We start from the raw sequence: 53,036 nt of genomic DNA, 5'->3' as shown, positions 1-53,036 counted from the left end.
CGCGGCCGATTTCGGAGCCCGAACCGGCGGTGTAGGACATGATGGCAATCTTGCCGGTGGTGCCGATCTTGTCGATCAAGGTCTTGGCCGACATTTCGCCAGCGGCCTTGTTGTCGGTGGCCAGGAAGGACTGGTAGTAGGCCTTGCCGGAGTCGGACGCTGCGGAGTCAATCAGCACGACGGGGATCTTGGCTTCCCAAGCCTTTTTCATGGCGGGGATCAGCGCATCGGGGTCCGACGGAGCCAGCACGATGCCGGCGACCTTGCGGTTCACGGCGTTCTCGACCAGGGACACTTGCCCGGCCAGGTCAGTATCAGAGGCTGCGCCCTGGAAGGTGGCGGTGTAGCCCTTGAGTCCGGCCACGGCGGCGTCGGAGCCCTTCTTCACGTTTTGCCAGAAGTCCGAGTTGGCGGTCTTCACAATGACGGCGATTTCTTTGTCGGCGGCCATGGCCATCGACGTCGCAGCCACCAGGGCGGATGCGATCAGGGTGTGGACAAATTTTTTCATTTCTTTCCTCATGGGTGGGTGGTTATGGAGGTTGTCTCTCGAAGTCCCGGTAAGCCCTGCCGGTAGGGATCACTTGCGATGGCGCATCTGGTCGATCCATACGGCCAGCAGGATGACGACGCCAATCAGAATCTGTTGGGTGAAGGCGGACACGCCGCTCATGTTCAAACCGTTGCGCAGGATGCCGATCACGAATGCGCCGATGACGGTGCCCGACACCGTGCCCACGCCGCCCGTGAGCGAGGTGCCACCGATCACCGCAGCGGCAATGGCATCGAGTTCGTACATCAGGCCTTCACTGGGCTGGGCGGTCACCAGGCGGGACATCAACACGCAGCCGGTCAGCCCGGCCAGCAGGCCGGACAGTACATAGGCAAACAGCGTCACGCCCTTGACGTTCACGCCCGAGAGCCGGGCGGCTTCGAGGTTGGAGCCGATGGCATACAGATGGCGCCCCAGCGTGGCGCGGTTGAGCAGGATGGAGGCGGCCAGCGCCAGCACCACCATGAGCACCACGGGGTAGGGAATGCCGACAAACACCACATCGGGGAAGCCGTCTGCACCGATGTTGACGATGCGCCACAACGCCCCGTTGCCCAGTTCTGCAAAGCTGTCGCCCAGCCCGCCAATGGCGCGCGCATCGGTCAGTTGCAAGGCCACGCCGCGCGCCACCAGCATCATCCCCAGGGTGGCGATGAAGGGCGGCAGCTTGAGCACAGTCACACACAGGCCGTTGATGAGCCCGCACAGGCCGCCCACCAGCAGGCCTGCAAACATGCCCACGGGCACGGGCGCCCCAGCCTTGACCAGCATGGCGGCCACCACACCGGCGAGTGCCAGGATGGCACCCACCGAGAGGTCGATGCCACCAGTGATGATGACGCAGGTCGCCGCGATGCCCAGGTAGGCAATGGAGGTGACCTGGAGTGCCACGGTCATGCCGTTGCCCACGCTGAAGAAGGCGTTGCTGGTGAACGAGAAGATGGCGACAAGCCCCAGCAGGCTGGCCAGTGCCGCAAATTTTTGAAACAGGTCTTTTTGTTGTTCGGTCATGGTGTGGTTCGTGGGAAGAGGGCTTGGTGGGCTCAGCTGGCAGAGGGCACGCTGCGGCCGGAGGCGTAGTGCATGACTTCTTCCTGGGTGGTCTCGCGGGTGGAGCGGATGGTGACCAGGCGGCCTTCATCGAAGACCGCAACGCGGTCGGTCATGCCCATGATTTCAGGCAGCTCGGAGCTGATCATCACAACGCCAATGCCCTGGCCGGCGAGTTGGTCCAGCAGCTGGTAGATCGCATACTTGGCGCCCACGTCAATGCCGCGCGTGGGTTCGTCGAAGAACAGGATGCGTGATTCCCGGAACAGCCATTTGCTGATGACCAGCTTCTGCTGGTTGCCACCCGAGAGCAGGCGCACGATCTGGCTGCTGCTGGGAGTGCGGATGTCGAGTGCGCCGATGTAGTGGCGTGCGGCATCCTGCTCCTTGGCAAACTGGATCATGCCGGCACGGTTGGACACGGCTTCCATATGGGCCAGCGTGATGTTCTGTGCCACCGTCATCTTCAATGCCAGTCCGTCGTGCTTGCGGTCCTCCGACAGGTAGGCCAGGCCGTGGCGCACGGCATCGCGCGGGGAGCGGATGTGCAGGCGTTCCTCGCCCAGAAACACCTCGCCGGCGTCGATGGGGTCGGCGCCAAAAATGGCCCGCGCTACCTCGGTGCGGCCCGCGCCCATGAGCCCTGCGAAGCCCAGAATCTCGCCACGGCGCAGTTCAAAGTTCACGTCGTGGAACACGCCTTGGCGCGTCAGGCCCTGCACGCGCATGAGCACGTCCGGGGTGGGCGCGGAGGTGCGCTTGGGAAACACATCGTCCAGCGAACGCCCCACCATCTTGGCCACGATCTGCTCCACGCTGGTGTCGGCCAGGCGCTCGGTGCTCACGTAGCGTCCGTCGCGCAAGACCGTCACGCGGTCCACGATGAGGGCCAGTTCGTCCAGCCGGTGGGAGATGTAGACAATGCCCACGCCGGCACGCTTGAGCTCGTGGATGATGGCAAACAGCTTCTCGGTTTCCGATTCGGTCAGCGACGAGGTGGGCTCGTCCATGATGAGAACCTGGGCGTTGAGGGACAGCGCCTTGGCAATCTCCACCATCTGCTGCTGCGCCACCGACAGCGTTTTGACCAGCGCACCGGGGGCAATGTCCGGCCCCAACCGGTCCAGGCATTGCTGGGCCTGGCGGCGCAGGGCGGTGCGGTCAATGAGCCAGCCCTTGCGCGGCTCGCGTGCCAGGAAGATGTTTTCTGCCACCGTCAGGTGGGGCACCAGGTTCAGCTCCTGGTGGATGATGGCAATGCCCACGGCCTCGGACTCGGCGGTGGACTGGAACTGGCAGACCTCGCCGCGGTAGTGCAGGGCACCGGCATCGGGCTGGTACTGGCCGCTGATCACCTTCATCAGGGTGGACTTGCCAGCGCCGTTTTCGCCGCACACTGCGTGCACCTCACCACGTCGCACCTCAAAACTCACACCGTCCAGCGCCAGCACCCCAGGGAACCGCTTGGTAATACCTTCCAGGCGCAGCAGCACGCCAGCCGCCTCAGCAGGGCTGGGTGCGCTGGGACGGCTGGGGGTGGACGTGGATGACAGCAATGCGAACTCCTCTTGGGTAGTCCGTGGCCTGTAAATTGGTAAGGCCACTTGACAGAATGCGGCGTATTTGGCCTTACCAGAAGAGGTGTGAGTATTGGTGTTTACCCTTGGTTTTGGGCAAAAATTGGCGCCAAAAGACGTAAAAAAAGCCCATGCAATGGCACAGGCCTGACCAATGAGGTGGGGTGGTTAGGTCAGGACCATTCGCGTCGGTTGTTTTCCACCCAGCGCTGCTCCGAGGCCTGCAGGTGCATGCGCAGGGCAGTCTGTGCAGCCAGCACGTCGCGGTTCTCGAGGGCGCGCAAGATGGCCTCGTGCTCCTGCAGCGCGGTGGCCCAGGTCTGGCTGGACTCGGAATGGGCGCTGAGCCGGGTGGCAATGGGGCTGTGGCGCTCGTCAAACAGCTCGCCAACCAGCCGCTCCAACACAGCATTGCCAGTCATGGCGGCAATGGTTTGGTGAAACTGGCGGTCAAAGGCCAGCGGGGACCGGTTCTGCGCCATGGCCGCCAGCATGTTGTCCAGGATCTGGCGTAGCGCCAGCAACGCCTCGGGCGTGGCTCTGGCACAGGCCTGCAGGATGACGGTGCCTTCGATGGCGGCGCGGGCCTGCATCAGTTCGATTGGGCTTTCACCCATGGTGGCCAGGGCTTGGGGCTTGCGTTGGGTCTGGTTGCACACGTACACCCCGGCGCCCATGCGCACTTCCACGCTGCCTTCTATTTCCAGCGCAATCAGGGCTTCGCGCACCGACGGGCGTGACACGCCCAGCTGTTGGGCCAGGTCCCGCTCAGGGGGCAGGCGCATGCCGGCGGTGTAGTTGCCCTTGTCAATGAAGGCGCGAATCTGGTCGGCGATTTGTTGGTACAGCCGACGGTTGTCGACCTGTTTGAGTTGGTCCAGCATGGGTCCTCCGCGTGGAAGCAGTTTACGCGACCGCCAGGCCTGTTCCGGCCAGATGGGATTAAAAGGTCAGGCCAATTCGAGGTTTGATACACTGGCCTTACCAATTTTGCCATCTGAGGCTTCTATGTCTACCTCCATCCCCTTGCTGATCCGGCTCAGTGACATCGACAACGTGGGCGTGGCCCGCAGCCCGCTGGAATCCGGCCAGCGCGTGGAGTATGGGGGCGGTGCCGTGCTGGTGCGCGACAAAATCCCGGCGGGCCACAAACTGGCCCTGCAGCCCCTTGCCAGTGGCGCCCGGGTGCTGAAATACGGTCAGACCATTGGCTTGGCCACACGCGACATCGCGGAGGGCGAGCATGTGCATGTGCACAACGTGGCCATGGTGGCTTCCACCGCCGAGCACGGCGCGGGCAGCGCCTACCAGCCTGTGGTGCCCAGCAGCACGGCCGCCACGTTTCAGGGCATCGTGCGCGCCGACGGGCGTGTGGCCACGCGAAACTACCTGGGCATCGTCTCCAGCGTCAACTGCTCGGCCACGGTGTGCCAGCGCATCGCCCAGCATTTCACGCCCGAGCTGTTGCGCGCCTTCCCGAATGTGGATGGCGTGGTCGCCATCACCCACGGCCAGGGCTGCGGCATGGCCGGCAGCGGCGAGAGCATGGACGTGCTGCGCCGCACGCTGCGCGGTTACGCGGACCAGCCCAACTTTGCCGGCGTGCTGGTCATGGGGCTGGGCTGCGAGGTGAACCAGGTGGCGGGCCTGGTGCAGGGCCTGCCCGAGCGGGCGCCCGGCCTGTTTGCCACGCTGAAGATTCAGGACGCGGGCGGCACGCGCGAGGCGATCGCCGCTGGCATTGCCGCGCTGGAGCAGATGCTGCCCATCGCCAACCGCGCCACGCGTGAGCCGGTGAGTGCCCGGCACCTGACCGTGGGCCTGCAGTGCGGCGGCTCGGACGGTTATTCGGGCATCAGCGCCAACCCCGTGCTGGGCGCGGCGGTGGACTTGCTGGTGCGCACGGGTGGTACCGCCATTCTCTCGGAAACGCCGGAGATCTATGGCGCCGAACACCTGCTGACGGCGCGCGCGGCCTCGCAGGCCGTGGCCGACCAGCTCATGGCGCGGCTACAGTGGTGGGAGGGCTACACCCGCACCCACAATGCCGACATGAACAACAACCCCTCGCCCGGCAACAAGGCCGGCGGCATCACCACCATTCTCGAAAAATCACTGGGCGCCGTGGCCAAGGCCGGTAGCACCGGGCTCATGGCCGTGTACGAATACGCCCAGCCCGTGCGCGCGCAGGGCCTGGTGTTCATGGACACGCCGGGCTACGACCCGGTGTCCGCCACCGGCCAGGTGGCGGGCGGCGCCAACCTCATCTGCTTCACCACCGGGCGTGGCTCCACCTACGGGTGCAAGCCCACGCCCTCGCTCAAGCTGGCCACGCATACCGCGCTGTTTGAACGCATGCGGCTGGACATGGACTTTGACGCCGGCACCGTGGTCGAAGGCACGCAGACCATTGCGCAGGCCGGGCAACAGCTGTTCGAACTGATGCTGGCCACGGCCTCCGGCCAGCCCACTTGCAGCGAGAGCAATGGCCTAGGTGACAACGAGTTTGTGCCCTGGCAGCTCGGGGCCGTGATGTGAGCGCGCCGCATGTCGTGACCGTGGGCGAGGCCATGGCCTTGCTGGTGGCGCAAACGCCGGGGCCGCTGGCGGCGGTGGAGCATTTCAGCCGCACCAGTGCGGGCGCCGAACTCAATGTGGCCACGGGACTGGCCCGACTGGGCTGGCGCGTGGGCTACATCAGCCGCGTGGGGCAAGACCCCTTGGGCGACTACCTGCTGGCTGCGCTGGACCGCGAAGGCATAGACCGCCGCCACGTGAAGGTGGACGCCCAGCACCCCACGGGCCTCATGCTCAAGTCCTGCGAGCCCGAGGGGCAAGACCCGCAGATCGCCTACTTCCGCAAGGGCTCCGCCGCCAGCCATTTGGGGCCGAACGACGCGCCGACTGAGGGGCTGCAGGGCGTGCGCTGGTTGCACCTCACGGGCATCAGCGTAGCGTTGTCCGACAGCGTGCGCGCGCTGGTACAGACTTTGGTGCAGCAGGCACGGGCTGCGGGTGCGGCCGTATCGTTTGACCCGAATCTGCGCCCCAGACTATGGGCCTCGCCCAGCGCCATGGTGAGCGGGCTCAACACCTGGGCGGCGCAGGCCGACCTGGTGATGCCGGGACTTTCCGAAGGCCAGTTGTTGACCGGTCAGAACACCGCGCAAGGCATCGCCAGCTGGTACCTAGACCAGGGGGCCAAACAGGTCGTCATCAAGCTCGGGCCGCAGGGCGCCTACGTGGCCAGCGCCGCAGGGCGTGCCACGGTGCCAGGTTTTCTGGTGCCGCGTGTGGTGGACACCGTGGGAGCGGGCGACGGCTTTGCCGTAGGCGTGCTCAGCGCGCTGCTGGATGGCCAGAGTCTGGAGGACGCCGCGTTGCGTGGCAATGCGATTGGCGCACGCGTGGTGCAGTTTGTGGGGGACAGCGAGGGGCTGCCGGACAAAGAGCAGCTGGCGCAGGCCCTGCAAGCACCACGGCGCAGCCCCGACGGCGCTTAGCGACTACGTTCGCGGGCCCGCCCTGGGCTGGCCAGAGACTTGGTGTTCCGCAGGGTTGACGCAATTTGCTACTGATTTAGTAGCTACCTGCTCAATGCAGACGGGGGCTAGGGCCTGATGGGCTTGTTGATTACCGGCCAGCTGCTGGTGCGCGGGTTGTAAAAGCCGCATTCTTCGTAGGCTTTGCGCACCGCACCGCTGGCAACAAGTTGGGTCAGCGCGGGGAACACCTTGTCTGCCAGGGCCTGGCCGGCCGGGGTGTTGGCCGTCGCCAGGTGGCGCGCGCCCAGCAAGGCCAGGGCGCGGTTGCGTAGTGGCACCAGGTTCAGGCCCTCGAACTCCAGTGTCAGGTGTGGCGTGGCGGGAAACGGTGCCAGCAGCACATCGGCCCGGCCCCGGTCTACCGCCAGTACCATTTGCCGCCAGGTTTTCACATCCATGAGGTTGTGCACCCCGAGCGTCTGCAGCGTGTTCCAGTCGGCGCTCCAATCGCTGTTGGACACAAACCGCAAAGCCCGCAGTGCCGTCAGGCTGTGCGCCGAAAGTGCCGCCTGGTTGCCCATGGCCGTAAACAATTCCACCACAAAGTCGCCATCCGCAATCAGTGCGGGGGAGGGCAGAACCTGGCTGCCCAGGGCTTGGAGGTCGGCATTCCACACGGTGGTGCCCAATACGGTGACACGTCCTGCGCGCAGCTCCACCAGTGCACGCTGGTAGCTGTCAATGCGCTCCAGCTCCACGGCGCTGTGGGGCAGGGCACGGCGGATTTCACGCAGCAGCAAGGCCAGCTCCGCCACATCACGCCGGGCATACCGACCGCCGAAATAGCGCAGGCCCCGCACATCGCGGCCCCGCAAAAACAGACCGTAGTCGGAGGCCACGTCGTTGGGCACGGCCACCTTTACGGCGTCTGAGTCCTGTGCGTGGCTGACGCCACCCAAGGCGCTGGCCGCAGCCAACAGCCAGTGGCGGCGCTGCAAAAGCAGGGGCAGTGGGTCCATGCCGATGCGTCGCCTAGCGCGGCGCCAAAATCGCCATGGTGATGCGCGAGACACAGTTCAACTCGCCCGCCTCGTTGCGCATGTCAATCTGCCAGACGTGCGTGGTGCGGCCCAGGTGGACCGGGCGCGCCACGCCGGTGACCCAGCCGCTCTTCACGCCCTTCAGGTGGTTGGCGTTGATGTCTAGCCCCACGGCGCTGTGGCCCTCGGGCGCGGCAAAGTTGGCGCCGCAGGAGCCCAGTGTTTCTGCCAGCACCACAGACACACCACCGTGCAGCAGGCCAAACGGTTGGTGGGTGCGCGGGTCCACGGGCACGCGCCCCACCAGAAAGTCGTGGCCCACTTCCAGGAACTCAATGCCCAGGTGCGATACCGCTGTGTTCTCGCTCATGCGGGTCAGGATCTCGACGGAAGCGGGTTTTTGCCAAATGCGCATGAAATTCATCGTTCGGTGGTTGGGATGCTGTTCACTATAAACATCTGCACGGCGTAGCGCTGTCATCCGGGCGGCAAGGCGGATACAACTGGTTGCAAGCATGGGGCGGGCGTTTACGGACTTTTGCCAAATCATCAACCGGGCTTTACACCCGGCCGCCACCATGAAGGCTCCTTCACTTGGAACCTTCACATGAAAAAACTTTTCCTGACCACCTTCGTACTGGGCTCGCTGGCGGCCTCCTCGGCCTTTGCAGCCGGCCCTACGGCCGATTTGTCGGGCTTTAGCGTCAGCACCACGGCCGAGTTCAACAAGGGCTCGGCCGCGGCCACCGACGGAACCTCTGACACCGGGCAGAGCAGCTCCCTGGGCCTGCAGGCGCGTTACGACTGGGCACTGGCACCCAACTTCGCAGTGGGGCTGGGCGCGTCCTACAGCTCGGGCAATCACCAGGCTGGAACCTACGCCAGCGGCGCCGCAGCATCCATCAACAACCGCTACTCGCTCGACATCATTCCCACGGTGGCGCTGGCCAATAACTTCCAGCTCTACGGCAAGCTCTCATCGATTTACGGCGCCGCTGCATCGAACGACGGCAGCAGCACCGCGAACGTGCAGGGCGTGGGCTATGGCCTGGGTGTGCGCCAGATGCTGGACAAGAACATGTACTGGCAAGCGGGCTATGACCTCAACCAGTTCAACGATGTGAGCTTCTCCACGGGTACGACCAGCAGCTTGAAGGAAAACGTGCTGTCCGTGGGCATTGGCTACAAGTTCTGACCCAGGACTGCGCCTACCCGGCACCCGGGGAGTGGAAATTGGTATAGATTCGCGGTTTCCCGAAAAAGCTTGCTATGACCGATACCTCTCCCCGCCCCGATTTGCCCGACCACCTGTCCATTGACCCGCGCAGCCCGCACCACGTGGCGGCGGTGTTTGAGCATGACATCGGCATCCGCTTCAATGACAAGGAGCGCATGGATGTGGAGGAATATTGCATCAGCGAGGGCTGGGTCAAGGTGCCCGCGGGCAAGACGGTGGACCGCAAGGGCCGGCCGCTGCTGATCAAGCTCAAAGGCCGGGTCGAGGCGTTCTACCGCTAGGTCACCCGCACCGCCCGCCGCATTCAGCGACGGAACTTGCCTGACGCTGAGATGATGGACAGGTCAGCAAAGTCCAGCCCGGTGTGGTCGGTGGGGCTGAAGTTCAGCGTCAGGCCGCCCAGGTCGAACTTGCCCATGGTCTCCAGCGCCGCCTGCAGCTTCTCGCGGGTGGGTTTGGGGCTGGCACGGCGCAGCGCCTCCACCAGCACCTTGGCGGAGGCATAGCCCTCCAGCATGGCAGGGCTCATTTCCAGAATGTCGTGGGCTTTGGCCAGTTGCGCGGCCTCTTGCACCAGCGCGTAGTTCAGCGACTGGGGGAGCACCTGGCTCACGATCACGCCGCGCGCGTTGTCCCCCAGCAACTTGACGAAGCCGCTGGAGGCGTTGTTGGACAGCGTCACAAACTGCGCACCGCTGCCCGCCTCTTTCAGGGCCTTGATGCCATCCACCACGGCGGTGCCGGAGCCAATCACCATGATGGCCTGCGGCGCCAGCTTGGCCATGGCGGGTGCGATCTGAGTGAAATCGGGCTTGCTGCGGTCGAATTTGGCCACGCTGGCGGCCGTGAGTTTGGCCGCCGCCAAGCCTTTTTGCGCACCCTCCAGCCCGTCGGCGCCAAAGCTGTCATCCACATGCACCACGGCAATGCGCGTCACGCCCACAGCCGCCAGGTGGGCGATGGCCCGCTCGGCTTCGCGCTGGTAGGTGGCGCGCACGTTGAACACATGCTTCTTGACCGGCGTGTGCAGCACCATGGCACCGGTAGAGGGTGCCAGCAGTGGCACACCATACTCGTCGAGGATGGGGATGATGCCTTCGGTGTGCGGCGTGCCTCGGGTCATGAACAGCGCCAGTACCTGGCGCTGTTCAATCAGCTCGCGCGCATTGACCGCGGTCAGCTTGGGGTCGAACTTGTCATCCAGCGTGATGAGCTCGATTTTCTCGCCCCCCACGCCGCCTTTGGCGTTGACCGCATCCAGGTAAAGCTGGGCGCCAGTGTTGGACTCTTTCACCGTGGCGGCCACCGCACCGGTGACCCCTACGGTCTGGCCAATGCGGATTTGTGAGCAAGCGGCCCAGCTACTGGCTGCCAGGCACAGTCCGAGCAATGCGGGGCGCAGCAAAGTCATGGTGTGGCCAGACGTCAGGTCACCATGCCCAGCAGGCGTGGCATCCACAAGGTCAAGCCGGGCCAGAAGGTCACCACCAGCAGGAAGCCGATCATGGTCAGCAGCCACGGCCACACAGCGACTGTCAGCTCGGTGATACCCATCTTGGTGATCCCGGACGAGACATAAAGGTTCAGTCCCACCGGCGGGTGGCACAGTCCCACTTCCATGTTGACCGCCATCAGGATGCCGAAATGCACCGGGTGCACCCCCATCTTGACCGCCACCGGAAACAGAATGGGCGCCATGATCAGCACGATGGCTGCAGGGTCCATGAAGTTGCCGGCGGCCAGCAGGATGAAATTGACCAGCAGCAGGAAGGCAACCAGGCCAAAGCCCTGACTGCTCATCCAGGTTGCCATGGTTTGCGGGATCTGCTCGGAGGTCATCAGGAAGGAGAACAGCACCGCATTGGTCACGATGTAGAGCAGCATGGAGCTCATGGCCGCTGCGCCGAGCAGCGACTTGGGGACGTCACGTAGCTTGAGATCCTTGTAGACGAACACCGCAATCACAAAGGCATACACGGCCGCCATGGCAGCAGCCTCGGTGGGCGTGAACTTGCCGCTGTAGATGCCGCCGATGACCACTACGATGAGCAGCAGGCCCCACATGCTTTCACGGAATGCCTTGTAGCGCTCGCCCCAGGTAGCCTTGGGCATGCGGGGGTAGTCGAACTTCTTGGCACGCCACCAGGTGGTCAGGCCCAACAAGAAGGAAAGGCACAGCCCCGGCACGATACCGGCGATGAAGAGTTGCCCCACCGAAGCCGAACCCACAGGTTCCCCATTGGGACCCACGCCGTTCATGCCCGCGGTTGCAATGGAGTACATCACCAGGTTAATGGACGGCGGGAACAGGATGCCCAAGGCTCCCGAGGTGGTAATGACCCCTGCACCGAACTGCTTGGGGTAACCCTGCTTCACCATGGCGGGCAGCATGATGGAACCTACGGCCACCACCGTTGCCACGGAAGAACCCGAAATGGCTGCAAATAGCGCACAGGCCAGCACACCTGCCAAGCCCATGCCACCATACCAGTGGCCAATCATGCTGGTGCAGAAGTTAATCATTCGTTTGGCCACCCCCCCATGTGTGAGGAAGTTGCCCGCAAGAATGAAGAATGGGATCGCCATGATCTCGAACTTCTCGATGCCGGTGAACAGCTTCAGAGCCACGGATTCCACGGGCACGTCGGTCAGCGTGAACAGAAAGGTCAGAACCGTGAGGCCCAGGGAGATGGAGATGGGCATGCCGGTGAGCATCAGCAGCACCAGCAGGGTAAAGATGATGAGCGTGTTCATTGCGCGGCACCTCCGGCCATGGCGGGTGTGGTTTCTTCATCGTCAACACCAGCCACATGGTGGCTGGCGTGGGGCACTTCACCGGTCTTGACGAAGACCCAGGCCACCTGAAGGAAGCGGAAGCACATCAGATAGGAGCCCAATGGGACGCAGGCGTAGGCGATCCAGGTGGGAATTTCCAGATCCGGGGAGGTGGGTCCTTCAAACAGGTTGGCGAGATCCCAGCCCATGAAGTGGTAGAAGGCGTAGTGAAAGCCATTGCCCCAGACAAAGCGGGCGCCCAGGGAGCCCACGGTGCCGGTAAAAACGGCGCCTGCAAGCAGGCTGAAGATCACCAGGTATTTGGCCGTCTCTGGCTTCAGTTTGCGGACCAGTACGTCCACACCCACGTGGGTGCCGTTGCGCACGCCGTAGGCGGCGCCAAACTTGGCCATCCACACGAACATGTAGATGCACAGTTCCTGTGCCCAGCTCACGTCCATGCGTATGGCGTAGTCCTGCAGAACGGGAATGCCTGACAAAAAGCGGTGCAGCACAGCCATGAAGATGACCAGCGTGGCTGCACCGATGAGGAAGGTAATGAGCCATTCCTCCAGGTGGTTAAGTATGCGATTCATCACGAAAAACTCCAGCCAGTCTTCGCGTTACTTCGGGGCCACAAAGCCGGTGGCCTTGTAGGCCGCTTCAATGGTGGCCTTGCCTACGCGGGACTCCATCTCTTTGTGCACGGGCATGACGGCCTTCTTCCATTCAACCGTTTCTGCGGGGCTGAGTGTGTAGATGGTCGTCTTGCCGCTAGCCTTGATCTTTTCCAGGGCTTGCGCGTTCTCCGTTGCGGCAATGGCGTTAGCGTAGGTGGTGGCATCCTTTATCGCGCCGGTCAGCGTCGTGCGGATGTCAGCGGGCAATCCTTCCCAGAATTGCTTGTTCACGATCACGGCATAGGCCAGATGGCCGTGGTTGGAGATGGTGGTGTGTTTTTGCACTTCATAGGTCTTCTGGGTGTAGAAGTTGGAGAACACACCCTCGGTGCCGTCCACCACGCCAGACTGCAGTGCCTGGTACAGCTCGCTGAAGGCCATCACCTGCGGAATGGCGCCGAGTGCGCGCATTTGTGCGTCCAATACCTTGGACGACTGGATGCGCATCTTCATGCCCTTGAAGTCGGCAACGTTGTGCAGCGGCTTGTTGGCGCTCATCTGGTGAAAGCCGTTGTCCCAGTAGGCCAGGCCAGTGATGCCCTTGGGCTCCAGCTTCTTGAAGAGTTCGGCGCCCAGCGGGCCTTCAGTGATGCCGCGGAAGGCAGCGTCATCCTTGAACAGGAAGGGCAGGTCAAACACCTCAAATTCCTTGATGCCCAAGGGGCCGAACTTGGCCAATGAGGGGGCCAGCATCTGCACGGAACCGAGCTGCAGGGCTTCCAGCTCTTCCTTGTCCTTGTAGAGCTGGCTGTTGGGGTAGATCTCAACCTTCACCCGGCCATTGGTGCGCTGCTCGGCCAGTTCCTTGAAGCGTTGTGCGCCCTTGCCCTTGGGGGTGTCGGGGGCCACCACGTGGCTGAACTTGATGATGATGGGTGCCTGGGCCAGAGCTGAGACACCGGTCACTGCGGCGGCGGCAAAAATGGCGGCCTGAACCAGGGTGCGGCGTGCAACGAATTTCATGGTGATGTCTCCGGGATATGAATGGAAGTCCCGAGTGTCTGCAGTCCAAGTCCCCGGAACAATTGTGGACTTCCACATTTCTGCCATCCAGCACCTCCAATTCGAGGGTTAACCCTGAGAATTAGACTGCCCAAACATGCAAAACGTCGTTTTCCCCGTTCCCCCACGTCCGCTTGATGCCTCGGGCTGGGCGCGCGTGCGCCGACAGTTGTGGGCCGTCCCCTTGGTTGCTTCGCTGGTATTTGTCGGCGGTGTTTTGCTGTGGGCGTACCGCTCGGACAAGGAGGAAGAGCGCGAGCGCTACAACAATCTGATTGCCGACGCGCTCAGCACCGAGGCGCAGCTGCGAGCCCGCGTAGACGTGGAAATGGGGCACTTGCAGAATCTGGCCCGGCAACTGCCGAGCCTGCAACCGCACGACGCCGTGGGACTGGCCGCCAATGCGGATGTGGCGCAAGGGCTGCGCAGCCTGTGGCTGGGTATTACCTGGCTGGATGCAAACAACCGCATCGTGGCGAGCGTGCCCGAGCGCTTGCCAGAATTGGTGAACAACGCGGGCGAAATCGTGGACAGCACGGGCATGTCCGGCCACTTGGTGGCCGTTGTCGGGTCTGAGAAATTGGTCGTGCGGTATTCCCCCACGCTGCTGTTGCGTCGCGGGACACCCTGGTGGATGGCGCGCAAATACGAGGTGCAACTCATTGACGGCTCCGAGCAGGTGATCGCGTCACTGGACGATACGACAGTACGTCCCAGCCGTCCTCAGCAAGAGAGCTACAAAGTGCTGGTGGGGGGCAACATGCCCGGCGTGTTCCTGGAACTCACCTTGCGCGAGTTGCCCCGGCCGTTCTTGCGTGCGGTTCCTGCCGTGCTGATCGCCGGGTTCTTGATGCTGGTGTTCGTGGCCACCGCACTTTTACGCCGGCAGATGCGGCAAGTCTCTCTTGCAGAAGCAGCCTGGCGCACACAGGCCGCGTGGCGCGCGGCCATGGAAGACTCCGCATTGGTGGGCTTGCGCGCACGTGACGCCCAAGGGCGCATTCTCTATGTCAATCGGACGTTTTGCGATATGGTGGGGTTGCCCGCGGAGCGTTTGGTGGGCCTGACCCCTCCCATGCCCTACTGGCCTCCCGAGGCGATTGAAGAGGTCATGTTGCGCAACCGCCGCAACCTGGCCGGACATGCGCCCCGGGACGGGTACGAAGCGCAGTGGCGCCACCAGGATGGCCATACGCTGAATGTGATGGTGTTTGAATCCCCGCTCATCCATCCGGACGGTCAGCAGATCGGTTGGATGGGCTCCATCATCGACATCTCGGCACGCAAGCAGCTCGAAGAGCGCGAACGGCACCAGGCGGAAGCCATGTCCTACCAGTCCCGCCTGACGACGCTGGGAGAGGTGGCCTCCACCTTGGCCCACCAGCTGAACCAGCCGCTTACCGCAGTCGCCGGGTACAACGCCGGCGTGCAGCGCATGCTGGCACGGGCAGGCTATGACAACGTGGCCGTGTTGCAGGCCCTGCAGAAGCAGGGCGAGCAGGCGGCGGAAGCGGGGCGCATCGTACAAAGGATTCGCGAATTTCTGACGCGCCGCGCGCCGCAGCGCGAGCGCTGCGATCTTTTGGGCATCGCCAAGCGGGCCGCAGAGTTGCTGCAGCGCGACCTGCAGCGCAGCCAGGTGCAGATTCAATGGGCAGAGACCGCCGCCATGCCTGCGGTGTATGCCGACCCCATCTTGATGGAGCAGGTGCTGATCAATCTGATCCGCAACGCCGCAGATGCCATGCGTGGCAATGCCGCAGACAAACGCATCGGGATTGCGCTGAGCGCTGCCGGGCCGCAGTTTGTGCGCATTGACATTGATGACAACGGCCCTGGCCTGGATGGACGCAGCATCGAGCAGCTCACCACGCCTTTCTATTCCACCAAGGCAGACGGCATGGGCATGGGGCTGGCCATCTGCCGCTCCATCATCGAAATACACCATGGCGGCATGGCGGCAGGCATGAGCCCGCTGGGTGGGGCGCGTTTTTCATTCACCCTGCCCGTGTACGACCCCGCCGCATTGGAAGCCGAAGAGGAAATGCCGATATGACTTTGCCCGTGTCCCAGATTGCCGTGCACCTGGTCGATGACGAGGCGTCCGTGCGCGACGCCCTGGAGTTTCTTTTCGTGTCACACGAGCTGCCGGTCTGCAGTTATGCCGATGGCCAGGCGTTTCTGGACAGCCTGTCCGACGGGGTGCCGCTGCAGGGGTGCATCTTGTTGGATGTGCGCATGGAGCCCATTTCGGGTCTGCAGGTGCACGATGCCCTGGTTGCCCGCGGTATCCGCGTACCGGTTATTTTTCTTACAGGCCATGGCGACATTCCCATGGCGGTGGAGGCGCTCAAGAAAGGGGCGTTTGACTTTGTGGAGAAACCTGCGGGCGACGCGGCACTGGTCCGGCGGGTGCGGGACGCCATGGCGGCTGACGTCACCCGGTCCATGCATTTGGCCGAGGGTGATATGCGCGGCGCCAAGTTATCTGAACTGACGCCCCGCGAGCATGATGTCATGGAGCGTGTGGCTGCGGGCAAACTCAACAAGGTGATTGCCGACGAATTGAATGTGTCCGTGCGTTCGGTCGAGGTTTACCGCGCGCGCGTCTATGCCAAGCTGGGCGTGCGTTCCGCTGCTGAGGTGGCCACCTTCCTGGCCCGCAGCGCGGGCGGGTGAGCATCGCCGTCCCCGTACAAACCCCAGTGGTGTGACTGGCACGGAACTGGCTAGTATCGACCTATAACTTGACCAATTGGTTAGGTTGTGAGCGATGAATCGGTGGCTGTGACCTGTTTTGGTGCGGCCATGACCCTAGCACTGAGCGTCCATGAACCATTCCGAAGCATTGAACGGGCAACTGGCCCCTCCACCCACGGGCACACCCGGACGCAAGGCCGTGGAGGTGCGCAATGCCAGCGTGGTCTACCAAACGGCCGACACCCCTGTCCATGCGCTGAGCGACATCTGCTTCGATATCCACGAAGGCGAATTTGTCTCGCTGATCGGCCCCAGCGGCTGTGGCAAGACCACGCTGATGCGCGTGATCGCCGATCTGGAGCACATCAGCGCGGGCGAGGTGCTGGTCAACGGCGTGAGTCCCCACGACGCCCGCTTGGCGCGCGCCTATGGCTATGTGTTCCAGGCGCCAGCCCTGTTCCCCTGGCGCACGGTGATGGCCAACGTGACGCTGCCCCTGCAGATCCAGGGCAAAGGCAAGGCAGACGCCAAACGCATCGCCATGGAGCATCTGGAGCGCGTAGGCCTCAAGGGCTTTGAGGGCAAGTACCCCTGGCAGCTCTCGGGTGGCATGCAGCAGCGCGTGTCGATTGCGCGCGCGTTGTCGTTCGAGCCCAAGATTCTGATGATGGACGAGCCCTTTGGCGCGCTGGATGAAATCACGCGCGACCGGCTCAACGAGCAGCTGCAGCAGCTCTGGCAGCGAGAGCGCCGCACCGTGGTATTTGTCACGCACAGCATTGCCGAGGCGGTTTACCTGTCCACCAAGATTGTGGTCATGTCGCCCCGTCCCGGGCGCATCGTCAAGGTGATCGATTCGACCTTGCCTGCAGAACGCCATCTGGGCCTGCGTGACACGCCGGAATTTGTCGCACTGGCCCATGAAGTCCGTGAAGCCTTAGCCGATGGCCACCACTAAAACCCTGACCCAGCGCGCCGTGCACGACTGGCTGCCCGTCGCAGTGGTGCTGCTGGCCGTGGTGCTGGCCTGGTATGGCGCGGCCTGGGCCCTGAACGCGCCGGGCGCCATAGAGCGTGTGCTGGACGAAGAGGCTGGCTACACGCAGATGGAATTGTTCGAGGCCACCATGACCATGGAGCGCCCGCTGATGCCCGCTCCCCACCAGGTAGCCATGGACTTTTATGAAAGCCTGACCGAGTGGCCCGTGGACTCGCCGCGCAACCTGATTTACCACGTCATCGTTACCGGCCAATCCACGCTGCTGGGCTTTGTGATGGGTACGGCGTTGGGCTTGTTGCTGTCGGTGCTCATCGTGCACAGCCGCACGCTGGACAAGGCGCTGTTGCCCTGGATCGTCGCCTCGCAAACCGTGCCGGTGCTGGCCATCGCGCCCATCGTGCTGGTGGTGCTGGGCAGCCTGGGCTTCTCGGGCACAGCGCCCAAGGCCTTCATTGCCATGTACCTGTGCTTCTTCCCGGTCACGGTGGCCATGGTGCAGGGCCTGCGTTCGCCGCAGAAGATTGAGACCGAGATGATGCACACCTACGCCGCATCACGCTGGCAGTCGCTGTGGCTGCTGCGCTTGCCTGCGGCCTTGCCTTTCCTGTTCCCTGCGCTGCGCGTGGGTGTGGCGGCGGGCCTGGTGGGCGCCATGGTGGCTGAGTTACCCACGGGCGCACAGGCAGGCCTGGGTGCACGATTGCTCACGGGGTCGTACTACGGGCAGACCGTGCAAATCTGGTCGGCCCTCGTTATGTCGGCGTTGTTGGGGCTGGCACTGACCGGCATCGTGGCCGGTGTGGAACGTCTGGTGCTGCGCAGCCGGGGGGGCGTATGAGCAATACCGCTTGGTTCTGGCCCGGCATGTTGCTGCTGGCGCTCGCCGCGGGCTACAGCGTGTACCGCATGGCGGCAGTCAACGGCAGCCGCTGGGTGGGCATGGCTACGGCCGCGCTGTTTGGCGTCTGGGTGGTGGTGTTCTGGGAAATCCTGGTGCGTGCGCTGGATGTCCCGCGCGTATTGCTCCCCGCGCCCAGTCTGGTGATCGGGTCGATTGGCGAGCACGCGCCCAAGCTCTGGGGCGACTTTGTGCAGACGGTGGGCAAGGCCGTGCTGATCGGTTGGGCGTTGGGCTGCGGCCTGGGCTTTGCCGTGGCCGTGGCGATTGACCGCATGCCGTTTCTGCAGCGCGGTCTGCTGCCCGTGGCCTCGCTCACCAGTGCCATTCCGCTGGTCGGCGTGGCGCCCATCGCGGTCATGTGGTTTGGTTTCGAGTGGCCGTCCAAGGCGGCCGTGGTGGTGCTCATGACCTTCTTCCCCATGCTGGTGTCCACGCTGGCGGGCCTGCAAGCCGCAGGCAAGCTGGAGCGCGAGCTCATGTACAGCTACGCCGCCAGCTACCCGCGCACGCTGCTGGCGCTGCGCCTGCCGGCAGCACTCCCTTTCATCTTTGGCGCGCTCAAGGTGAATGCCACGCTGGCCCTCATTGGCGCCATCGTCGCCGAGTTTTTTGGTTCGCCCACCTCGGGCCTGGGTTTTCGCATCAGCACCGAGGCCGCGCGCATGAACATGCCGCTGGTCTGGGGCGCGATTGTGGTGGCGGCGGTGACCGGTTCGGTGGCCTACGCCTTGCTTGTACAGCTGGAGCGCCGCGCGGCGTTCTGGCATCCCTCAGTGCGCGAAGGGTGAGCCCGCGCTTGGTCTGTGTTGCGTTTTTCCATTAACCCGTAGAAGGAGCTTTCCATGATTCGTTCTTCCCAATGCGCCAAGAGCCTGCTGGTTCTGGCGCTGGCCGCTGCCGGCTTTGCCGCACAAGCTGCCGACAAGGTGACTGTGCAGCTCAAGTGGGTGCCGCAAGCCCAGTTTGCCGGCTACTACGTGGCTGCGGCCAAGGGCTTCTACAAGGATGCCGGCCTGGACGTGACCATCAAGCCCGGTGGCCCTGATATTGCGCCTACGCAAGTGATCGCCGGCAAGCAGGCCGACATCGTGGTGGACTGGATGCCTTCGGCCCTGGCCGCGCGCGAAGCCGGTGTGCCTTTGGTGAACGTGGCCCAGGTGTTCAACCAGTCCGGCCTGATGCTGACTTGCAAGAAGTCCAGCGGCGTGGCCAGCCCCAAAGACTTCAAGGGCAAGACCTTGGGCGTCTGGTACGGTGGCAATGAGTACCCCTTCCTCAACTGGATGGGCAAGCTCGGCCTGAAGACCGACACCGACATCAAGATCCTGAAGCAAGGCTTCAACGTCGACCCGCTGCTGCAAAACCAGGCTGCCTGTATCTCCACCATGATCTACAACGAGTATTGGCAAGTGGTGGACGCAGGGGTCAAGGAGAAAGACCTGGTCACTTTCTTCTATGAAAAAGAAGGCGTGGCCACGCTGGAAGATGGCCTGTATGTGTTGGAAGACAACCTGAAGGATCCGGCTTTTGTCGCCAAGATGGGCAAGTTCCTGAAGGCCACGCTCAAGGGCTGGGACGCTGCAGTGAAAGACCCTGAAGGTGCCGCCAAGGCCGTGGTGGCTGCGGACACCTCCGGCAGCGCCAGCCTGAAGGTGCAAAAGCGCCAGATGGAAAATGTGGCCAAGCTGATCACCAACGCAGGTACCAAGAAGATTGGTTACCTGGAACCTGCCGCCTACGAGCGCACCGTCAAGGTGTTGCTGGCCGGTGGCAGCGACCCTGTCATCAAGAAAGACCCGGGCAAGGCTGCGTATTCGCACGCCATCTATGACGCTGCGCAAAAGTGATTGAATAATCGGCGACATGACAAACGTTGCCGATGCTCCCAAGGGCCTCATTCGCCAAGCGAATGAGGCCCTGATACTTTCTGCGGCCGAGAAGGTGTTTGCGCGTGCCGGCTTCGGTGGCGCCACCATGGCCGCCATGGCCGAGGCCAGTGGCCTGCCCAAGGCCAACCTGCATTACTACTTTGGCTCCAAAGAGGTGCTGTACCGCGAAGTGCTGGCCCGCATCCTGAATGACTGGCTGGTGCCCACGCATGGCATTACGGTCGATGCAGATCCCAAGACCGCGCTGTCCCAATACATTCGCGACAAGATGCAGCTCTCCGCCCAGCGGCCTGACGGCTCCAAAGTCTGGGCCAACGAACTGCTGCATGGCGCCCCCGTGGTGAAAAGCCTGCTGGCCACCGAACTGCGCACCCTGTTGCTGGAAAAAGCTGCCGTGGTGCAGGCGTGGGTCGACGCCAAGCGCATGGCCCCGGTGGATGGCGTCCATTTGTTCTTCACCATCTGGGCCGCCACGCAAACCTATGCCGACTTTGACGTGCAGATCTGCGCCGTGCTGGAGCAGGATGTCCTCACCCCCAAAGACTTTGAGCGTGCCACCGAGCATGTGGTGTCGTTGATCCTGCGCGGCTGCGGTTTATAAGCCAAACAAGCCCCTAGCCCACGTGAATAATGCGCAAGCAGCTATATAAATCGTAGCAACTGGGGTGTGACTATGCGGTGTGGCACCACCACCCCAGCGAGCGAACGGCGGGCTTGCAAACGTTGTCAGCCGACTCCGTACACTCTAGCCCTGCTAGCTGTCTTCAGGGAGAAGGTGTGTTTCAGGGACTGGTTTTCGACAGGGCCACGGTGTCCGCCATGCTGGTGCTGTACCTCGTGCTGGGTGCGGCCTCTGCCACGGTCACCTGGCTGGGCCGCGCGTCGCCTACGGGCACGCTGCGTTTGCAGGTCAATGCCTGGTGGCGCATCTTTCCGGTGTTCAGCGTGGCCTGGGTGCTGTACCCCTGGGGCCCCGGCTTGCTGGTGGTCTTGATTGCAGTGCTGGCCTGGCGTGAGCTGGCCTTGCATCACCCCACGGCACCCCGGCACTTCCAGTGGGCCTGTGCCTCCGTGCTGGCGCTGCAGCTGTTGTTGCTGGGTGCAGAGGTGCCGGGCGCAATAGCGCTGGTGCCCGCCCTGGCGCTGGTGCAGGCGCTGCTGCTGTGGTGGCGGCCTGGGCCCCTGCGCTTGCTCTGGCTGCTGTTTGTGCTGCTGTGTGCCGGGCTGGCGTTTGTGCTGCAGCTCGACCGCCTGCCGCTGGACCTGCCGGTGCGCCGGGCCTGGTTCTTCTACCTGTTTACGGTCACCGCGCTCAACGACGTGGCGCAGTTCATCAGCGGCAAATGCCTGGGCCGGCAGAAGATTGCCAAGACCATCAGCCCCAACAAAACCTGGGCCGGTTTGGTGGGCGGTGTCTTAGTCAGTGCGCTGGTGTCGCTGGCCTTGGGCCTGCACCTGCAGCTGGCGTCCGCGCCCTTTTTGCTGGCACTGGGGGCGCTGCTGTCCTTGGCTGGATTCCTGGGCGACCTGATGTTCTCGGCGGCCAAGCGCGCACTGGGCCTCAAGGACTTCTCCAATCTCATCCCTGGGCACGGAGGCATACTCGACCGGGCGGACAGCCTGGTGCTGACGGCCCCCGTGCTCTACGGCGTGTTGCGCTGGTCCTTGCACTAGCCGCGGCCCACGCGTCTCTCTTTTTTCACACAGGAACTCCATGACGAATGCAATGCCTTTGGTCCCTTGGACGTGCAGCGACGCCGGGTTCACCACCCAGGACCAGACCCGCCTTTTTTACCGCGCCTGGCAGCCCCAGCAGCCGCGTGCCCAGGCCGACGGCGGCCCGCGTGCGCTGATTTTTCTGCACCGTGGGCATGAGCATTCGGGCCGTATCCAGGCCCTGGTGGAGCAGCTGGGCTACACGCAAGACTGGGCCTTTGCCTGGGACGCGCGGGGCCACGGCCACTCGCCCGGCGAGCGCGGCGACGCACCCGGATTTGAAACCCTGGTGCAGGACTTTGACGACTTTGTGCGCCACCTGCAGGCGCGCCACGGCATTGCGCCCCACAACACCCTGGTGGTAGCCAACAGCGTGGGTGCCGTAATTGCCGCCACCTGGTTGCACGACTACGCACCCGGTGTGCGTGGCGTGATCATGGCGGCGGCGGCGTTTGACATCAACCTGTACGTGCCCCTGGCCAAACCGGCGCTGCGCCTGGCCATGGGTTTCAAGAAGGACCTGTTTGTCACCAGTTACATCCGCGCCAGCATGCTCACGCATTCCAAAGAGCAGGCACTGGCCTACGACGCTGACCCGCTGATCACCAAGAACATCTCGGCCCGCGTGCTGCTGGACCTGGCCGACACCGCCCAGCGCGTGGTGCACGACGCCAGCGCCATCGACACACCCATCCTGATGCTGGTGGCCGACCAGGACTACGTGGTCAAGCAGGCGCCGCAGAAGCTGTTTTTTGAACGCCTGTCCTCCAGCCTCAAGCGCCTGGTGGTGCTCAAGGACTGCCGCCACGCCATCTTTTACGAGAGCGACGCGGTGCGCAACCAGGCCGTGCAGGAAGCGCGCACCTTCATCGACGCCTGCTTTGCCCAGGCACCGCTGGCCGCCACGCACTACCACGCGGCCGACACCCACAGCGCCAGCGCCCGCCAGTACCAGGCGCTGCTGCGCGACGAGATTGGCCCCTGGCCGATGCGCGCGTTCTTTGCAGTGCAAAGGGTGCTGCTGGGCAGCCTGGGCCGGCTGAGCAAAGGCATGCGCATTGGCCTGGAGCACGGGTTCGATTCCGGGGCCTCGCTGGACTATGTGTATGGCAACCAGCCGCAAGGCGACTGGGGCGTGGGCAAGGCGGTGGACGGCGGCTACCTGGGCGCCGTGGGCTGGCGTGGCATCCGCCTGCGCCGCTGGCACATGCAGGAGACGCTGGCTCAGCTGATTGCCCAGCACCCAGCCACCGAGCCGCTGCGCATTCTGGACATTGCCGCCGGCGGTGGCCGCTATGTGCTGGAGACGGTGAAGCGTTTTCAGGACCGCGACATCCATGTGACCCTGCGCGACTATGCCGCGCACAACCTGCAGCAGGCACAGCGCCTGGCCGACCAGCTGCACCTGAAGCAGCCGCCTGAGCTGCAGCAGCGCGACGCCTTTGCCGACGCCAGCTACGACGACGGCGCCGCACCCTACGACATCGTCATCGTGTCCGGTCTGTACGAGCTGTTCAACGACAACGCGGCCGTGCTGCGCTCACTGCGTGGCGTGGCCCGCCAGCTCAAGCCCGGCGGCCATCTGGTCTACACCGGCCAGCCGTGGCACCCCCAGTTGGTGCTGATTGCCAAGACGCTGAACAACCACGTGGGGCAGCCCTGGACCATGCGGCCCCGGCCCCAGGCCGAGATGGACGCGCTGGTGGCCAGCGCGGGCTGCCGCAAGGTGGCCACGCAGATCGGGCTGGAGGGGATTTTTACGGTGTCCGTGGCACGCCACGAACCCACGGGCGCAGGCGCCTAGGCGGCGCTCAGCCCACGGCCCGCACCGCTGCGCGCACGCGGTTGCGCAGGGTCCAGCCCAGCAGGACCAGCACCAGCAAGAGCAGGCTGTTGGTCCAGGCGGGAGTGGCAGCAGCGCCCACCATCAGGCCCAGCAGGCCAAAGGCCACGGCCCGGTCGCTCTTGCCCATGGGGCCGTCAAAGCGGCGCTGCGTGCCTGCTGCCAGTGCGGCCAAGCCAGTGCATTCGGCCCATGACGCGGCCACCACCACCACCACCAACAGCCCGGCATGCACGCCGGGCACCAGCGCAAAAGGCAGGTAGAGCGCGGCGTCCGACACCTGGTCGCACAGCTCGTTGAGCACGGCACCCAGCGGTGTTTTTTGGCCGGTGGCGTTGGCCAGCATGCCGTCCAGTGCATTCAGTGCCATGCGCACCAGCAGCACCAGCGGCAGGCCGTACCAGAGCACCTGGCTGCTGGGGTAGAGCGCAAGCGCCGCCCCATAGAGCAGCATCAACCCCGTGGTGGCCAGCGTGAGCTGGTTGGGGCTGATGCCCCAGCGCGCCAGGCGCTGCAGCAGGGGCTGCAACAGTTGCTGAAAACGGGGCTTGAGCTGGTAGACGGAAATACGCATGGGCAGGTCGGCGTTCGGTGGGTCAGTGGGGTGTGTCCGCGTGCGGGTACTGGGCCAGGTAGGCGCGGGCCAGGCGTTGGCTGCGGCTGTAGCCCATGGCGCAATGCAGGTACACCGGGTGCCCGCACTGTAGCGCGTTGTGCACGATGGCCAGCACACGCTGCACATCGGCCTGGCTGGGCGGCACCAGGTCCAGCAGGGGCACATGGTGGTAGCGCGCGGTGCGCAGCGACGGGGTTTCGCTCAGCTCATTGGCCAGGTCCACCACAGTGCAGTTGGCGGGCAGTAGCTGCGCTTGCGCATTGCTCAGGCGCCTGCCCACCCACAGGCCGGGCGCCATCGGGGCGCACGGCGGGTGCTGGCGTTCACGCCATTGCACGCACCGCCAGGTGAGGTGGTAGCCCAGCAGGTAGGGGGCGTAGAGCAGCCAGGCCCACCACGCAAACCGGCCCCGGGTTTTGCGCAAAAAATGCGCATCACCCACGGCATAGGCCCGCGCCACCAGCAGCAGGCTGGTCGCGCCATAGGCCGTGAGCCACCACGGCCACCAGGCCATGCCCACCACCACCACCATGCCCGCAACCAGTGCGTAGTGCAGGGCCACCCAGGGCTCCTGCCGCTGGGGCCGCACCAGCCGTATGCAGGCCCAGCCCAGCAGGGCCCCCGCCAGTACATCCAGCACATGGTGCTGGTAGGTAAACAGCGTGGCCACCGACACCAGGCCCAGTGTGAACAGCAAGGCCACCTGCGTCACACGCCCCGCACACAGTGGGCGCCATGCGAACCAGAAAATGCAGCAATAGGCCACGTGCAGCGAGGGCAGCTGGTTGTAAGGCTGGTCCACCGCGCCCAGCAGCGCGTACAGCGGCCCCCACAGCGGGGACGCCACCACGGGCCGCACAACACTGAACTGCAGTGGCGCCAGCACAAACACCAGGCAGGCCAACACCGTGGCCAGCAGCAGGCGCTGGCTCAGCACCCGCAGCGCGTCCAGGGAGCCCACCGCCCAAAAGCTGCCCACAAAGAACACCCCCGACAACAGATAGGGCAAGACCATCCACGGCACAAAGGCAATGTGCGCGTCCAGCGCGGTGGCCACGTTGCGGTGAATGCCCTGCTGCTGCGCCAGCAGGTTGGCAGCCGGGTAGCACAGGCCAAAGGCCACCGCGTTCAGCAGCCCATGGCGCAGCCGCTGCGCCAGGGTGGCGCGTGCTGGTGCTGCTGGTTCGTGGGTGCTCAATGGCGCGGTTGGCAGACGCATGGTGCGCGGGCGTGTGTGCTATGTTGAAGCCATGACACAAGCGCAGAAATACCAACGTTGCATGGTGATGGGAGGGGGTGGTTTTCGGTACGGCATTTATCTGGGCATGTACGCTGCTGCATGTGAGGTGGGCGAGCCGCCCGATGTGGTGCTGGCCAGTTGTGGCGCCTCCATCGCGGCGGCCTTGATTCACAGTGTGCCAGACGATGCACAGCGCCGCGCCTGGTTGGCCTCGCCAGAGATGTACCAATTTTGGAGCAGCTTTCGGCCCGGCCCCAGCGCCGCACTGCACCGCACCTTGTGGGGTGTGGCCCGGCGTGCGCTGCAATGGGGCGCGGCGCCCACGGTGCCCGACCTGTTTGCCGACTACCTGTTTGCGCCGCCCCCGGCCCTGCCGGCGTTTCCCCCACCCTCCACAGCCGCGCGACAGGGCACGCCCGACGTGGCCATCATCGGCAGCCGCCTCTTGTTCACTGCAGACGAGGTGGGCCAGCCGCGTGGCCAGCGCAAGCTGTTGGAAGAAACCGTGTTTGGCCCACCGCGCACCGCACAGCTGCTGCAGGGGGTGCCCTCACCATTTTTGAGCGCACAGTGGGGCAATACGGCGGTGGCGCCCACGGTGGCCACCGACACGGCCATGCCCCTGCAAGAGGCGGTGCGCATCTCGGTGTCCGACATGTTCTACTTTCCCGCCCACCGGCACGGGGCGGCCCACTACATGGGCGGCGTGGTGGACCTGTTCCCCATCGAACTGGCGCAGCGGCTGGCGCACCAGGTGGTGATCGAGTTCAAGTCTGAGTTTGAGCGCCTCACGTCGGCGCCTGCCTGGCGCGCCGTGCTGGGTATCAACGCCCACCAGCGCCTGCGCCACGTGCATGCGCAGCAGGCCGAGGTGTGGATCGACAGTTCCGACGTCAGCCAGGCCCTGGCCACGCAAACCCTGCAGAAGGCCCTGGACTGGCGCAACAACCGCCTGGCGCTGCTGCCACCGGTTAGCTACGCCGTGTTTGTCCAGCACATGCAAGCCCAGTGGGACTACGGCTACCAGCGCGGCCTGGAGGCCTTTGCCCGCACACCACGCGGCACGCAAACGGGCATGCGCAACGTCAATCGCTACAACCGGGGAGCGGCATGAAAGTCATGGTTATCGGGGGCACCAGCGGCATTGGTTTGGCGCTGGCCCGTCATTATTTGGAGCAGGGGGACGAGGTTGCCGTGTGTGGCCGCGACACCCAGCGCCTGCGCGGCACGGCGGTAGATGGCCACCCGCGCTTGCAGGCCCACGCGTTGGACATTGCCGACCCAGCGGCACTGGCCACTGCACTGGCCGCCTTCGCGCCAGACCGGTTGGACCTGCTCATCGTCACCGCAGGCATGTACTTCAACACCCGCGACCACGTGCTAGACGCAGCCACCACCCTGCGCCTGCTGCAAACCAATGTGAGCGGCCTGAGCCACGCGTTTGAGCTGGCGGCCACGCAGATGCTGGCGCAAGGCAGCGGCCACCTGGTTGCCGTGTCCTCGGTGGCCGGTTTGCTCAAGGACTATCCGGGCGCCTCGGTCTACAGCGCGAGCAAGCGCGCCGTGCTCAGCATCTGCCACACCTACCGCATGGCACTGGCGCCTTTCTCCATCGCCGTTACCGCCATCGTGCCGGGCTATATGGACACCGCCAAACTGCGCGATCTGAATGGCGGCGACGCCAGCCACAAGCCCTTCCTGATGTCCGAAGCGCAGGCCGTCGCGCGCATCGTGCAGGCCATCGACCGCAAGGACGCCACCGCCGTGTTCCCCTGGCAGATGCGCTGGTCTATCGCCGTGCTCAACCGCCTGCCCCTGTGGGCCCTGCTGCGCCGGGTGCTGCCCAAAAGCCGGGCTCGGCAGGGGTGATGAGGGGTGTAGTTCGAATTGAAGATCAAGAAACTAGCCTGCCAGCCCCCGTAGAATAAGCCAAAGTAGCTCCTAATTCAGGAGCATTCAGAGAGTCTCTTCATGAACTGGCTTCACCTCCTGCTCGGCCGGCGCAAGCCGCCTACCGCCGAACAGCGTGCCCTGGCGCTGATCAAGGCGGTGGACGCGGGCGGCCTGCCGCTGAATGCGGCCATCGTCAACGACATTGCCCGCCAGCTGGGGCTGGAGGTGTCCAGCCGGGCGCGGATGGAAGAGACGATCGCGCGGATTCGCAAGTTGCTGTAGCTGCTGAGCATGCGGGTTGACCAAGTCTTCCTTGCCGTACCATCACTCCCCATGAAAACCACCTATATTTTTGGCGCCATCCTCCTCTGTAGCATCGCCGGTGCACTGGTGGGCGCGCGCGCCACCAAGACAGTTTTGCTGGTGGTTACCGGCGTTCTCTCGGCCTACGGCCTGTTCCGCATCCTCGGCTGAATGGCGCGATGCCCGGCCTCGACATGAAACGCCCCTTGTTCGCCCTGCTGCTCTCGGCAGTCGTGCTGCCCGGCTGGACGCAGGTGTTTGGCACGGTGGATGCCGTAAGCGGGCATGTCACCGTACAGGCGGCTGACGGAGCGGCGTTACCCGCTGTAGTGGGGCAGAAGATTCAGGTGGGGCAGACGGTGGTGACATTGGCCGATGGTGAACTGCACGCCCAGACGGAAGACCATGGGCTGATTGCGGTGCGTCCCAATTCCATATTCACCGTGACCCGCTATGTGGCCAGCCAGGACAGCAACGGGGTGGTCGAAATGTCCCTGCTGCAGGGGGCCTTGCGCTCCATCACGGGCTGGATCGGCAAGCTCAACCCACGGGGCTATCGGCTGACCGCGGGTACGGCCACCATAGGCATTCGCGGCACGGACCACGAAACCGTGGTGTTGGACCACGAGCAGGATGGCGAACCCGCAGGTACCTATGACTCAGTGCTGGAGGGTGCGACCACGCTGCGCACGGCACAGGGCGAGGTGCCGGTGGAGGCGGGTCAGCACGCATTCTCTGCGCGTGGCAGCCAGGCCGCACCGGGTTTGCTGGCCCATCGCCCCCGTTTTTTCCTCCACCGCCTGCTGCGGCTCGAGGATGGAATTCCTGAACGCAAGCGCCTGTTGGCTGAGCGGCTGCACGAGCTGTTGGCGCGTCATCCCAAGGTGGCCGAACGCCTGCGGGAGCGTCTCAAAGAGCGTGGACACCGACGGAACAAAGAGTAGGGATATCGAGGCCGCACCCTAACCACGGCGCCGGTTTGCGCCGACAATCTCCACCTGTCAGCAAGATATTTTGTGTGGGTGGTTGGGTACAACGATGTACAGGGTAGTAACAAAGGCCATGCGCCAATACAGAGGCCAATGGCAGCAAGTCATAGATACCGGGCCATGGCATCCCGTTGAGGATCGCGCATGGCAATGGGCCCACTATTTGTCTTCCACGGGTCTCTACGACATCGTGGAGATTGAGTCCAACCTGAGGGAGTCGGGCGGCAACCGCCGCTACCGGGTGTAGCGCCAGCCGCTGTTCTCGCCCTCAGGGTGCCACAAACACCCGTGCCTTGCGCGGGGTGAGCACCACCACTTCGCCATCCTTCAGTGCCAGTGCGGCGAATTCCTGCGCGCCGATCTGGGCTTCGATGATGTCGCCGCTACCCGCGGCGCTGCTGTCTTGTGGCAGCAATTCCAGCCGGGCAATGGGGCCCACCACAATCGCGCGCACCAGCTTGGCAGCAATGCCATTCTGGCCGGTACCCGCGGCATAGCGCTTCACATCCAGGTCATGCGGGCGCACATAGGCAAAGGCCTTGGCGTCTTGCGTCGTGGCGTGCTCGGGTGTGGCCAGACGTACGCCGTGCTGGGCTTCGCCAATGAGCATTTCACCTTCGTGGGCGCGGCCGTGGAACAGGTTTACATCGCCCAAAAAGCCGTAGACAAAGGGGCTGGCCGGGTGGTCCCACACCTGCTGGGGAGAGCCGATCTGTTCGATGTTGCCGCTGTTCATCAGCACCACGCGGTCGGCCACTTCCAAGGCTTCTTCCTGGTCATGCGTGACAAAGATGCTGGTCACATGCAGGTCATCGTGCAGGCGACGCAGCCAGCGGCGCAGTTCCTTGCGCACCTTGGCATCCAGTGCGCCAAAGGGTTCGTCCAGCAGTAGCACCTTGGGCTCCACGGCCAGGGCGCGGGCCAGGGCGATACGCTGGCGCTGGCCGCCGGAGAGTTGTGCGGGGTAGCGGTCCGACAGCCAGTCCAGTTGCACCAAGCCGAGCAGCTCATGCACCTTGCGCTTGATCACGTCTTCCGATGGGCGTGTGGCGCGTGGCTTCATGCGCAGGCCGAAGGCCACGTTGTCAAACACGGTCATGTGGCGGAACAGCGCGTAGTGCTGGAACACAAAGCCCACATTGCGCTCGCGCACATGGACATCGGTGGTGTCTTCGCCGCTGAACAAAATGTTGCCTTGGTCGGCTGTTTCCAGTCCGGCAATGATGCGCAGCAGGGTGGTCTTGCCACAGCCCGAGGGGCCGAGCAGGGCGACGAGTTCGCCGGACTCGATGTCCAGGTTCACGTTGCGCAGGGCCTTGAAAGTGCCAAAGTCTTTGCTGACGTTGCGGATTGCAATGCTCATAATTTTCTCGAAGAAAGGGGGCTCAGGCCTGCACAGGCGCGATGGGGCGTTCCGGAGGCAATTCGGCGGCGGCCTTCTGGTCACGCTCAAACTGCCATTCCACAAAGGACTTGATCACCAGCGTCACCAGGGCCAGCAGCGCTAGCAGCGATGCCACGGCAAACGCGGCCACCGACTGGTACTCGTTGTACAAAATCTCAACGTGCAGCGGCATGGTGTTGGTCTGGCCGCGGATGTGGCCAGACACCACCGACACCGCGCCAAACTCGCCCATGGCGCGCGCGTTACACAGGATGACGCCGTAGATCAGGCCCCACTTGATGTTGGGCAGGGTCACATGCCAGAAGGTCTGCCAACCGGTGGCGCCCAGCACCATGGCGGCCTGCTCTTCTTCGGTGCCCTGCGCTTGCATCAGCGGAATCAGCTCGCGGGCGATGAAGGGGAAGGTCACAAAGATGGTGGCCAGCACAATGCCCGGCACCGCAAACACGATCTTGATGTCATGCGCCTGCAGCCAGGGGCCAAACCAGCCATGGGCACCAAACATCAGCACATAAATCAGGCCGGCCACCACGGGCGACACCGAGAAGGGCAGGTCCACCAGCGTGGTGAGGAAAGCCTTGCCCCTGAACTCGTACTTGGCAATGGCCCAGGCGGCTGCCACGCCGAATACCAGGTTCAGCGGCACGGCAATGGCCGCAGTGATCAGCGTGAGCCGGATGGCACTCCATGCGTCGGGTTCTTTGAAGGCTTCAAAATAGGCCTCCAGGCCTTTGCGCAGCGCCTCGGTGAACACGGCCGCCAACGGCAGCAGCAGGAACAAAAAGATGAAGGCGAGGGCGGTGCCCACCAGCGTCCACTTCACCCAGGTGGGCTCGGTGGTGCCGGCCTTGGCGCGGCGCACGGTACGGGTGTTGCTCATGCGGAGGCTCCCGAGCGCTTGCGCTGCCAGGCTTGCAGGGCGTTGATCACCAGCAGCAAGACAAAGGAAATGACCAGCAGCACCACGGCCACGGCGGTGGCGCCAGCGTAGTCGTACTGCTCCAGCTTGCCGATGATGATGAGCGGCGTGATTTCAGAAATCATGGGCATGTTGCCAGCAATAAAAATAACGGAGCCGTACTCCCCGATGGCCCGGGCAAACGCCATGGCAAAACCGGTAAGCAGCGCGGGCGCAATGGTGGGGAAGATCACGTGGCGGAAGGTCTGCAGGCGCGTGGCACCCAGGCAGGTAGCGGCCTCTTCCAGCTCCTTCTCGGCGTCTTCCAGCACGGGTTGCACGGTGCGCACCACAAAGGGCAGGCCGATAAAGATGAGGGCAATCACCACGCCATTGCGGTTGAACGCGAGCTGGATGCCATAGGGTTCCAGCAGGCTGCCCACCCAGCCGTTGCTGGCCAGCAGCGCGGTCAGCGAAATGCCAGCCACGGCGGTGGGGAGTGCAAAGGGCAGGTCGACCAGTGCGTCAATGATTTTCTTGCCGGGGAAGGTGTAGCGCACCAGCACCCAGGCCACCAGCAAACCGAACACGGCATTGACCAGGGCCGCGATGAAGGCGGCACCAAAGGTCAGCCGGTAGGAGGCCAGCACGCGGGGGCTGGCCACGGCCGTGACGAACTGTTCCCAGCTGAGGGTGAAAGTTTTGAAAATCAACGCGGACAGCGGGATCAGCACAATCACACTGAGGTAGAACAGCGTGAACCCCAGCGTGATGTTGAACCCGGGCAGGACCTTTTTGGCAGCACGCATTTACTTGACGGTGTAGAGCTTGTCGAACTGGCCGCCGTCATTGAAGTGCACTTTTTGTGCTTCGGCAAACGAGCCAAAGTAGTCTTCCACGCGGAACAGGCTGATGGGCTTGAACACGTTGGCGTACTTCTTCAGGATGGCGGGGTTGGTGGGTCGGATGGCGTGTTTGGCGGCGATTTCCTGGCCTTCATCGGTGTAGAGGAAGTTCAGGTAGGCCTTGGCCACGTCCGCGGTGCCCTTCTTCGCCACGGTGCGTTCCACGATAGCCACGGGGTTTTCCGCCACGATGGAGCTGCTGGGGTGCACGGCATCCACCTTGCCAGCGCCGAATTCGTTGTCCACGCTGACCACTTCGGACTCAAACGTGATCAGCACGTCACCGATATTGCGTTGCAGGAAGATGGTGGTCGCGTCACGGCCGCCCTTGGCCAGCACGGGCACGTTCTTGTACAGCTTGGTCACGTAGTCCAGCGCCTGGGCGTCGGTGCCGCCCTTCTTGCGCACCTGGCCCCAAGCGGCCAGGTAGGCCATGCGGCCGTTGCCACCGGTCTTGGGATTCACCACCACCACCTGCACGCCGGGCTTGACCAGGTCATCCCAGTCCTTGATGCCCTTGGGGTTGCCATTGCGCACCAGGAACAGCATGGTGGAGCTGGTGGGCGACGCGTTTTGGGGGAATTTCTTGGTCCAGTCCTTGGCCACCACACCGGTGCTGGCCAGAAAGTCGATGTCGGTGCTGGTGTTGAAGGTCACCACGTCGGCGTCCAGGCCGTCGTTCACGGCGCGCGCCTGGGCGCTGGAGCCACCGTGGGCCTGGTCAATCTTGATGTCCTTGCCCGTGGTTTTCTTGTAGTTGGCAATGAAGGCGGTGTTGATGTCTTTGTAGAACTCGCGCGCCACGTCGTAGGAGGCGTTCAACAGCGTCGTTTGGGCTGCTACCAAATTGCTAGCTGTCAGCGCAATGGTGGCGAGGGCTAGCGTAGTTTTTTGCTTGAAATTCATGGAGATTCCCCAAAAACAAGGTGGTTGCAGCGTGGTGTGCAAAACCGCGATTCTGGGGACGCGGCGATAAAACCACAACGAATAGTTCGTTGTTTGTTTATGCGCTGTGGCGTCTAAGCCAATGTGCCGGGCTTTGCCCGGCAAAGGGTCAGAGCAGTTTGACGGCGGCAATCGCCAGCCAGCCCAGGCAAAAGTTGGTGATCACCAATATATTGATTTGGCCTGCGGCCTTGGCGGCCACTGGCCATTCACCCGCCGCCACCGCACGTTGGAACTTGCGGAAGCCGGCGAAGTAAATATGGCCGAAGACCAGAAACATCAAAATGCCCAAGCCGGCCATAACGTCCCAGCCCAGTGGGACCACGCCAGCACCCATGTCGGCCTTGGATGCGCGAAAGGCGCTGGTGTAGAGGTGTCCGCCCGTGGCCAGCAGACCGACGACGGCGATGCACACGGCCAGAAAGAAGCGACGCATCACCGCCACCATGAGCCGTGCGCGCGGCTGGGCCTCCAGGGTGGCCATCGCGGCGGGGCGCAGCGCCAACAGCATGAGGGCCATGCCGCCCATCCAGACGATGGCGCAGGCAAGGTGAACGAAGACGAGGGCGTTGTACATGGAATGGTCCTTGGGGAGTGCCGGCTATTGTCAGCCAAACAGCGCGCCGCGCGCCGCATTGGTGATGGCCACCACGCAGGGGTGGGTGATACGCCGCTCCACCGACACCGCAAAAAACTCCTCCACGAGCTCGTCGGTGCGGCCAATCAGCTCCACGCCAAACTGCTCCATGATGTCCGCCTCCATGACCGAGGGCGCCATGAACACGCCACGGCCTTTGCGGCCGAAGGCGTTCATGAGTGCGCCATCGTCAAACTCGCCAATCGTGCGCGGGTGGATCTGGTGGCGGCTGAGCCAACCCTCCCACTGCTGGCGCACCGAGGCTTGGGCGCCCTGGATCAGCATGGGTGCGCCGTTCAGGCAGGCCGGGAAGGGGCCTTTCAGCTGCGCCTTGAGCTCGGGTGCGCAGAAAAAGCTCATGGCCGTGCTGCCCAGCGGGTGGTTGAAGGCCTTGACGCTGATGCGCTTGGACATGGGCTCATCGGCAAGCACCAGGTCCAGCTGGTTCAGCGCCAGGCGGGCCAGCAGGTCTGGGAACTTGCCTTCGCTGCAGATCAGCCGCACTGGCTCTTCCACCGACAGCGCGGGCTCCAGCAGCCGGTAGGCCAGTGACTTGGTGACCGAATCGGCCACGCCCACCTTGAAATCCAGCACCTTTTGCGCGCCGCTGGACTGGCGCACCGCGTTTTCCAGCTCGGCGCCCAGTGTGAAGATCTGGTCCGCATAGCCCAGCGCCAGGCGGCCATCCTCCGTCAGCTCCAGGTTGCGCCCGCTTTTCTGGAACAGTTTGCGGCCCAGCCAGTCCTCCAGCAACTTGATCTGGCCCGACAGCGTTTGCGGCGTGGTGTGTAGCTGCTCACCCGCCCGCATCACGCCGCCGGCCTTGGCGGTGACCCAGAAATAGTGAAGGTGCTTGAAGTTCATGGGGCGCTCCGTCTGAAACAAACTGAAACACTGCGAAATAATCGAAGTAAAAAATTACAAAATACGAATTTACGCGAAGCATACAGCGGCCTACAGTTCGAGTCTTCCAGTCAATTACTCAAAGGAGTAAACCTATGCGACTCAGTACCCGAGGCCGTTTTGCCATTACCGCCATGATCGACCTGGCCCTGCGCGAGAGCGGCCAGCCCGTGCCTTTGCAGGACATCGCGCTGCGCCACCGCATTTCCCTTTCGTACCTGGAGCAGGTGTTTGCCAAGCTGCGCCAGCATGGCCTGGTGGAGAGCACGCGTGGCCCCGGTGGCGGTTACACGCTGGGTTTCCGGGGCGATGGCATCAGCGTGGCCGACATCATTGGCGCGATAGAAGACAGCGAAGACAATGCCGCACGCCGCGAACAGGGCGAAGACATGACCAAGGAGCTGTGGGCTGCCTTGCACACCACCATCGTGGCGCACATGAAGACCATCACGCTGCAAAGCCTGGCGGCTGAACAGCGTGCGAAGGGCTTTCAGGTGACAGAGCGCAAGACTGCCAAGAAGGGCGTGCTGCAAAAGCTCAAGCCGCTGGCGCCTGTGCGCACCAACGCGCCCAACTCGGTGTTTGCGCTGGGCCAGACGCTGGCGTTGCGCGGTTGAGCTTCAGGCCAAATCAGTCGCTAGCCCCTGCCATTAAAGCAATGGTAGCTATTGAATTGATAGTGTTTCGGGTGCCGCAGCGGCCGTAAACGGCTCGCCCAGGAGCGACTGCAGCAGCGCCAAGCCCAGCGGCCAGGGGCCAAAGCCGGCTTCCACGTTGATGTGGCCGGCGTTTTGCAGGCGCACAAACTCGCTGCCCCAGGCGCGAGCGTAGGCGCCCGCGGTGCGCACCGGGCAAAACGGGTCATTGCTGCTGGCCACCAGCACACTGCGGTAGGGCAGGGGCTGGTAGGGCACGGGCGCAAAGTCCGCCAGAATGCCGCGCCGCTCGGGGTCGGCTGGCGCCACCAGCAGTGCGCCCTGGATCTTGGCTGCCACCTCGGGTGGTAGATGGGTGGTGGCAATGCAGCCGAGGCTGTGGGCAGCAATCACCACCGGGCCGGGAGCCTCCAGAATGGTTTGGCCGATGGAGGCAACCCAGGCCGTGCGCACTGGCGTGATCCAGTCGTCCTGGTGCACGCGCACCGCGCCGGGAATCTGCTCGGCCCACAGCGTCTGCCAGTGGCCGGGGCCGGAGTCGCGCCAGCCGGGAACGATGACAAGGGTGACCATAGGGTATGCGTCCATGCGCTCCATACAAACAGGAGCGCATTGTCAGAAGGCCGCTTTAAAACCCAAACTACTTATTTTCCATTTGCATATTGCAAATATCGTACTAAGTCAGTGTGCGCAAAACCCGTCGTGCACGCTCTGAAACACACGCCCCTGCAGGCGTTCGCCCAGGGTGGTGTGTTTCAGTCGGTCCATCACCGGGCCCTTGACTTCGGCCAATTCCAGCCGGATGCCACGCTGGCTCAGGCTTTGTTCCAGCCCGGTCAGCATGGTGAGGGCTGTGGCATCAATCTGGTTCACGGCTGAGCACACCAGCAGCAACCGGCGGATGCTGGTGTCCGCCTGCACCAGGGCTTCGATGCGCTCTTCGAGCGCGGTGGCATTGGCAAAAAACAGGCTTTCGTCCACGCGCAACGCGAGCAAGCCCGGCACGGTTTGCACCGCATGGCGCTCCACGTTGCGGAAGTGCTCGGTGCCCGGCACGCGGCCCACCACGGCGATGTGCGGGTGGCTGCTGCGCCACACCAGGGCCGCCAGTGACATGGCCACGCCCATCACAATGCCGGTCTCCACGCCCAGCACCATCACCCCCCCGGCCGTGGCCAGCAGTGAAAAGGCGTCCGCTTTGTCATAGGTCCAGCTGGCCTTGAGCGTGTCTATATCCACCAGCGAAGCCACGGCCACGATGATGCTGGCCGCCAGCACCGCCAGCGGCAAAAAGTAAAACAGTGGCGCAAAGAAGTACACGATGAGCGCCATGAAGCCCGCCGTAATGAGCGAAGCCAGCGGCGTCTGCGCGCCGGCCGCAAAATTGATGACTGAGCGCGACAAGCCGCCATGCACCGGGTAGGCGCCGGAGAAGGCCGCCACCACATTGGCCGCCCCCAGGCCCCACAGTTCGCGGTTGGGCGCAATGCGCTGCTGGCGCTGCAGCGCAAAGGACTGCGCGACCGACACACTCCCCACAAAGGCCACCAGCGTGATCAGCAGCGCCGGCACCAGCAGCTGGCTCCAGGTGCGCGCATCGGGCCAGATCCAGCCCAAGGCTGGTAAGCCGGCCGGCACGTGGCCCACCACGGCCACCTGGCGACTCACATCCCAGTGGCCCCAGGCCACCAGCGCGGTGCTCACCGCCACCGTGGCAATAGGGGCCATGCGGCTCAGCAGGCCGGCCGTGGTGGCCCCCATGCCCAGGTGGCGCAGGCCGTGCCCCAGGTAGTGGCGTGCCAGCACCAGCGCCAGCATGCTGCCTCCGCCCAACGCCAGCGTGGTGGGGTTGCTCTGCGGCAGGGCGCGCCACAGGCCCTGCAGCGTGGCCCAGGTGGAGCTGCTGGGTACGGTGACGCCCAGCACATGCCGGAGCTGGCCCAGCGCAATGACGATGGCCGAGCCGGAGACAAAGCCGCTCACCACAGGCTGGCTCAAAAAGTAGGCCAGCCAGCCCAGGCGCAGCGCCCCAAAGGCCGTGAACATCAAGCCGGATATGAGCGCCAGGCCCATGGCCAATTGCACGTACTCGGTGGTGCCAGCAATGGCCAACGGTTGCAGCGCGCTGGCTGTCATGAGGGCGGCAATCGCCACGGGGCCAATGGCCAGCGTCATGCTTGAGCCCACCAGTGCGTAGGCCACCACGGGCAGGACGCTGGCGTACAGCCCCATCTCGGGCGGTAGCCCGGCCAGGAGGGTGTAGGCCAGGCTTTGCGGAATCACCAGCACCGCCACGATGAGCCCGGCCGACACATCACCGCCCAGCCAGGCGCGCTGGTAGTGGCGCAGCCAGTGCGGCAGCCAGGCAAGGCGGGTGGCGGCGGGCAGCATGGCGGTTTACCCGGCTTGCTGGGTCAGCGCGAAGAGCTGGGCCGAGCGTGCGCCTGAGCGGCAAAACGCCAGCACGGGGTGCGGTGCAGTTTGCATCGCCTCACGCATAGCCTGCACCTGCGCGGGGGTGATGGCGCCGCCCACCACGGGTAGGTAGACATAGTGCAGGCCGGCGGCGCGGGCCGCGGCTTCCACGCTGCTGCTCAGGGGCTGGTCGGGGCCGCCTTCGCCATCGGGGCGGTTGTTCACCAGGGTCTTGAAACCTTGTGCCACGGCATCAGCCACCATGCTGGCGTCCATCTGGGCGGCCACGGCAAAGTGGGGGGTCAGGGCTTGGGTGCGAAGGGTCATGTCATTGGGCTCCAGTGGCAATACGGGTTTCGCGGCGCTCGGCCCATTCAAAGAGGGCCATGCCAGCCACCATGGCCAGCACAAATACCGCTGCCTTGGATTGTCCCGCGCCCAGCGACACAATGGCCGGTCCTGGGCAGAAACCTGCCAGGCCCCAGCCGGCACCAAACAGCAGGCTGCCGCCAATCAGGCGCTTGTCGATGCTCACCGAGGTGGGCAAATGCAGGGCGCCGCCCAAGAAGTTGGTGGTGCGTTTCTTGGCTGCGGCAAATGCGCCCAGCCCGACCAAAATGGCCCCGCCCATGACGAAGGCCAGCGACGGGTCCCAGGCTCCGGCCAGGTCCAGAAAACCCACCACCTTGCTCGGGTCGGTCATGCCCGTCACGATTAGGCCCAGGCCAAACAGCAGGCCCACGGCAAATTCAGACAAACGGTTTTTCATGGCAGGCTCCTTCAGATTCCGGCCAGCAGGTGGCGCAGCACAAACACGGTGACAAAACCCGCTGCCATGAAGGCCAGCGTGGCTACCAGAGAGCGTGGTGACAGGCGCGAGAGCCCGCACACGCCGTGGCCGCTGGTGCAGCCCGCGCCGTAGCGTGTGCCCACGCCCACGAGCAGGCCGGCCAGCACCACCGTGCCCCAGCCCGCGTCAATCGTGGCGGGCACGGTGGCGCCCGTCAGCAGCCAGTAAAGTACCGGCGCGACCAGCAGGCCCGCCACAAAAGCCATGCGCCACGTGGTGTCGCCCGTGCGGGGGCGCAACAGCCCGCCCACGATGCCGCTGATGCCCAAGATGCGGCCGTTCAACAGGATGAAGAGGGCAGAGGCCAGGCCCAGCATGAGTCCCCCGGCCAGGGAGGCCCAAGGGGTGAAGTGATTCCAGTCAATCGTCATGAATGTGTTCCTTATTGTTAGTGCTTACTTGCCGCAAAACTCAGCGTACAAAACGCCCATTACCGCCAGAGCCTGCGGGCTGTCAATGCAGTAGTAGATGGACTTGCCCTCGCGCCGGGTGCTCACCAAGCCCTCGTCACGCAGTACACCGAGCTGTTGCGACAGCGTGGGCTGGGCAATGCCCACCAGTTCTTCGAGTTCGCCCACCCGTTTTTCGCCCTGGCTCAGCTGGCACAGCAAAAGCAGGCGGTCGGGGTTGGACAAGGTCTTCATGAGGCGGCAGGCCGCATCGGCGGACTGCCGCAGCACGGCCAGGTCCAGCGCGGGGGCGGTCGGGGTGTCAGGGGTGGCCAGCATGGTCGGGGCTCCAATTCGGTTGCTATGTCGATAGTTTATTGACTAACAATCTATAAGTCAATAAACTATAAATGTCGAAATTGAAACAACGACCTTTACAAGGAGTTTTCCATGACAGCCACTGCTTCCCCCATCCTTTCTGCCACCCCTGCACCCCAGGTGCAGGCCTTTTTTGACCCCGCCACCTGGACCGTGAGCTACGTGGTGTTCGACCACCCGGGCGGCCACTGTGCCCTGGTCGATTCGGTGCTGGACTATGACGCCAAGTCCGGCCGCACTAACACCCAATCTGCGGACCGGCTGATGGCCTTTGTGAAGGCGCAGGCGCTGACGGTGCAGTGGATTCTGGAAACCCACGCCCATGCCGACCACCTGTCGGCCGCCCACTACCTGCGCAAGCAGCTGGGTGGGCAGATCGCCATTGGCGCGGCCATCACCGATGTGCAAAGCGTGTTCAAGGGCATCTTCAACCTGGAGCCCGAGTTCTACCCAGATGGCCGCCAGTTCGACCACCTGTTCCAGCCCAACGAAACCTTTGCCATCGGCGACCTGACGGCCCAGGCCTTGTCGGTGCCCGGTCACACACCCGCCTGCATGGCCTACCAGGTGGGCGATGCGGTGTTTGTGGGCGACACCCTGTTCATGCCCGACGTGGGTACCGCGCGCTGCGACTTTCCCGGTGGCGACGCCCACCAGCTCTACGCCAGCGTGCGCAAGCTGATGGCCCTGCCGGGCGACACCCGCCTCTACATGTGCCACGACTACCCGCCCGAAGGCCGCGAGCCCGCTTGGGAAAGCACGGTGGCCGATCAGCGCGCCAGCAACATCCACATTCGTGACGGCGTGTCGGAAGAAGCCTTTGTCGCCATGCGCAGCAAACGCGACGCGGGGCTGGCCATGCCCAACCTGATCCTGCCCTCGGTGCAGATCAACATCCGTGCGGGCGAGATGCCACCGGCTGAGGCCAATGGGCGTGCTTATTTGAAGATTCCACTCAACGCTTTATAAGAAACAAGCCGCTAGCCCCTGTGCTTATTGTGCAAGCAGCTATATAAACCATAGCAACTGGCAACCCACCGCTTGCATCCCACTGAAGGCCAGAGACCATGAGCGCATTCCCCTGGATCCTCACCATCGCCAGCATCACCATCCTGCTGGCCTACGTGCTGCACGTGGCCTGGCGGCCGGGGCGGCATGCGCGCCATGTGCATGCGGACCTGCGCGAGGACTGGTTTGAGGCCGTGTCTGCACAGGCCGGCACCGAGGTGCTGGCGGTGCAGACACTGCGCAACTCGGTCATGACCGCCACCATGGTCGCCTCCACCGCAGCACTCGGGCTCATGGGTGCCATCAGCCTGACTGCACCGTCCCTGCACGCCCTGCTGGACGCTGATGCCCCGCTGCCGCAGGTCACGCCGCGCAGCATGCTGGAAGTGGCCCTGCTGGTGTTGCTGTTCAGCGCGGTGGTGGTCAGTGCCATGGCGGTGCGCGCCTACACGCATGCCGGCTTTGTGGTTGGCATGCCGGTGGCCTCCGAGGCCCGCCAACGCTGGGCGGTCGGTGGCAAGACGCATCTGCGCAGCGCCGGTGTGCTCTATGGCTGGGGCTGGCGCTGCCTGCTGCTGGTGGCGCCCCTCCTGGTGTCCATGGTTCATGCCGGTGCGGGCCTCGCCGCCGCGCTGCTGCTCACCAGCGTGTTGGTGCGTCTGGAGCACCCCGTCGTCGCCGACAACCGCCCCGTTCAACATTTCTAGAAAGACCCCCATGGCCTATACCGAAAAATTCCAGGCCCTCGCCGATGCCGCCCGCGCCCGCGTGGGCGAAGTGCAGCCGCAGGAGGTGGATGCGCTACTGGTCCAGGGCGCCATTGCGCTGGACATTCGCGACAAGGAAGAGTACGACGTCGACCACATCCCCGGTTCGCTGCATGTCAGCCGCGGCAAGCTGGAGATGAACATCGAGGCCGCCATCCCCGACCTCGCCATCCCCATCCTCTGTTACTGCAACGCGATCAACCGCGGTGCCCTGTCCGCCGACACGCTGCGCGCCATGGGCTACACCAACCCCAAGTTCATCGCGGGCGGGCCCAAGGGCTACCGCGCCCTGCCATGAGCGGGGGGCTGCGCCACGGCATCCACCCCAACCTGGGCCAGTTTTTGCACCAGCTGCTGCAGGTGCTGCTGGTCGGGCTGACGCTGGGCATGACGCGCACCGTGGTGCCGGCATTGGCCGAGTCCGACTTTGGGGTGCCCAAAAACTCCTTCCTGCTGCTCAGTGCGTTTGTGGTGGCCTTCGGGCTGGTCAAGGGCGTGATGAACTTTGTGGCCGGTCGGCTCTCGGAGCGCATCGGCCGCAGGCGGGTACTGCTGCTGGGCTGGTGGGTGGCCTTGCCCATCCCGTCGATGATTGGATTCGCACCTACTTGGAACTGGGTGGTGGCCGCCACCGTGCTGCTGGGTATCAACCAGGGACTCACCTGGTCCATGACGCAGACCTCACAACTCGACCTCACACGACTCGAAGAGCGCGGCTTGACGCTGGGGCTCAATGAGTTTGCGGGCTACGTGGGGGTTGCGCTGGCGGGCATTGCCACGGCCTACCTGGCCACCCACTTGGGTGCGCGCCACGGCCTGGTGGTGTTTGGGCTTGGCGTCATCAGCCTGGCGCTGCTGCTAACCCAGCTGTGCGTCCGGGACACGCTGCCCTGGGCCAAGGCCGAAGCCGCGCGGCACGCGCCCGGCATGGTGCAGGCCCTGCGCCCGCGCTACCCCACCCTGGTGTCGGCCCATCCCTCCACCTGGGAGATATTTGCCTTGATGAGCTGGCGCGACAAACGGCTGCTGGCCCTCAGCCAGGCCGGCCTGGTGGAGAAATTTGTCGACGCCCTGGTGTGGGTCTTCTACCCCGTGTTCCTGTACCAACAAGGGCTGAGCCTGACCCAGGTGGGCTGGGTCATTGGCCTGTATGGCCTGGTGTGGGGCGGCGCCCAGCTGTTCACCGGCCGTCTGTCCGACCGTGTGGGCCGCCACGGCCTCAATGTGGGGGGCATGTGGCTGTCCGGTGGCGGGGTGGCCGCCATGGTGCTGGGCGACAACGTGGTGTGGTGGGCCGCATCGGCCGCGGTGTCGGGCTTGGGCATGGCGCTGCTGTACCCCAACCTGTCCGCCGCGGTGGCCGACATCGCCCACCCGGCCTGGCGGGGTTCCGCCATTGGCATCTACCGCTTCTGGCGCGATCTGGGCTATGGCATTGGCGCACTGGGCCTGGGGCTGGTTGGGCACTTCACCGGTCAGATGGCAGCAGCGTTCTGGTTCGTAGCCCTCTCCATGGCGCTGTCCGGGGGCCTGCTGTGGTGGCTGGGGGAAGAAACCCACCCCCGGCTGAACTCCGCAGACCCTTTGCCCTGATTGCTGGGTAATTAGGGCCAGCCAAGTCCATCAGCCAGGTGCGGCCATGGCCTCCCAGGCCTGCATGGTTTCTGCGGCGTACATCAGCGCGGGCCCGCCGCCCATGTAAACGCACACGCTCAGCATTTCCTCCAGCTCGGCACGTGTGCACTGCAGCTTGTGCAGCGCCTTGACGTGAAACCCAATGCAACCCGAGCAATGCTGCGTGATGCCAATGGCCAGCGCCATCAGTTCCTTGTGTTTGGCGCTGATCTGGCCTTCGGCCATGGCCGCGCGTGCCAGTTGGCCAAAACCCGTCATGGCCTCGGGCTGCGCCTTTTTGAGCGGCAGCAAGCCGGCGTTGATGTTCTGGATCAGCCCGGCGTGGTCAAAGCTGCTCATGGCTTGGTGGAGCAGGTGCTCCAGCCCAACATGGCGTACGGCGGGCACCAACCGATAGCACCCGTGGCCAACGGCAGCAGACCCAGCCAACCCCACGCACCCACGGTACCGGTGGCGGCCAGCCCCACCAGCACCACACCGACCGCAATACGTGCCATGCGGTCCAAGCCGCCTACATTGGTTTTCATGTCCTGCTCCTTGCGTGAACGAAAGAATCGTTGTCCCTGCCAAGCATCGTAGGGCGTTGAATAACTCGCAGCATGATCTGCGTCAAACCTTGGTCTTGCAGCGCATTGCCCTCGCGCTATTGGGCGCCGCCATCATCGTGGGGAGCGGCCCTGATGTGTTGCGCCATGATGAACAGGCGAACGCGGCGGCGGAGCAGCAATGAGCCACTAGCCCTTATATTAATTAAATAGTAAGCTCCTGATTTGATAGCGCTTTGATATCAATACGGCGCATCGCCCAGGATGGTGGCGCGGTGCATCACGCGGCGGTGGGGCAGGTAGTCGGCCGTGGCGTAGTGCTGGGTCAGGCGGTTGTCCCAGAAGGCCAGGTCGTGTTGCTTCCAGCGCCAGCGCACGGTGAACTCCGGCTTGGCCAGGTGCACGCGCAAAAAGCCCAGCACGGCGTCGCTCTCGGCCTTAGTCAGCTCCACGATGCGGCTGGTGAAGCCCTCGTTGACGAACAAGCCGCGCTTGCCGCTGACCGGGTGGGTGCGCACCACGGGGTGCACCACCTCGGGCGACTTGGCTACGGCGGCTTCCCACACCTTGCGTTCTTCGGGCGTGCGCGCATAGCGCCAGGCCGGGAAGGACTGCACAAAGCTGTGCTCGGCGTGCAGCGGATCCAGAAAGCTGCGCAGCGGCTCGGACAGCGCCTCGTAGGCCGCGATGCCGCTGGCCCACAGCGTGTCGCCGCCATGCGGGGGCAGCACGCGCGCCGACAGGATGGCGCCCAGCGGCGGCGTGGTGATGAAGGTCACATCGGTGTGCCAGTTGTCGTTGTCGGGCGGGTTGTCGTTGTGCGTGTCCAGCACGATGATTTCGGCCGCCTCGGGGTGCTGGGGGTAGACCGGGTGGATGTGCAGCTCGCCAAAGGCACGCGCCAGGTCGCGCTGCTGCACCGGGGTCACCGGCTGGTTTTCAAAGAACAGCACATGGTGTTGCAGCAGCGCGCCGTGCAGCGCGTCGCGGTCCTGGGTGCGCAGGGGTTCGGTCAGGTTGATGTTGCTGACCAGGGCGCCAATGGCCGGGCCCAGGGGGCGGATGTCGAGAGTCATAAGAAGCAGTGATGCGGGAAATACAGATGCGTCCAAGCCTAGTGCGCGAGGCGCATTTCGCTTGCGCGTTATTTGCATTAGCTATGTCAAATTCATTCGACGACACGAACCAGGCATATCAATAAGCTCGATTCCAAGCCCATCGTGGGTGCTCCCTTTGTCACACGTCACCAAGGAATCGAACCATGCAATTCACCAAAAGACTCTTCACCGCCGCCATTGGCGCCACCCTGCTGGCCGGCGCCAGCCTGGGCTTTGCGGCCGACAAGAAAGTTGTGATCGGCTACCAGACCGACGCGCTGCCCTCGTCCGTGGCTATTGCCAACGGCGACTTCGCCAAGGCCACCGGATACCAGATCGACTTCCGCAAGTTCAACTCGGGCGCTGACGTGTTCGCCGCCATCGCCTCCGGCGACGTGCAAATTGGCTACGTGGGCTCCAGCCCCTACGCCGCGGCGACTTCCCGCGGTCTGGATGTGAAGGCCTTTTACCTGGCCTCCATCTCTGGTACCGACGAAGCCTTGGTGGTGCGCAATGGGTCCGGCATCAATGGTCTGGGTGACCTCAAGGGCAAGAAGCTGGCTGCTGCGCCCGTGTCCACCGACCACTACCAGCTGCTGGCGCTGCTGAAGAGCCAGGGCCTGACCGAAAAAGACGTACAGGTGTTTGCCATTCCCCAACCGGAAATTGTGGCCGCCTACAACCGCGGTGATATTGACGGCGGCTTCGTCTGGGACCCCGCGCTGACCGAACTGAAGAAGAACGGCAAGGTGCTGATCACCTCCAAGGAAGTGGCTGAAAAAGGCGCACCCACTTTCAGCGCCTGGGTTGCCACCGGCGCCTTTACCAAGGAGAACCCCGAGTTCCTGAAGGCCTACGCCGGCGTGATCGAGAAGTACTCCAACTCCTTCATCAAGGACAAGGCCGCTTGGGGACCTGAGAGCGAAAACGCCAAGATCCTGGCCAAGCTGCTGGGCGGCACACCGGCTGACTTTGCCGCCGCGCTGAAGAACCTGAACCTGGTGCCCCTGAACGTGCAAGCGTCCGACGCCTGGCTGGGTGGCGGCGAGAAGTCGGGCGTGGCCCGCATTCTGAAAGAAACCGCCAGCTTCCTGAAGGAACAAAAGAAGATTTCTGACGTGCTGCCCAGCTACGCCGCGTTTGTGACCAACTCGGCCATCGTTGGCGGCGCCGTCGTCGCGCAGAAGTAAAGCAGACGAGCAAACACAGCGGAGCCCAGCCCATGCTCAGTGTCAAAAACGCCAGCGTCTTCTTTGCAGGGCGCAACGGCCGCCCGGTGCAGGCGCTGGACCGGGTCTCGCTCGATATTCCTGACCGTGGCTTTGTCGTGGCACTGGGCACCTCGGGCTGCGGCAAGTCCACCTTGCTCAATGCCATGGCGGGCTTCTTGCCGCTGTCCGAAGGCAGCATCACGCTGAACGGCCGCGCCATTGAGGCGCCCGGCGCCGACCGTGGCGTGGTGTTCCAGAAGGACACGCTGCTGCCCTGGAAAACCGTAGCCGAGAACGTGGCACTGGGCCTGAAGTTTGCCGGCGCCAGCCACGCTGAACAGCGCGACCGCGCGCTGGAGCTGCTGCAGCTGGTGGGCCTGCAAGACTTTGCCAACGCCGCGCCGTATGAACTGTCGGGCGGCATGCGCCAGCGCGTGGGCCTGGCCCGTGCGCTCGCACCCGACCCCGATATCCTGCTCATGGACGAGCCCTTTGGGGCGCTGGACAGCATGACGCGTGAGCAGATGCAGGAGCTGCTGGTCTCGGTCTGGCACCGCACCGGCAAACAGGTGTTCTTCATCACCCACTCCATCGAAGAGGCGCTGTTCCTCGGCACCCAGCTCATCGTCATGTCACCGCGGCCCGGACGCATCGTGGCGCGCTTGGGTCTGGACTTTGTCAACACCTTTGCACGCGACGGCGATGCCCGCGCCATCAAGACCGCGCCCCAGTTTGCGCACTTGCGCGAGGAGATTCGCGCCATCGTCCACCAGAACGAACACAACCCCCAAGAGGCCATTGCATGAGCAACTTAGCCATTACGGCCGCCGCAGCCGGTATGCACACGGAGGAGCCGCGCACCCGCCGCCTGGAGCCCCGCGTCGTGAAGATGCGCAACTTCGGCATCGGCGAAAAATCCACCGTCACCATCAGCGTGGCCACGGGCGCCGCCCTTTTGCTGTTGTGGTGGGCGATCACCCAGGCGGGGCTGGTGCCCAAGCTGTTTTTGCCTACGCCGGCCGAAGTGCTGTCGCTGGGCGTTGAAATCTTCCGTGAAGGTTATGCCAACGCCACGCTGTGGGAACACGTGTCCGCCAGCCTGGGCCGCATTCTGTCGGCCGCGGTGATTGCCGTGGCCTTGGGCATTCCCGTGGGACTGCTCATGGGCCTGAGCCGCTGGGCCAAGGGGGTGTTTTCCACACCCATCGAGTTCTACTGGCCGCTGCCACCCTTGGCCTACCTTCCGCTCATGATCATCTGGCTGGGCATTGGCGAGACCTCCAAGATCGTGCTGCTGGCCCTGGCCATGTTTGCGCCCGTGGTGCTGTCGGCCCAGGCTGGTGTGCGCTCGCTGCCGCAGGAGCGTGTCAACGCGGCGCTGTCGCTGGGGGCTACGCGCTGGCAGCTGTTCAAGGACATCGTGCTGCCCTCGGCCCTGCCCGAGATCCTCACCGGCATCCGCATTGCACTGGGTGTGGGCTGGAGCACGCTGGTGGCGGCCGAACTGATTGCGGCCACGCGCGGCATTGGCTACATGGTCATGTCGGCCTCGCACTTTTTGGCGACGGATGCGGTGTTCGTCGGCATCGTCATCATTGCCGCCTGCGCGTTTGCGTTCTCGTTCGGCATGCGCCTGCTGGAGAGCTGGCTGGTGCCCTGGAAAGGCAAGCAGTGACGGCCTGCGCGTAGTCGCAGCGTTGTCTTGCGGCGCCGCTACCATCGGGCGGATGCCCACATCTCTCTCACGCCTGCAGGAAGGCAACCCGCGCAGCATCACGGCCATGCTGCTGGCGGTGATGCTGTTTTCTGCCATGGACTCGCTCATCAAGGTCTTGTCCGCCCACTACCCACCGTTGCAAATCGCCGCCATGCGCGGCGCGCTCACGCTGCCGCTCATTGCCATCTGGATCCAATGGCGCGGCGCGTGGGCTGAGGTCTGGCGCACGCGCTGGCCGCTGCACTTGCTGCGCGGTGGCTTGGTCATTGCCATGCTGGTGCTGTTTACCGTGGGCGTGCGTGGCCTGCCGCTGACCAATGCGTACACGCTCATGTTCTTTGCGCCGCTGCTTATCACCGTGCTGGCCTGGCCGGTGCTGGGCGAGCGCGTGCCGCGCGCGCACTGGTGGGCCGTGGGCGGCGGCCTGTTGGGCGTGCTGGTGGCACTGCGCCCCAGTGCAGAGGGCTTTGCCAGCTGGTCGGGCCTGGCCGTGCTGGGCGCTGCGGTGTGCTACGCCGTTTCGGCCGTGGTCACGCGCCTGGCCAGCCGCACCGATTCCAAAGACAGCCTGGTGCTGTGGGTCATGGTCATCCTGACCGTGGTGGCTGGTGCGCTGGCCGCACCGCGGTGGCTGCCCCTGCAGGCGAATGATCTGTGGCTGTGGGCGGGTTTGGCGGCTTCGGGCTTTCTGGCCCAGCTGGCCATTACGGAGGCTTTTCGCCACGGGCAGGCCAGCGCGGTGGCGCCCTTTGAATACACAGCCTTGGCCTGGAGCTTGGGTATTGACTGGCTGGTGTGGCAGCTGCTGCCCGACGCCTTCACCCTGCTGGGCGGCGCGATTATTGTGAGTAGTGGCTTGTATGTGCTGCGGCACGAACAGGTGCACGCCACGGCAGAGCACCCCTAGGCGCCCGTGCCAGGCGCGGCACATTGGCGGGGACTGCGAGGGTCGGCGTCTGCTGATCAGCGCACCACTGGCGCCAGGTCACCTCACGGATGCGCAGCCACTGCGCCTGCAGCGCGGGCGTGTCCATGTCAGGCCCCCTGCACCGGCAGCAGCAACAGCTGCAACGCAACCGCAGACCCCAGCACCCACAGCAGCGCCGTGCCCAGCGACACCAGCAGCTCCCGCGTGCTGAAGGGCCCGTCCTGGTTCATCACCGCAAAATCGTAATCGTGCATGCCACACCTCCTTGCATCCCTGTTGTTGATGCCTGCATTGTGCGAAGCAGGGGGCGGGAAGGGAAGGAATGAAATGGAACTACTTAGTGCAGAAAACGTTTAAGCGGTTGGGAGCACAGCTTGCCAACTAAAGCAGCCACTTCTGATCGTTGTCTCTGGGGTAGGGTGAGGACATGCAATATGTCGATCGACACTCGTCAAAAATACTACATTGTGTGTGCCAGAATGCCTAAACAAAATAGATACTAGCTGCGGCAGGGAAGGCACCAACGATGAATATTCGATCATTTTTTTCGCATTTTTTGCGGTCTGAATTACGTTGTGCTTTAACCCTATGAAGCTATTCCCTCCTCCAAATCACAAGCTCAGCATCCTCGGTGCTTATCTGGCATATCCGTTGGGCAAGGTTGCACTGCGCATATTGACGGTCGGTCGTTATCCTCCTGAGGAGGCGCCGCACAATGCAATGTTTGTCGCGTTCAGTCCCTGGTGGATTTTCGGCATTGTTATCACGCTGGTTTACAGCTAACCAGTGGGACACACGATGTCCAAATTTCGGGGAAAACATTCATGACCGATGACAGCGCAAATTGGCTCAATCCGGATGACGATATCGCCGCAATTCCGTCCTCATCCGAAGTCTCTTTGGATGCTATCGAGCCCTTCACCGCCAAGCTACTTGGCGATGTGTTGGTTGCGCAACGGCTCATTTCGGCAAGTGAACTGGAGCTTGCAAACGATTCTGGTCAAACAAGCGGACCGACTATGGGATGGGGACACACGCTTGCCTCACTTGTCGCCGTCCTACTTTCAGGCAGGCTTGTTACGAGCACGCCACAGACGCGTCGCACTATTCGACGATTTCAGGAACAGCTTCTAAGAGCTCAAAGTGTGTGGCCAGACTTGGCCACTACGTCTGACAAGGCCTTCATAGTTTGTGCCGATCATCAGCCGGCTGAATTTGGTCTGCCGAAACACCTCTATCCATCGCAGGACCCTGAAGTTCTATTGAGCCAGTCTGGCTTTGGCCCGCTAATTGAAGAGCTTATCAATGTGGTGAGTCCCGTACCGAATCCAACTTGGATGTCGTCAAAAACGGGTTTGCGCGAGGCTCTTACGACAATACTTGCTGAGACCTTCAAGAATACTCACGATCATGCTCGTCAGGACATCGACCAATCAGACGTTGCTCCGTCGATACGTGGAATCTTTGCTCGGTATGCCAGCACTCAGCAGATTGAGGCGTTGGTGACTGCGGCAAAACCTGGAACTTTGACGCCCGCTCAAAGGTACGCTAGCTATTTTCTTCCGCGAAAAGTGCCTACGGGAGTTCGACCGCCTGATACGCCGAAGGTGGATGGAGTGCTCGAGCTGAGTGTCTTCGACTCGGGGCCTGGCATGGCTGCTAAATGGCTTAGGCGGAGTGCCATTGGTGTTCCGATAGAGGAGCAACTTGATGCGGTCATGGCATGTTTCGCCAAAGGTCAGACATCCACTGAAACGCAAGGACGCGGATATGGTCTAGCAAAGGTTTTGCTGCGGCTTAGAGATCTGCACGGATTTATTAGCGTTAGAACAAACCAGCTTCATGTCTATCGTCAATTTGAATTCATGCCTGACCTAGCGCAAGAAGCATTGTCTGACGGCAGACGTGTCCCCAAAGAAGTTCTGTTCGATTGGAAGAAGCCTCATTCTCGACTGGCTTCTCAGCTGACCCCGGTTAAAGGGACTGTCGTGACGTTCCTATTGCCTATGGGAGGCCAATGAAAGCTTGGCTCTTCAATGCATATCTGCTGAAAGTTGAGGCAGTTGACGTACAGATTTTGAGCATATTCCTTGCTGAACCAACGCTGGATGGAAACGAACTGGAGAATGACCTCGTAAGTGAGGTTGCAAAACTAGGACCTATACACGCAGTTCATTTTGTCGGCTTTCCAGATGCAGTGGACTCCCTAAAAGCGCTTCTTGCTTTTCCGGGAAGTGTGCTTAGGGATAGGCTCACCGGAATAATTAGAGATGCTCGTGAGGGCTTGCTATTCATATCCTTGGATGCAACAAGTGGTCAGCACATATGTGAAGATGCTTCGGGAGGCAGGCCTAGTGGGAGGAGTGTTCTCGAAGACGAGCGTCAATACAGTTTGTTGGATATGTTCTGCCGTGCGGGCGGCGAGGAGCGCGCTCCTTTCGGGACGCACTATGCCAAGACTTCGGATAGGCATAGTGATAGATTCCTGCGCGTAGCGAACGTTTTAGAAGATAGTCGCCACGTCAAATTGCTGGCGTTCTGGCTTGTTCCCCATCTTTGGAAAATTGATGTCCGCAACGTCATTGTTGATACGTCCGGCATCTATTCGGTGGCATTGACCGCATTGAGAGAGACGGCGAAGCTTGGCGGTCTCGTCGGGCATCCCTTCGTCTGGTCGCACAAATCACATGAGGGTATCGACCAAGTTCCTACAGAGAAAGCCAACGATGCGTTCTTTCTGGTGTCCGCATCTACGTCTAACGGGTTGGTCAGACGCGTGGCAAAACGCGGTGCTGTTCCCGAACGTGTGGTAACTTTGTTTTGCCTAAGTGCAGAACCTTGGAACAAGCACGTTGTTCTCTGTAATTTGAATGGACCGAATGGTGCTGGTTTGAAATTCATCGAAAACCAGGATAGCAGTGACTGCCAGTGGTGTAAGAGGAACTTCCACCTCATAGGAATTCGGGGTGACCAATTCAGTATTTCGCCGCCACGTGTCACTTCTATAGAGATAGCTGCCGATGATCTCCAACCCTCAGCAAAGAGCACATTGTCTGCACTCATGGGGCTAGGAGTCTTCTATGCATATCGGCGCATTGATAACGATCGACTGTGTTCCCTAGGAGTCAATGTTGCTCCGTTGTTGGAAGGGAATCCACCTGAAAAAGCGAAAGCTTTTGTTGACCGTGTTCGAATGAAGTGGTCTTCGATGATGCGGCGCAGCCAAACCGTTTCCTTGCGAAACGTTGTTGCGACGGCATACCCTGGTTCGACTGCGCTCGCAGACCTAATTGCCAACGCAGCGCGTAAAAAAATCACTGACTCCTCGCAGCTACAGGTAGTTTCTTCATCTAAGTTGAGAGACGTTGTCCCGACGCCAGGTACCTCCACTGTCGTAGTTTGTGCGTGCGTCGATGAGATTCCAGAGTTGCTGAGCGTCTCCCGAAACCTGCGAGATGTTCAAGACGGGGGAACAACAGCCTACATTGCCGTAGTTCAAATGCTTGCGCCTAAAAAGGTGGCGGATCGTTTGAAGTCCAATTTGACTTATGGTGCGCTGGGCCCAGATACGTTTAGCTTATTCAGCGCAGTTGATCTAGAAGTCGCATGCTATGAAGATGTGCCAAGTTGGAAGCAGGAGTTGGAGACTCTGCGGCGCATGATTTCCTGGTCAGATAAGAACGGTTTTGATGTACCGGTCGAGATAGAGAAGCGCATTCAGCGCCTTACAAAGGCAGTTGCCACAGGTCTCGTTGACGATTTGTTCTGGCCCGATATGAACGGTGAAGAGTTGACGCTTCGTTCGGATTTCTCCTTGTTAAACGGCGCGTTACAACAGCCACAAGCCTCACAAGCAGATCTATTCGCGACCATGTGCACTCTGTTAACGGCACTTCGCGGGCACAAGGACGGGAACAAGCGCCTCGCCAATAACGTGTATGAGCGTAGCGTTCTAGCACCGTCCAATTTCTCACGTTTTAATGACGGCATATTGCAGGCAAGTATCCTCCGAGCCTGCAGGAGTAAGGATCTTGCTTATGGTGCGTGCGATGAGCTGACCAGCCAGCAGATGCTTGGCGTTCTGATGGACACACTTCCAAACCCAAGTCGACCTGAAAAGTCCGAGGCACTAGTCGAGTTCTTGTTGGCGTTGCTTACCCAGCGAATGACCCTACTCGACAAGGACCTTCGTGTTTTTGTTGCGAGTGTAGTCAGTTCGACCGAGGAAGCATGGCCAGTAGCGTGGCTATTGGCCAGGTTCATCCAGCACGAGCTAAAGGTCGGCTAACTATCGCAGCCAATCGCACTTGTCGCCCGTTAAAAGTGGGCGCTCAAGAATTGCTTCTGCACGCGCGAGTGATGGGAAGCGTTTAGCGTAGTCATGCATCGACATCGCCTTCCAAAAAGGAAGGCGCCGCATGCCCATCGACCATCCGCCAACATCCCAACCCTGTTCAAAAACGCGAAGGAGTTTGAAACCTGATTGAAGGGGGACCATACGTTGTCCTTGGGCCTTTGGCTCCAGATCGCCAAACGCAATGCGGACGAACCCAGCGTCACCTACCCGGAAGCGGTGAGGACCATCCATTGAAGTTCCCGCTCACACCTCCACTAGCACCTCACTCGCCAGTGCCTGCGTCACCGCAGCACGCGTCAGCGTGGGCACAAAGGTTTCGATAAAGCTGTAGGCATAGCCGCGCAACCAGGCGCCGCGGCGCAGGCCCAGCCTTGTCACGTTCACCTGGAACAGATGGCCCGCATCCAGGATGCGCAGGTTGCGGTCGCGGTCGGCGTCCAACGCTACCGAGGCCACGATGCCCACGCCCATGCCCAGTTCCACATAGGTCTTGATCACATCGGCGTCCATGGCGGTCAGCACCACATCGGGCTGCAGGCCTTCGGCGGCAAAGGCGTTGTCAATGTGCGATCGGCCGGTGTAGCCCGCTTGGTAGGTGATGATGGGGTACTGCGCCAGCTGTTGCAGCGACACGGGCCCTTCAATTTCCAGTAGCGGATGGCCTGGGGGCACCACCACGCTGTGGGTCCAGCGGTAGCAGGGCAGGGTGACCAGCTGGCTGTAGTCGGCCAGCGCTTCGGTGGCCACGCCAATGTCAGCCTCGCCCGAAATCAGCATGGCGGCCACCTGCTTGGGCGAGCCCTGGTGCAGGTGCAGCGTGACCTTGGGAAACTTGTCGCGAAAATCTTTCACCACATGCGGCAGCGCATAGCGCGCCTGCGAGTGCGTGGCCGCCACGGAG

Annotated in this window: 61 protein-coding genes (2 of these 61 running past the window's edge); 32 read left to right on the top strand and 29 right to left on the bottom strand. The window is 63.1% G+C overall.

The window, feature by feature from the left end:
* The 4 genes from AC07OE_RS14115 to AC07OE_RS14100 all read right to left on the bottom strand — a co-directional run.
* On the bottom strand, positions 1-511 hold the 5' portion of the coding sequence (locus AC07OE_RS14115) for an ABC transporter substrate-binding protein (RefSeq protein WP_495071203.1). The gene continues 434 nt to the left of window position 1, outside the view; 511 of the gene's 945 nt are visible here — the first part of the coding sequence; the start codon lies at positions 509-511; the stop codon falls past the left edge of the window.
* Between the two features lie 69 nt (positions 512-580).
* The gene (locus AC07OE_RS14110) at positions 581-1,564 is read right to left on the bottom strand and encodes an ABC transporter permease (RefSeq protein ID WP_495071202.1); all 984 of its coding nucleotides are present in this window, start codon (positions 1,562-1,564) and stop codon (positions 581-583) included.
* A gap of 32 nt (positions 1,565-1,596) precedes the next feature.
* The gene (locus tag AC07OE_RS14105) at positions 1,597-3,159 is read right to left on the bottom strand and encodes a sugar ABC transporter ATP-binding protein (RefSeq protein WP_495071201.1); all 1,563 of its coding nucleotides are present in this window, start codon (positions 3,157-3,159) and stop codon (positions 1,597-1,599) included.
* 194 nt (positions 3,160-3,353) lie between these two features.
* Entirely contained in the window at positions 3,354-4,064 is a 711-nt protein-coding gene (locus AC07OE_RS14100; protein WP_495071200.1) for a FadR/GntR family transcriptional regulator, read from the bottom strand.
* A 124-nt stretch (positions 4,065-4,188) separates the two neighbouring features.
* Between AC07OE_RS14100 and AC07OE_RS14095 the strand changes: the two genes are divergently transcribed.
* Positions 4,189-5,718 carry a UxaA family hydrolase gene (locus tag AC07OE_RS14095; RefSeq protein WP_495071199.1) on the top strand — a complete coding sequence of 510 codons (1,530 nt, stop codon included), beginning with the start codon at positions 4,189-4,191 and terminating at the stop codon, positions 5,716-5,718.
* Positions 5,715-6,683, top strand: coding sequence for a sugar kinase (locus tag AC07OE_RS14090; protein ID WP_495071198.1), 969 nt, complete (start codon positions 5,715-5,717; stop codon positions 6,681-6,683). The genes AC07OE_RS14095 and AC07OE_RS14090 overlap by 4 nt, the downstream gene beginning before the upstream one ends.
* A gap of 107 nt (positions 6,684-6,790) precedes the next feature.
* On the opposite strand, the gene AC07OE_RS14085 is transcribed toward AC07OE_RS14090, so the two are convergent.
* Together AC07OE_RS14085 and AC07OE_RS14080 are read right to left on the bottom strand one after the other, a co-directional pair.
* Complete coding sequence (locus AC07OE_RS14085) at positions 6,791-7,684, bottom strand: hypothetical protein (protein ID WP_495071197.1); 894 nt, start codon at positions 7,682-7,684, stop codon at positions 6,791-6,793.
* Between the two features lie 13 nt (positions 7,685-7,697).
* On the bottom strand, positions 7,698-8,120 hold the full coding sequence (locus AC07OE_RS14080; protein ID WP_495071196.1) for a hotdog fold thioesterase: 423 nt from the start codon (positions 8,118-8,120) through the stop codon (positions 7,698-7,700).
* Between the two features lie 192 nt (positions 8,121-8,312).
* On the opposite strand from AC07OE_RS14080, the gene AC07OE_RS14075 reads away from it, so the two are divergent.
* On the top strand, positions 8,313-8,900 hold the full coding sequence (locus AC07OE_RS14075) for an outer membrane protein (RefSeq protein ID WP_495071195.1): 588 nt from the start codon (positions 8,313-8,315) through the stop codon (positions 8,898-8,900).
* A gap of 74 nt (positions 8,901-8,974) precedes the next feature.
* Positions 8,975-9,223: a DUF3297 family protein gene (locus AC07OE_RS14070; protein ID WP_495071194.1), complete on the top strand. Its 249-nt coding sequence runs from the start codon at positions 8,975-8,977 to the stop codon at positions 9,221-9,223.
* Positions 9,224-9,246: 23 nt separating this feature from the next.
* On the opposite strand, the gene AC07OE_RS14065 is transcribed toward AC07OE_RS14070, so the two are convergent.
* Genes AC07OE_RS14065 through AC07OE_RS14050 form a run of 4 tightly spaced genes read right to left on the bottom strand, consistent with a single transcriptional unit; the run spans position 9,247 to position 13,360 of the window.
* On the bottom strand, positions 9,247-10,353 hold the full coding sequence (locus AC07OE_RS14065; protein ID WP_495071193.1) for an ABC transporter substrate-binding protein: 1,107 nt from the start codon (positions 10,351-10,353) through the stop codon (positions 9,247-9,249).
* Between the two features lie 14 nt (positions 10,354-10,367).
* Positions 10,368-11,696 carry a TRAP transporter large permease gene (locus tag AC07OE_RS14060; protein WP_495071192.1) on the bottom strand — a complete coding sequence of 443 codons (1,329 nt, stop codon included), beginning with the start codon at positions 11,694-11,696 and terminating at the stop codon, positions 10,368-10,370.
* Entirely contained in the window at positions 11,693-12,313 is a 621-nt protein-coding gene (locus AC07OE_RS14055; protein WP_495071191.1) for a TRAP transporter small permease, read from the bottom strand. Before AC07OE_RS14055 ends, AC07OE_RS14060 begins: the two co-directional genes overlap by 4 nt.
* Before the next feature lie 27 nt (positions 12,314-12,340).
* A complete protein-coding gene (locus AC07OE_RS14050; RefSeq protein WP_495071190.1) occupies positions 12,341-13,360 on the bottom strand; it encodes a TRAP transporter substrate-binding protein in 1,020 nt (339 codons plus the stop codon).
* A 136-nt stretch (positions 13,361-13,496) separates the two neighbouring features.
* Between AC07OE_RS14050 and AC07OE_RS14045 the strand changes: the two genes are divergently transcribed.
* The 9 genes from AC07OE_RS14045 to AC07OE_RS14005 all read left to right on the top strand — a co-directional run bounded on the left by AC07OE_RS14045 (position 13,497) and on the right by AC07OE_RS14005 (position 23,409).
* The gene (locus tag AC07OE_RS14045; protein WP_495071189.1) at positions 13,497-15,455 is read left to right on the top strand and encodes a two-component system sensor histidine kinase NtrB; all 1,959 of its coding nucleotides are present in this window, start codon (positions 13,497-13,499) and stop codon (positions 15,453-15,455) included.
* A complete protein-coding gene (locus AC07OE_RS14040) occupies positions 15,452-16,078 on the top strand; it encodes a response regulator transcription factor (RefSeq protein WP_495071188.1) in 627 nt (208 codons plus the stop codon). Before AC07OE_RS14045 ends, AC07OE_RS14040 begins: the two co-directional genes overlap by 4 nt.
* Before the next feature lie 151 nt (positions 16,079-16,229).
* A complete protein-coding gene (locus AC07OE_RS14035; RefSeq protein WP_495071187.1) occupies positions 16,230-17,057 on the top strand; it encodes an ABC transporter ATP-binding protein in 828 nt (275 codons plus the stop codon).
* Positions 17,044-17,937: an ABC transporter permease gene (locus AC07OE_RS14030; RefSeq protein WP_495071186.1), complete on the top strand. Its 894-nt coding sequence runs from the start codon at positions 17,044-17,046 to the stop codon at positions 17,935-17,937. Before AC07OE_RS14035 ends, AC07OE_RS14030 begins: the two co-directional genes overlap by 14 nt.
* Positions 17,934-18,788: an ABC transporter permease gene (locus tag AC07OE_RS14025; RefSeq protein ID WP_495071185.1), complete on the top strand. Its 855-nt coding sequence runs from the start codon at positions 17,934-17,936 to the stop codon at positions 18,786-18,788. Before AC07OE_RS14030 ends, AC07OE_RS14025 begins: the two co-directional genes overlap by 4 nt.
* Before the next feature lie 54 nt (positions 18,789-18,842).
* On the top strand, positions 18,843-19,847 hold the full coding sequence (locus AC07OE_RS14020; protein ID WP_495071184.1) for an ABC transporter substrate-binding protein: 1,005 nt from the start codon (positions 18,843-18,845) through the stop codon (positions 19,845-19,847).
* A gap of 16 nt (positions 19,848-19,863) precedes the next feature.
* A complete protein-coding gene (locus tag AC07OE_RS14015) occupies positions 19,864-20,490 on the top strand; it encodes a TetR/AcrR family transcriptional regulator (protein WP_495071183.1) in 627 nt (208 codons plus the stop codon).
* Between the two features lie 176 nt (positions 20,491-20,666).
* Positions 20,667-21,563 carry a phosphatidate cytidylyltransferase gene (locus AC07OE_RS14010; RefSeq protein ID WP_495071182.1) on the top strand — a complete coding sequence of 299 codons (897 nt, stop codon included), beginning with the start codon at positions 20,667-20,669 and terminating at the stop codon, positions 21,561-21,563.
* Between the two features lie 40 nt (positions 21,564-21,603).
* On the top strand, positions 21,604-23,409 hold the full coding sequence (locus tag AC07OE_RS14005; RefSeq protein WP_495071181.1) for a bifunctional alpha/beta hydrolase/class I SAM-dependent methyltransferase: 1,806 nt from the start codon (positions 21,604-21,606) through the stop codon (positions 23,407-23,409).
* Positions 23,410-23,416: 7 nt separating this feature from the next.
* On the opposite strand, the gene AC07OE_RS14000 is transcribed toward AC07OE_RS14005, so the two are convergent.
* Positions 23,417-24,022, bottom strand: a complete 606-nt coding sequence (locus AC07OE_RS14000) for a CDP-alcohol phosphatidyltransferase family protein (RefSeq protein WP_495071180.1) — start codon at positions 24,020-24,022, stop codon at positions 23,417-23,419.
* Positions 24,023-24,044: 22 nt separating this feature from the next.
* Complete coding sequence (locus AC07OE_RS13995; RefSeq protein ID WP_495071179.1) at positions 24,045-25,283, bottom strand: phosphatase PAP2 family protein; 1,239 nt, start codon at positions 25,281-25,283, stop codon at positions 24,045-24,047.
* Between the two features lie 31 nt (positions 25,284-25,314).
* Here AC07OE_RS13995 and AC07OE_RS13990 point away from each other — a divergent pair, with 31 nt between their 5' ends.
* From AC07OE_RS13990 to AC07OE_RS13965, 6 genes are all read left to right on the top strand, one after another.
* Positions 25,315-26,418 carry a patatin-like phospholipase family protein gene (locus tag AC07OE_RS13990; RefSeq protein ID WP_495071178.1) on the top strand — a complete coding sequence of 368 codons (1,104 nt, stop codon included), beginning with the start codon at positions 25,315-25,317 and terminating at the stop codon, positions 26,416-26,418.
* Positions 26,415-27,173: an SDR family NAD(P)-dependent oxidoreductase gene (locus tag AC07OE_RS13985; protein WP_495071177.1), complete on the top strand. Its 759-nt coding sequence runs from the start codon at positions 26,415-26,417 to the stop codon at positions 27,171-27,173. Before AC07OE_RS13990 ends, AC07OE_RS13985 begins: the two co-directional genes overlap by 4 nt.
* Before the next feature lie 102 nt (positions 27,174-27,275).
* A complete protein-coding gene (locus AC07OE_RS13980) occupies positions 27,276-27,479 on the top strand; it encodes a hypothetical protein (protein ID WP_495071176.1) in 204 nt (67 codons plus the stop codon).
* Between the two features lie 51 nt (positions 27,480-27,530).
* A complete protein-coding gene (locus AC07OE_RS13975) occupies positions 27,531-27,671 on the top strand; it encodes a hypothetical protein (RefSeq protein WP_495071175.1) in 141 nt (46 codons plus the stop codon).
* 23 nt (positions 27,672-27,694) lie between these two features.
* A complete protein-coding gene (locus tag AC07OE_RS13970) occupies positions 27,695-28,444 on the top strand; it encodes a FecR family protein (RefSeq protein WP_495071174.1) in 750 nt (249 codons plus the stop codon).
* Positions 28,445-28,562: 118 nt separating this feature from the next.
* Positions 28,563-28,736, top strand: coding sequence for a hypothetical protein (locus AC07OE_RS13965; protein WP_495071173.1), 174 nt, complete (start codon positions 28,563-28,565; stop codon positions 28,734-28,736).
* Between the two features lie 21 nt (positions 28,737-28,757).
* Here the strand turns inward: AC07OE_RS13965 and AC07OE_RS13960 are convergent, their stop codons facing one another.
* From AC07OE_RS13960 to nhaR, 6 genes are all read right to left on the bottom strand, one after another.
* Positions 28,758-29,852: a sulfate/molybdate ABC transporter ATP-binding protein gene (locus AC07OE_RS13960; protein ID WP_495071172.1), complete on the bottom strand. Its 1,095-nt coding sequence runs from the start codon at positions 29,850-29,852 to the stop codon at positions 28,758-28,760.
* Positions 29,853-29,874: 22 nt separating this feature from the next.
* Positions 29,875-30,774, bottom strand: coding sequence for a sulfate ABC transporter permease subunit CysW (gene cysW, locus AC07OE_RS13955; protein WP_495071171.1), 900 nt, complete (start codon positions 30,772-30,774; stop codon positions 29,875-29,877).
* On the bottom strand, positions 30,771-31,601 hold the full coding sequence (gene cysT / locus AC07OE_RS13950; protein WP_495071170.1) for a sulfate ABC transporter permease subunit CysT: 831 nt from the start codon (positions 31,599-31,601) through the stop codon (positions 30,771-30,773). Before cysT ends, cysW begins: the two co-directional genes overlap by 4 nt.
* Complete coding sequence (locus tag AC07OE_RS13945; RefSeq protein ID WP_495071169.1) at positions 31,602-32,603, bottom strand: sulfate ABC transporter substrate-binding protein; 1,002 nt, start codon at positions 32,601-32,603, stop codon at positions 31,602-31,604. It lies immediately after the preceding gene.
* A 148-nt stretch (positions 32,604-32,751) separates the two neighbouring features.
* Positions 32,752-33,219: a hypothetical protein gene (locus tag AC07OE_RS13940; protein WP_495071168.1), complete on the bottom strand. Its 468-nt coding sequence runs from the start codon at positions 33,217-33,219 to the stop codon at positions 32,752-32,754.
* A gap of 30 nt (positions 33,220-33,249) precedes the next feature.
* Entirely contained in the window at positions 33,250-34,143 is an 894-nt protein-coding gene (gene nhaR / locus AC07OE_RS13935; protein ID WP_495071167.1) for a transcriptional activator NhaR, read from the bottom strand.
* Between the two features lie 134 nt (positions 34,144-34,277).
* Between nhaR and AC07OE_RS13930 the strand changes: the two genes are divergently transcribed.
* Positions 34,278-34,799, top strand: a complete 522-nt coding sequence (locus AC07OE_RS13930) for an Rrf2 family transcriptional regulator (RefSeq protein WP_495071166.1) — start codon at positions 34,278-34,280, stop codon at positions 34,797-34,799.
* A gap of 48 nt (positions 34,800-34,847) precedes the next feature.
* Here the strand turns inward: AC07OE_RS13930 and AC07OE_RS13925 are convergent, their stop codons facing one another.
* The 6 genes from AC07OE_RS13925 to AC07OE_RS13900 form a co-directional block, all read right to left on the bottom strand.
* The gene (locus tag AC07OE_RS13925; RefSeq protein ID WP_495071165.1) at positions 34,848-35,411 is read right to left on the bottom strand and encodes an RBBP9/YdeN family alpha/beta hydrolase; all 564 of its coding nucleotides are present in this window, start codon (positions 35,409-35,411) and stop codon (positions 34,848-34,850) included.
* Between the two features lie 108 nt (positions 35,412-35,519).
* On the bottom strand, positions 35,520-37,229 hold the full coding sequence (locus AC07OE_RS13920; protein ID WP_495071164.1) for a SulP family inorganic anion transporter: 1,710 nt from the start codon (positions 37,227-37,229) through the stop codon (positions 35,520-35,522).
* Between the two features lie 6 nt (positions 37,230-37,235).
* Positions 37,236-37,580 carry a protein tyrosine phosphatase family protein gene (locus tag AC07OE_RS13915; RefSeq protein WP_495071163.1) on the bottom strand — a complete coding sequence of 115 codons (345 nt, stop codon included), beginning with the start codon at positions 37,578-37,580 and terminating at the stop codon, positions 37,236-37,238.
* 1 nt (position 37,581) lies between these two features.
* Complete coding sequence (locus AC07OE_RS13910) at positions 37,582-38,022, bottom strand: DUF6691 family protein (protein WP_495071162.1); 441 nt, start codon at positions 38,020-38,022, stop codon at positions 37,582-37,584.
* An 11-nt stretch (positions 38,023-38,033) separates the two neighbouring features.
* On the bottom strand, positions 38,034-38,474 hold the full coding sequence (locus AC07OE_RS13905) for a YeeE/YedE family protein (RefSeq protein WP_495071161.1): 441 nt from the start codon (positions 38,472-38,474) through the stop codon (positions 38,034-38,036).
* 24 nt (positions 38,475-38,498) lie between these two features.
* A complete protein-coding gene (locus AC07OE_RS13900) occupies positions 38,499-38,831 on the bottom strand; it encodes an ArsR/SmtB family transcription factor (RefSeq protein WP_495071160.1) in 333 nt (110 codons plus the stop codon).
* A 111-nt stretch (positions 38,832-38,942) separates the two neighbouring features.
* On the opposite strand from AC07OE_RS13900, the gene AC07OE_RS13895 reads away from it, so the two are divergent.
* The 4 genes from AC07OE_RS13895 (at position 38,943) to AC07OE_RS13880 (ending at position 42,238) form a co-directional block, all read left to right on the top strand.
* On the top strand, positions 38,943-39,839 hold the full coding sequence (locus tag AC07OE_RS13895) for an MBL fold metallo-hydrolase (RefSeq protein WP_495071159.1): 897 nt from the start codon (positions 38,943-38,945) through the stop codon (positions 39,837-39,839).
* Between the two features lie 98 nt (positions 39,840-39,937).
* On the top strand, positions 39,938-40,585 hold the full coding sequence (locus AC07OE_RS13890) for a DUF599 domain-containing protein (protein WP_495071158.1): 648 nt from the start codon (positions 39,938-39,940) through the stop codon (positions 40,583-40,585).
* A 10-nt stretch (positions 40,586-40,595) separates the two neighbouring features.
* Positions 40,596-40,943 (top strand): rhodanese-like domain-containing protein, encoded by a 348-nt coding sequence (locus AC07OE_RS13885; RefSeq protein ID WP_495071157.1) that lies wholly within the window; start codon positions 40,596-40,598, stop codon positions 40,941-40,943.
* On the top strand, positions 40,940-42,238 hold the full coding sequence (locus AC07OE_RS13880; RefSeq protein WP_495071156.1) for an MFS transporter: 1,299 nt from the start codon (positions 40,940-40,942) through the stop codon (positions 42,236-42,238). Before AC07OE_RS13885 ends, AC07OE_RS13880 begins: the two co-directional genes overlap by 4 nt.
* A gap of 30 nt (positions 42,239-42,268) precedes the next feature.
* On the opposite strand, the gene AC07OE_RS13875 is transcribed toward AC07OE_RS13880, so the two are convergent.
* Both AC07OE_RS13875 and AC07OE_RS13870 read right to left on the bottom strand, forming a co-directional pair.
* Positions 42,269-42,619, bottom strand: coding sequence for a carboxymuconolactone decarboxylase family protein (locus AC07OE_RS13875; RefSeq protein WP_495071155.1), 351 nt, complete (start codon positions 42,617-42,619; stop codon positions 42,269-42,271).
* Positions 42,616-42,807, bottom strand: a complete 192-nt coding sequence (locus tag AC07OE_RS13870) for a YgaP family membrane protein (protein WP_495071154.1) — start codon at positions 42,805-42,807, stop codon at positions 42,616-42,618. The genes AC07OE_RS13875 and AC07OE_RS13870 overlap by 4 nt, the downstream gene beginning before the upstream one ends.
* Before the next feature lie 14 nt (positions 42,808-42,821).
* Between AC07OE_RS13870 and AC07OE_RS13865 the strand changes: the two genes are divergently transcribed.
* Complete coding sequence (locus AC07OE_RS13865) at positions 42,822-43,010, top strand: hypothetical protein (protein ID WP_495071153.1); 189 nt, start codon at positions 42,822-42,824, stop codon at positions 43,008-43,010.
* Positions 43,011-43,067: 57 nt separating this feature from the next.
* Here AC07OE_RS13865 and tauD read toward each other — a convergent pair whose 3' ends face one another.
* Positions 43,068-43,901 (bottom strand): taurine dioxygenase, encoded by an 834-nt coding sequence (gene tauD, locus AC07OE_RS13860; RefSeq protein WP_495071152.1) that lies wholly within the window; start codon positions 43,899-43,901, stop codon positions 43,068-43,070.
* 185 nt (positions 43,902-44,086) lie between these two features.
* Between tauD and tauA the strand changes: the two genes are divergently transcribed.
* The 4 genes from tauA to AC07OE_RS13840 are packed head-to-tail and all read left to right on the top strand — an operon-like array spanning position 44,087 to position 47,757.
* Positions 44,087-45,112: a taurine ABC transporter substrate-binding protein gene (tauA, locus tag AC07OE_RS13855; RefSeq protein ID WP_495071151.1), complete on the top strand. Its 1,026-nt coding sequence runs from the start codon at positions 44,087-44,089 to the stop codon at positions 45,110-45,112.
* 32 nt (positions 45,113-45,144) lie between these two features.
* A complete protein-coding gene (locus AC07OE_RS13850) occupies positions 45,145-45,939 on the top strand; it encodes a taurine ABC transporter ATP-binding protein (protein WP_495071150.1) in 795 nt (264 codons plus the stop codon).
* Between the two features lie 32 nt (positions 45,940-45,971).
* Positions 45,972-46,808, top strand: a complete 837-nt coding sequence (locus tag AC07OE_RS13845) for an ABC transporter permease subunit (RefSeq protein ID WP_495071276.1) — start codon at positions 45,972-45,974, stop codon at positions 46,806-46,808.
* 52 nt (positions 46,809-46,860) lie between these two features.
* The gene (locus AC07OE_RS13840) at positions 46,861-47,757 is read left to right on the top strand and encodes a DMT family transporter (RefSeq protein ID WP_495071149.1); all 897 of its coding nucleotides are present in this window, start codon (positions 46,861-46,863) and stop codon (positions 47,755-47,757) included.
* A 128-nt stretch (positions 47,758-47,885) separates the two neighbouring features.
* Here AC07OE_RS13840 and AC07OE_RS13835 read toward each other — a convergent pair whose 3' ends face one another.
* Positions 47,886-48,032: a hypothetical protein gene (locus AC07OE_RS13835; protein ID WP_495071148.1), complete on the bottom strand. Its 147-nt coding sequence runs from the start codon at positions 48,030-48,032 to the stop codon at positions 47,886-47,888.
* A gap of 334 nt (positions 48,033-48,366) precedes the next feature.
* Here AC07OE_RS13835 and AC07OE_RS13830 point away from each other — a divergent pair, with 334 nt between their 5' ends.
* Genes AC07OE_RS13830 through AC07OE_RS13820 form a run of 3 tightly spaced genes read left to right on the top strand, consistent with a single transcriptional unit; the run spans position 48,367 to position 52,066 of the window.
* Complete coding sequence (locus AC07OE_RS13830; RefSeq protein ID WP_495071147.1) at positions 48,367-48,561, top strand: hypothetical protein; 195 nt, start codon at positions 48,367-48,369, stop codon at positions 48,559-48,561.
* A gap of 41 nt (positions 48,562-48,602) precedes the next feature.
* Positions 48,603-49,799 (top strand): hypothetical protein, encoded by a 1,197-nt coding sequence (locus AC07OE_RS13825; protein ID WP_495071146.1) that lies wholly within the window; start codon positions 48,603-48,605, stop codon positions 49,797-49,799.
* A complete protein-coding gene (locus tag AC07OE_RS13820) occupies positions 49,796-52,066 on the top strand; it encodes a hypothetical protein (RefSeq protein WP_495071145.1) in 2,271 nt (756 codons plus the stop codon). Before AC07OE_RS13825 ends, AC07OE_RS13820 begins: the two co-directional genes overlap by 4 nt.
* Positions 52,067-52,378: 312 nt before the next feature.
* Here AC07OE_RS13820 and AC07OE_RS13815 read toward each other — a convergent pair whose 3' ends face one another.
* Positions 52,379-53,036 carry the 3' portion of a CysB family HTH-type transcriptional regulator gene (locus AC07OE_RS13815; RefSeq protein WP_495071144.1) on the bottom strand. It continues 284 nt past the right edge of the window, so only the last 658 of its 942 coding nucleotides appear in the window; its start codon lies off the right edge, out of view; the stop codon is at positions 52,379-52,381.

The sequence above is a fragment of the Rhodoferax sp. GW821-FHT09E07 genome (genome assembly GCF_059416145.1).
This window is presented reverse-complemented; position numbering and strand designations above follow the sequence as displayed.

What these genes read in the sequence shown, in the direction of transcription:
- cysW (WP_495071171.1), bottom strand. Translation starts at nt 30,774, where the DNA reads ATGAGCAACACCCGTACCGTGCGCCGCGCCAAGGCCGGCACCACCGAG.
- AC07OE_RS13840 (WP_495071149.1), top strand. Translation starts at nt 46,861, where the DNA reads ATGCCCACATCTCTCTCACGCCTGCAGGAAGGCAACCCGCGCAGCATC.
- AC07OE_RS13835 (WP_495071148.1), bottom strand. Translation starts at nt 48,032, where the DNA reads ATGCACGATTACGATTTTGCGGTGATGAACCAGGACGGGCCCTTCAGC.
- AC07OE_RS13820 (WP_495071145.1), top strand. Translation starts at nt 49,796, where the DNA reads ATGAAAGCTTGGCTCTTCAATGCATATCTGCTGAAAGTTGAGGCAGTT.
- AC07OE_RS13850 (WP_495071150.1), top strand. Translation starts at nt 45,145, where the DNA reads ATGCTCAGTGTCAAAAACGCCAGCGTCTTCTTTGCAGGGCGCAACGGC.
- AC07OE_RS13910 (WP_495071162.1), bottom strand. Translation starts at nt 38,022, where the DNA reads ATGAAAAACCGTTTGTCTGAATTTGCCGTGGGCCTGCTGTTTGGCCTG.
- AC07OE_RS14060 (WP_495071192.1), bottom strand. Translation starts at nt 11,696, where the DNA reads ATGAACACGCTCATCATCTTTACCCTGCTGGTGCTGCTGATGCTCACC.
- AC07OE_RS13945 (WP_495071169.1), bottom strand. Translation starts at nt 32,603, where the DNA reads ATGAATTTCAAGCAAAAAACTACGCTAGCCCTCGCCACCATTGCGCTG.
- AC07OE_RS13905 (WP_495071161.1), bottom strand. Translation starts at nt 38,474, where the DNA reads ATGACGATTGACTGGAATCACTTCACCCCTTGGGCCTCCCTGGCCGGG.
- AC07OE_RS14055 (WP_495071191.1), bottom strand. Translation starts at nt 12,313, where the DNA reads ATGAATCGCATACTTAACCACCTGGAGGAATGGCTCATTACCTTCCTC.
- AC07OE_RS13880 (WP_495071156.1), top strand. Translation starts at nt 40,940, where the DNA reads ATGAGCGGGGGGCTGCGCCACGGCATCCACCCCAACCTGGGCCAGTTT.
- AC07OE_RS14025 (WP_495071185.1), top strand. Translation starts at nt 17,934, where the DNA reads ATGAGCAATACCGCTTGGTTCTGGCCCGGCATGTTGCTGCTGGCGCTC.
- AC07OE_RS13980 (WP_495071176.1), top strand. Translation starts at nt 27,276, where the DNA reads ATGAACTGGCTTCACCTCCTGCTCGGCCGGCGCAAGCCGCCTACCGCC.
- AC07OE_RS13845 (WP_495071276.1), top strand. Translation starts at nt 45,972, where the DNA reads ATGCACACGGAGGAGCCGCGCACCCGCCGCCTGGAGCCCCGCGTCGTG.
- AC07OE_RS13975 (WP_495071175.1), top strand. Translation starts at nt 27,531, where the DNA reads ATGAAAACCACCTATATTTTTGGCGCCATCCTCCTCTGTAGCATCGCC.
- AC07OE_RS13990 (WP_495071178.1), top strand. Translation starts at nt 25,315, where the DNA reads ATGACACAAGCGCAGAAATACCAACGTTGCATGGTGATGGGAGGGGGT.
- AC07OE_RS13915 (WP_495071163.1), bottom strand. Translation starts at nt 37,580, where the DNA reads ATGACCCTTCGCACCCAAGCCCTGACCCCCCACTTTGCCGTGGCCGCC.
- AC07OE_RS13995 (WP_495071179.1), bottom strand. Translation starts at nt 25,283, where the DNA reads ATGCGTCTGCCAACCGCGCCATTGAGCACCCACGAACCAGCAGCACCA.
- AC07OE_RS14005 (WP_495071181.1), top strand. Translation starts at nt 21,604, where the DNA reads ATGACGAATGCAATGCCTTTGGTCCCTTGGACGTGCAGCGACGCCGGG.
- AC07OE_RS14035 (WP_495071187.1), top strand. Translation starts at nt 16,230, where the DNA reads ATGAACCATTCCGAAGCATTGAACGGGCAACTGGCCCCTCCACCCACG.
- AC07OE_RS13870 (WP_495071154.1), bottom strand. Translation starts at nt 42,807, where the DNA reads ATGAAAACCAATGTAGGCGGCTTGGACCGCATGGCACGTATTGCGGTC.
- AC07OE_RS14085 (WP_495071197.1), bottom strand. Translation starts at nt 7,684, where the DNA reads ATGGACCCACTGCCCCTGCTTTTGCAGCGCCGCCACTGGCTGTTGGCT.
- AC07OE_RS14100 (WP_495071200.1), bottom strand. Translation starts at nt 4,064, where the DNA reads ATGCTGGACCAACTCAAACAGGTCGACAACCGTCGGCTGTACCAACAA.
- AC07OE_RS14065 (WP_495071193.1), bottom strand. Translation starts at nt 10,353, where the DNA reads ATGACTTTGCTGCGCCCCGCATTGCTCGGACTGTGCCTGGCAGCCAGT.
- AC07OE_RS14080 (WP_495071196.1), bottom strand. Translation starts at nt 8,120, where the DNA reads ATGCGCATTTGGCAAAAACCCGCTTCCGTCGAGATCCTGACCCGCATG.
- tauA (WP_495071151.1), top strand. Translation starts at nt 44,087, where the DNA reads ATGCAATTCACCAAAAGACTCTTCACCGCCGCCATTGGCGCCACCCTG.
- AC07OE_RS13890 (WP_495071158.1), top strand. Translation starts at nt 39,938, where the DNA reads ATGAGCGCATTCCCCTGGATCCTCACCATCGCCAGCATCACCATCCTG.
- AC07OE_RS13825 (WP_495071146.1), top strand. Translation starts at nt 48,603, where the DNA reads ATGACCGATGACAGCGCAAATTGGCTCAATCCGGATGACGATATCGCC.
- AC07OE_RS13940 (WP_495071168.1), bottom strand. Translation starts at nt 33,219, where the DNA reads ATGTACAACGCCCTCGTCTTCGTTCACCTTGCCTGCGCCATCGTCTGG.
- AC07OE_RS13830 (WP_495071147.1), top strand. Translation starts at nt 48,367, where the DNA reads ATGAAGCTATTCCCTCCTCCAAATCACAAGCTCAGCATCCTCGGTGCT.
- tauD (WP_495071152.1), bottom strand. Translation starts at nt 43,901, where the DNA reads ATGACTCTCGACATCCGCCCCCTGGGCCCGGCCATTGGCGCCCTGGTC.
- AC07OE_RS13920 (WP_495071164.1), bottom strand. Translation starts at nt 37,229, where the DNA reads ATGCTGCCCGCCGCCACCCGCCTTGCCTGGCTGCCGCACTGGCTGCGC.
- AC07OE_RS14050 (WP_495071190.1), bottom strand. Translation starts at nt 13,360, where the DNA reads ATGAAATTCGTTGCACGCCGCACCCTGGTTCAGGCCGCCATTTTTGCC.
- nhaR (WP_495071167.1), bottom strand. Translation starts at nt 34,143, where the DNA reads ATGAACTTCAAGCACCTTCACTATTTCTGGGTCACCGCCAAGGCCGGC.
- AC07OE_RS13895 (WP_495071159.1), top strand. Translation starts at nt 38,943, where the DNA reads ATGACAGCCACTGCTTCCCCCATCCTTTCTGCCACCCCTGCACCCCAG.
- AC07OE_RS13930 (WP_495071166.1), top strand. Translation starts at nt 34,278, where the DNA reads ATGCGACTCAGTACCCGAGGCCGTTTTGCCATTACCGCCATGATCGAC.
- AC07OE_RS14030 (WP_495071186.1), top strand. Translation starts at nt 17,044, where the DNA reads ATGGCCACCACTAAAACCCTGACCCAGCGCGCCGTGCACGACTGGCTG.
- AC07OE_RS14040 (WP_495071188.1), top strand. Translation starts at nt 15,452, where the DNA reads ATGACTTTGCCCGTGTCCCAGATTGCCGTGCACCTGGTCGATGACGAG.
- AC07OE_RS14070 (WP_495071194.1), top strand. Translation starts at nt 8,975, where the DNA reads ATGACCGATACCTCTCCCCGCCCCGATTTGCCCGACCACCTGTCCATT.
- AC07OE_RS13885 (WP_495071157.1), top strand. Translation starts at nt 40,596, where the DNA reads ATGGCCTATACCGAAAAATTCCAGGCCCTCGCCGATGCCGCCCGCGCC.
- AC07OE_RS13900 (WP_495071160.1), bottom strand. Translation starts at nt 38,831, where the DNA reads ATGCTGGCCACCCCTGACACCCCGACCGCCCCCGCGCTGGACCTGGCC.
- AC07OE_RS14045 (WP_495071189.1), top strand. Translation starts at nt 13,497, where the DNA reads ATGCAAAACGTCGTTTTCCCCGTTCCCCCACGTCCGCTTGATGCCTCG.
- AC07OE_RS14020 (WP_495071184.1), top strand. Translation starts at nt 18,843, where the DNA reads ATGATTCGTTCTTCCCAATGCGCCAAGAGCCTGCTGGTTCTGGCGCTG.
- AC07OE_RS14095 (WP_495071199.1), top strand. Translation starts at nt 4,189, where the DNA reads ATGTCTACCTCCATCCCCTTGCTGATCCGGCTCAGTGACATCGACAAC.
- AC07OE_RS13960 (WP_495071172.1), bottom strand. Translation starts at nt 29,852, where the DNA reads ATGAGCATTGCAATCCGCAACGTCAGCAAAGACTTTGGCACTTTCAAG.
- AC07OE_RS14015 (WP_495071183.1), top strand. Translation starts at nt 19,864, where the DNA reads ATGACAAACGTTGCCGATGCTCCCAAGGGCCTCATTCGCCAAGCGAAT.
- AC07OE_RS13875 (WP_495071155.1), bottom strand. Translation starts at nt 42,619, where the DNA reads ATGAGCAGCTTTGACCACGCCGGGCTGATCCAGAACATCAACGCCGGC.
- AC07OE_RS14000 (WP_495071180.1), bottom strand. Translation starts at nt 24,022, where the DNA reads ATGCGTATTTCCGTCTACCAGCTCAAGCCCCGTTTTCAGCAACTGTTG.
- AC07OE_RS13970 (WP_495071174.1), top strand. Translation starts at nt 27,695, where the DNA reads ATGAAACGCCCCTTGTTCGCCCTGCTGCTCTCGGCAGTCGTGCTGCCC.
- AC07OE_RS13925 (WP_495071165.1), bottom strand. Translation starts at nt 35,411, where the DNA reads ATGGTCACCCTTGTCATCGTTCCCGGCTGGCGCGACTCCGGCCCCGGC.
- AC07OE_RS14075 (WP_495071195.1), top strand. Translation starts at nt 8,313, where the DNA reads ATGAAAAAACTTTTCCTGACCACCTTCGTACTGGGCTCGCTGGCGGCC.
- AC07OE_RS14110 (WP_495071202.1), bottom strand. Translation starts at nt 1,564, where the DNA reads ATGACCGAACAACAAAAAGACCTGTTTCAAAAATTTGCGGCACTGGCC.
- AC07OE_RS13985 (WP_495071177.1), top strand. Translation starts at nt 26,415, where the DNA reads ATGAAAGTCATGGTTATCGGGGGCACCAGCGGCATTGGTTTGGCGCTG.
- AC07OE_RS13965 (WP_495071173.1), top strand. Translation starts at nt 28,563, where the DNA reads ATGCGCCAATACAGAGGCCAATGGCAGCAAGTCATAGATACCGGGCCA.
- cysT (WP_495071170.1), bottom strand. Translation starts at nt 31,601, where the DNA reads ATGCGTGCTGCCAAAAAGGTCCTGCCCGGGTTCAACATCACGCTGGGG.